Source organism: Bradyrhizobium sp. T-12 (genome assembly GCF_058314695.1).
Window position 1 is genome coordinate 967501 of sequence record NZ_CM177756.1, and the last position, 55356, is coordinate 1022856.

At 64.7% G+C, this 55356-nt stretch carries 58 protein-coding genes and 1 pseudogene (2 of these 59 cut by a window edge); 37 read left to right on the plus strand and 22 right to left on the minus strand.

Annotated features, from left to right (window positions below; genetic code table 11):
• On the plus strand, positions 1-304 hold the 3' portion of the coding sequence (locus AC0WRY_RS04625; RefSeq protein ID WP_194405872.1) for a hypothetical protein. Its footprint begins 293 nt before the window's first position; 304 of the gene's 597 nt are visible here — the last part of the coding sequence; its start codon lies beyond the left edge, outside the window; it ends in the stop codon at positions 302-304.
• 236 nt (positions 305-540) lie between these two features.
• On the opposite strand, the gene AC0WRY_RS04630 is transcribed toward AC0WRY_RS04625, so the two are convergent.
• Together AC0WRY_RS04630 and AC0WRY_RS04635 are read right to left on the minus strand one after the other, a co-directional pair.
• Entirely contained in the window at positions 541-1632 is a 1092-nt protein-coding gene (locus tag AC0WRY_RS04630; RefSeq protein WP_194405873.1) for a TRAP transporter substrate-binding protein, read from the minus strand.
• Positions 1633-1947: 315 nt separating this feature from the next.
• Positions 1948-3039 carry a TRAP transporter substrate-binding protein gene (locus tag AC0WRY_RS04635; protein WP_194405874.1) on the minus strand — a complete coding sequence of 364 codons (1092 nt, stop codon included), beginning with the start codon at positions 3037-3039 and terminating at the stop codon, positions 1948-1950.
• Positions 3040-3322: 283 nt separating this feature from the next.
• On the opposite strand from AC0WRY_RS04635, the gene AC0WRY_RS04640 reads away from it, so the two are divergent.
• On the plus strand, positions 3323-4408 hold the full coding sequence (locus AC0WRY_RS04640) for an SDR family oxidoreductase (protein WP_194405875.1): 1086 nt from the start codon (positions 3323-3325) through the stop codon (positions 4406-4408).
• Positions 4409-4535: 127 nt separating this feature from the next.
• Here the strand turns inward: AC0WRY_RS04640 and AC0WRY_RS04645 are convergent, their stop codons facing one another.
• The 4 genes from AC0WRY_RS04645 to AC0WRY_RS04660 all read right to left on the minus strand — a co-directional run bounded on the left by AC0WRY_RS04645 (position 4536) and on the right by AC0WRY_RS04660 (position 8611).
• Positions 4536-5849 (minus strand): NAD(P)H-dependent oxidoreductase, encoded by a 1314-nt coding sequence (locus AC0WRY_RS04645; RefSeq protein ID WP_194405876.1) that lies wholly within the window; start codon positions 5847-5849, stop codon positions 4536-4538.
• 162 nt (positions 5850-6011) lie between these two features.
• Entirely contained in the window at positions 6012-6812 is an 801-nt protein-coding gene (locus AC0WRY_RS04650; RefSeq protein ID WP_063197681.1) for a phytanoyl-CoA dioxygenase family protein, read from the minus strand.
• Between the two features lie 83 nt (positions 6813-6895).
• Complete coding sequence (locus AC0WRY_RS04655) at positions 6896-7570, minus strand: GntR family transcriptional regulator (RefSeq protein ID WP_194405877.1); 675 nt, start codon at positions 7568-7570, stop codon at positions 6896-6898.
• Between the two features lie 183 nt (positions 7571-7753).
• Positions 7754-8611 carry a sigma-70 family RNA polymerase sigma factor gene (locus AC0WRY_RS04660; RefSeq protein WP_491122725.1) on the minus strand — a complete coding sequence of 286 codons (858 nt, stop codon included), beginning with the start codon at positions 8609-8611 and terminating at the stop codon, positions 7754-7756.
• Between the two features lie 99 nt (positions 8612-8710).
• Between AC0WRY_RS04660 and AC0WRY_RS04665 the strand changes: the two genes are divergently transcribed.
• A complete protein-coding gene (locus AC0WRY_RS04665) occupies positions 8711-9166 on the plus strand; it encodes a carboxymuconolactone decarboxylase family protein (RefSeq protein WP_194405879.1) in 456 nt (151 codons plus the stop codon).
• A 67-nt stretch (positions 9167-9233) separates the two neighbouring features.
• On the opposite strand, the gene AC0WRY_RS04670 is transcribed toward AC0WRY_RS04665, so the two are convergent.
• On the minus strand, positions 9234-10046 hold the full coding sequence (locus AC0WRY_RS04670; protein ID WP_491122726.1) for an alpha/beta fold hydrolase: 813 nt from the start codon (positions 10044-10046) through the stop codon (positions 9234-9236).
• Positions 10047-10048: 2 nt separating this feature from the next.
• Positions 10049-10867: an alpha/beta fold hydrolase gene (locus AC0WRY_RS04675; RefSeq protein WP_194405881.1), complete on the minus strand. Its 819-nt coding sequence runs from the start codon at positions 10865-10867 to the stop codon at positions 10049-10051.
• A gap of 137 nt (positions 10868-11004) precedes the next feature.
• On the opposite strand from AC0WRY_RS04675, the gene AC0WRY_RS04680 reads away from it, so the two are divergent.
• Positions 11005-11547 carry a methylated-DNA--[protein]-cysteine S-methyltransferase gene (locus tag AC0WRY_RS04680; protein WP_194405882.1) on the plus strand — a complete coding sequence of 181 codons (543 nt, stop codon included), beginning with the start codon at positions 11005-11007 and terminating at the stop codon, positions 11545-11547.
• A gap of 143 nt (positions 11548-11690) precedes the next feature.
• On the opposite strand, the gene AC0WRY_RS04685 is transcribed toward AC0WRY_RS04680, so the two are convergent.
• Both AC0WRY_RS04685 and AC0WRY_RS04690 read right to left on the minus strand, forming a co-directional pair.
• Positions 11691-13235 (minus strand): acyl-CoA synthetase, encoded by a 1545-nt coding sequence (locus tag AC0WRY_RS04685; protein WP_194405883.1) that lies wholly within the window; start codon positions 13233-13235, stop codon positions 11691-11693.
• Between the two features lie 116 nt (positions 13236-13351).
• Entirely contained in the window at positions 13352-14524 is a 1173-nt protein-coding gene (locus AC0WRY_RS04690; protein WP_491122727.1) for an acetyl-CoA C-acetyltransferase, read from the minus strand.
• A 210-nt stretch (positions 14525-14734) separates the two neighbouring features.
• Between AC0WRY_RS04690 and AC0WRY_RS04695 the strand changes: the two genes are divergently transcribed.
• From AC0WRY_RS04695 to AC0WRY_RS04730, 8 genes are all read left to right on the plus strand, one after another.
• Positions 14735-15337, plus strand: coding sequence for a TetR family transcriptional regulator (locus AC0WRY_RS04695; RefSeq protein ID WP_491123443.1), 603 nt, complete (start codon positions 14735-14737; stop codon positions 15335-15337).
• A gap of 54 nt (positions 15338-15391) precedes the next feature.
• Positions 15392-16150 (plus strand): SDR family NAD(P)-dependent oxidoreductase, encoded by a 759-nt coding sequence (locus tag AC0WRY_RS04700; protein WP_128954145.1) that lies wholly within the window; start codon positions 15392-15394, stop codon positions 16148-16150.
• A 186-nt stretch (positions 16151-16336) separates the two neighbouring features.
• A complete protein-coding gene (locus AC0WRY_RS04705) occupies positions 16337-17143 on the plus strand; it encodes an enoyl-CoA hydratase/isomerase family protein (RefSeq protein ID WP_491122728.1) in 807 nt (268 codons plus the stop codon).
• 43 nt (positions 17144-17186) lie between these two features.
• On the plus strand, positions 17187-19058 hold the full coding sequence (locus AC0WRY_RS04710; protein ID WP_491122729.1) for an AMP-binding protein: 1872 nt from the start codon (positions 17187-17189) through the stop codon (positions 19056-19058).
• 101 nt (positions 19059-19159) lie between these two features.
• Complete coding sequence (locus tag AC0WRY_RS04715) at positions 19160-20287, plus strand: acyl-CoA dehydrogenase family protein (protein ID WP_194405888.1); 1128 nt, start codon at positions 19160-19162, stop codon at positions 20285-20287.
• Between the two features lie 140 nt (positions 20288-20427).
• Positions 20428-21672 (plus strand): acyl-CoA dehydrogenase, encoded by a 1245-nt coding sequence (locus AC0WRY_RS04720; RefSeq protein ID WP_194405889.1) that lies wholly within the window; start codon positions 20428-20430, stop codon positions 21670-21672.
• A 136-nt stretch (positions 21673-21808) separates the two neighbouring features.
• Entirely contained in the window at positions 21809-23053 is a 1245-nt protein-coding gene (locus tag AC0WRY_RS04725; RefSeq protein ID WP_194405890.1) for an acyl-CoA dehydrogenase, read from the plus strand.
• Between the two features lie 69 nt (positions 23054-23122).
• The gene (locus AC0WRY_RS04730) at positions 23123-23824 is read left to right on the plus strand and encodes a nitroreductase (RefSeq protein WP_211418653.1); all 702 of its coding nucleotides are present in this window, start codon (positions 23123-23125) and stop codon (positions 23822-23824) included.
• 89 nt (positions 23825-23913) lie between these two features.
• Here the strand turns inward: AC0WRY_RS04730 and AC0WRY_RS04735 are convergent, their stop codons facing one another.
• Positions 23914-24462: a sigma-70 family RNA polymerase sigma factor gene (locus AC0WRY_RS04735; RefSeq protein ID WP_011090521.1), complete on the minus strand. Its 549-nt coding sequence runs from the start codon at positions 24460-24462 to the stop codon at positions 23914-23916.
• Positions 24462-24695, minus strand: coding sequence for a NepR family anti-sigma factor (locus AC0WRY_RS04740; protein ID WP_164937475.1), 234 nt, complete (start codon positions 24693-24695; stop codon positions 24462-24464). The genes AC0WRY_RS04735 and AC0WRY_RS04740 overlap by 1 nt, the downstream gene beginning before the upstream one ends.
• Before the next feature lie 207 nt (positions 24696-24902).
• Between AC0WRY_RS04740 and AC0WRY_RS04745 the strand changes: the two genes are divergently transcribed.
• From AC0WRY_RS04745 to AC0WRY_RS04775, 7 genes are all read left to right on the plus strand, one after another.
• Entirely contained in the window at positions 24903-25709 is an 807-nt protein-coding gene (locus tag AC0WRY_RS04745) for a response regulator (RefSeq protein ID WP_026201627.1), read from the plus strand.
• A 136-nt stretch (positions 25710-25845) separates the two neighbouring features.
• Positions 25846-26454 carry a nuclear transport factor 2 family protein gene (locus AC0WRY_RS04750; RefSeq protein ID WP_491122730.1) on the plus strand — a complete coding sequence of 203 codons (609 nt, stop codon included), beginning with the start codon at positions 25846-25848 and terminating at the stop codon, positions 26452-26454.
• 264 nt (positions 26455-26718) lie between these two features.
• On the plus strand, positions 26719-27171 hold the full coding sequence (locus AC0WRY_RS04755) for a hypothetical protein (protein ID WP_194405893.1): 453 nt from the start codon (positions 26719-26721) through the stop codon (positions 27169-27171).
• Between the two features lie 122 nt (positions 27172-27293).
• The gene (gene htpG, locus AC0WRY_RS04760) at positions 27294-29171 is read left to right on the plus strand and encodes a molecular chaperone HtpG (protein WP_491122731.1); all 1878 of its coding nucleotides are present in this window, start codon (positions 27294-27296) and stop codon (positions 29169-29171) included.
• 128 nt (positions 29172-29299) lie between these two features.
• The gene (locus tag AC0WRY_RS04765) at positions 29300-29578 is read left to right on the plus strand and encodes a DUF3551 domain-containing protein (RefSeq protein WP_194405895.1); all 279 of its coding nucleotides are present in this window, start codon (positions 29300-29302) and stop codon (positions 29576-29578) included.
• 32 nt (positions 29579-29610) lie between these two features.
• A complete protein-coding gene (locus tag AC0WRY_RS04770; protein ID WP_194405896.1) occupies positions 29611-29883 on the plus strand; it encodes a DUF3551 domain-containing protein in 273 nt (90 codons plus the stop codon).
• A gap of 144 nt (positions 29884-30027) precedes the next feature.
• Positions 30028-30516 carry a hypothetical protein gene (locus tag AC0WRY_RS04775; protein WP_194405897.1) on the plus strand — a complete coding sequence of 163 codons (489 nt, stop codon included), beginning with the start codon at positions 30028-30030 and terminating at the stop codon, positions 30514-30516.
• Positions 30517-30533: 17 nt separating this feature from the next.
• Here the strand turns inward: AC0WRY_RS04775 and AC0WRY_RS04780 are convergent.
• Positions 30534-31544: pseudogene (locus tag AC0WRY_RS04780) on the minus strand (Bug family tripartite tricarboxylate transporter substrate binding protein).
• Positions 31545-31772: 228 nt separating this feature from the next.
• Between AC0WRY_RS04780 and AC0WRY_RS04785 the strand changes: the two are divergent.
• The 5 genes from AC0WRY_RS04785 to AC0WRY_RS04805 all read left to right on the plus strand — a co-directional run bounded on the left by AC0WRY_RS04785 (position 31773) and on the right by AC0WRY_RS04805 (position 36400).
• A complete protein-coding gene (locus AC0WRY_RS04785; protein WP_194405898.1) occupies positions 31773-33587 on the plus strand; it encodes a long-chain-acyl-CoA synthetase in 1815 nt (604 codons plus the stop codon).
• Positions 33588-33728: 141 nt separating this feature from the next.
• Positions 33729-33974, plus strand: a complete 246-nt coding sequence (locus AC0WRY_RS04790; RefSeq protein ID WP_194405899.1) for an acyl carrier protein — start codon at positions 33729-33731, stop codon at positions 33972-33974.
• Positions 33961-35343, plus strand: a complete 1383-nt coding sequence (locus AC0WRY_RS04795) for a class I adenylate-forming enzyme family protein (protein WP_491122732.1) — start codon at positions 33961-33963, stop codon at positions 35341-35343. Before AC0WRY_RS04790 ends, AC0WRY_RS04795 begins: the two co-directional genes overlap by 14 nt.
• Positions 35336-36058, plus strand: coding sequence for an SDR family NAD(P)-dependent oxidoreductase (locus AC0WRY_RS04800; protein WP_194405901.1), 723 nt, complete (start codon positions 35336-35338; stop codon positions 36056-36058). The genes AC0WRY_RS04795 and AC0WRY_RS04800 overlap by 8 nt, the downstream gene beginning before the upstream one ends.
• Before the next feature lie 126 nt (positions 36059-36184).
• Positions 36185-36400, plus strand: a complete 216-nt coding sequence (locus AC0WRY_RS04805; RefSeq protein WP_194405902.1) for a hypothetical protein — start codon at positions 36185-36187, stop codon at positions 36398-36400.
• 3 nt (positions 36401-36403) lie between these two features.
• Here the strand turns inward: AC0WRY_RS04805 and AC0WRY_RS04810 are convergent, their stop codons facing one another.
• Positions 36404-36802 (minus strand): hypothetical protein, encoded by a 399-nt coding sequence (locus AC0WRY_RS04810; protein WP_194408168.1) that lies wholly within the window; start codon positions 36800-36802, stop codon positions 36404-36406.
• Positions 36803-37012: 210 nt separating this feature from the next.
• Between AC0WRY_RS04810 and AC0WRY_RS04815 the strand changes: the two genes are divergently transcribed.
• Positions 37013-38158, plus strand: a complete 1146-nt coding sequence (locus AC0WRY_RS04815; RefSeq protein ID WP_194405903.1) for a DUF3095 domain-containing protein — start codon at positions 37013-37015, stop codon at positions 38156-38158.
• A 137-nt stretch (positions 38159-38295) separates the two neighbouring features.
• Here AC0WRY_RS04815 and AC0WRY_RS04820 read toward each other — a convergent pair whose 3' ends face one another.
• The 3 genes from AC0WRY_RS04820 to AC0WRY_RS04830 form a co-directional block, all read right to left on the minus strand.
• The gene (locus AC0WRY_RS04820; protein ID WP_194405904.1) at positions 38296-38730 is read right to left on the minus strand and encodes a DUF2147 domain-containing protein; all 435 of its coding nucleotides are present in this window, start codon (positions 38728-38730) and stop codon (positions 38296-38298) included.
• Positions 38731-38838: 108 nt separating this feature from the next.
• Positions 38839-40224: an MATE family efflux transporter gene (locus AC0WRY_RS04825; protein ID WP_194405905.1), complete on the minus strand. Its 1386-nt coding sequence runs from the start codon at positions 40222-40224 to the stop codon at positions 38839-38841.
• 80 nt (positions 40225-40304) lie between these two features.
• Positions 40305-40832, minus strand: coding sequence for a GNAT family N-acetyltransferase (locus AC0WRY_RS04830; RefSeq protein WP_194405906.1), 528 nt, complete (start codon positions 40830-40832; stop codon positions 40305-40307).
• A 244-nt stretch (positions 40833-41076) separates the two neighbouring features.
• Here AC0WRY_RS04830 and AC0WRY_RS04835 point away from each other — a divergent pair, with 244 nt between their 5' ends.
• From AC0WRY_RS04835 to AC0WRY_RS04890, 12 genes are all read left to right on the plus strand, one after another.
• Positions 41077-41673: a superoxide dismutase gene (locus tag AC0WRY_RS04835; protein ID WP_014491764.1), complete on the plus strand. Its 597-nt coding sequence runs from the start codon at positions 41077-41079 to the stop codon at positions 41671-41673.
• A 187-nt stretch (positions 41674-41860) separates the two neighbouring features.
• The gene (locus AC0WRY_RS04840) at positions 41861-42472 is read left to right on the plus strand and encodes a permease (RefSeq protein ID WP_491122733.1); all 612 of its coding nucleotides are present in this window, start codon (positions 41861-41863) and stop codon (positions 42470-42472) included.
• Positions 42469-42969, plus strand: a complete 501-nt coding sequence (locus AC0WRY_RS04845; protein ID WP_194405908.1) for a hypothetical protein — start codon at positions 42469-42471, stop codon at positions 42967-42969. Before AC0WRY_RS04840 ends, AC0WRY_RS04845 begins: the two co-directional genes overlap by 4 nt.
• A gap of 42 nt (positions 42970-43011) precedes the next feature.
• On the plus strand, positions 43012-43260 hold the full coding sequence (locus AC0WRY_RS04850; RefSeq protein WP_491122734.1) for a hypothetical protein: 249 nt from the start codon (positions 43012-43014) through the stop codon (positions 43258-43260).
• Between the two features lie 2 nt (positions 43261-43262).
• Positions 43263-44018 (plus strand): metal ABC transporter ATP-binding protein, encoded by a 756-nt coding sequence (locus tag AC0WRY_RS04855; RefSeq protein ID WP_194405910.1) that lies wholly within the window; start codon positions 43263-43265, stop codon positions 44016-44018.
• Between the two features lie 6 nt (positions 44019-44024).
• Positions 44025-44894 (plus strand): metal ABC transporter permease, encoded by an 870-nt coding sequence (locus AC0WRY_RS04860; protein WP_194405911.1) that lies wholly within the window; start codon positions 44025-44027, stop codon positions 44892-44894.
• Between the two features lie 2 nt (positions 44895-44896).
• Positions 44897-45760 (plus strand): metal ABC transporter solute-binding protein, Zn/Mn family, encoded by an 864-nt coding sequence (locus tag AC0WRY_RS04865; protein ID WP_194408169.1) that lies wholly within the window; start codon positions 44897-44899, stop codon positions 45758-45760.
• A gap of 53 nt (positions 45761-45813) precedes the next feature.
• Positions 45814-46866, plus strand: coding sequence for a CobW family GTP-binding protein (locus tag AC0WRY_RS04870; protein ID WP_194405912.1), 1053 nt, complete (start codon positions 45814-45816; stop codon positions 46864-46866).
• A complete protein-coding gene (locus AC0WRY_RS04875) occupies positions 46866-47885 on the plus strand; it encodes a WD40 repeat domain-containing protein (protein WP_194405913.1) in 1020 nt (339 codons plus the stop codon). Before AC0WRY_RS04870 ends, AC0WRY_RS04875 begins: the two co-directional genes overlap by 1 nt.
• 30 nt (positions 47886-47915) lie before the next feature.
• Positions 47916-48632: an MgtC/SapB family protein gene (locus tag AC0WRY_RS04880; protein ID WP_194405914.1), complete on the plus strand. Its 717-nt coding sequence runs from the start codon at positions 47916-47918 to the stop codon at positions 48630-48632.
• Positions 48633-48733: 101 nt separating this feature from the next.
• Positions 48734-49066 (plus strand): hypothetical protein, encoded by a 333-nt coding sequence (locus AC0WRY_RS04885; protein WP_194408170.1) that lies wholly within the window; start codon positions 48734-48736, stop codon positions 49064-49066.
• Positions 49067-49194: 128 nt separating this feature from the next.
• Positions 49195-50379, plus strand: coding sequence for a cytochrome P450 (locus AC0WRY_RS04890; RefSeq protein WP_491122735.1), 1185 nt, complete (start codon positions 49195-49197; stop codon positions 50377-50379).
• A gap of 234 nt (positions 50380-50613) precedes the next feature.
• Here AC0WRY_RS04890 and AC0WRY_RS04895 read toward each other — a convergent pair whose 3' ends face one another.
• The 5 genes from AC0WRY_RS04895 to AC0WRY_RS04915 form a co-directional block, all read right to left on the minus strand.
• Positions 50614-52056 (minus strand): homospermidine synthase, encoded by a 1443-nt coding sequence (locus AC0WRY_RS04895; RefSeq protein ID WP_194405916.1) that lies wholly within the window; start codon positions 52054-52056, stop codon positions 50614-50616.
• A gap of 86 nt (positions 52057-52142) precedes the next feature.
• Positions 52143-52532 (minus strand): RidA family protein, encoded by a 390-nt coding sequence (locus tag AC0WRY_RS04900; protein WP_194405917.1) that lies wholly within the window; start codon positions 52530-52532, stop codon positions 52143-52145.
• Between the two features lie 144 nt (positions 52533-52676).
• Complete coding sequence (locus tag AC0WRY_RS04905) at positions 52677-53264, minus strand: GNAT family N-acetyltransferase (protein WP_194405918.1); 588 nt, start codon at positions 53262-53264, stop codon at positions 52677-52679.
• Positions 53265-53396: 132 nt separating this feature from the next.
• A complete protein-coding gene (locus AC0WRY_RS04910) occupies positions 53397-54539 on the minus strand; it encodes a type III PLP-dependent enzyme (protein WP_194405919.1) in 1143 nt (380 codons plus the stop codon).
• A 672-nt stretch (positions 54540-55211) separates the two neighbouring features.
• Positions 55212-55356: the 3' portion of a hypothetical protein gene (locus tag AC0WRY_RS04915; protein ID WP_106949259.1), read on the minus strand. The gene runs 110 nt beyond the window's last position; only the last 145 of its 255 coding nucleotides appear in the window; its start codon lies off the right edge, out of view — the gene reads right to left on this strand; the stop codon is at positions 55212-55214.

The following is a 55356-nucleotide window of genomic DNA, read 5'->3' on the forward strand; positions in this document are numbered from 1 at the left end:
CAAGAAGCACGGCTTTGCCGGCTATGACGAGTACAACAACGTCGTGGACAATATCAGCCTGGTGATCGGCGGCTTCGATCCCGCGACCAAGAAATATGTCGGTACCGACGCCGTGATCAAGGCTCAGATCGCGCAAGTCCAGGCCGACAAGAAGATGCCGGCCAAGGACAAGAAGGAAGCGCTCGACGAGCTCAACGAAGCGCTGAAGACGCCGGCGCCTCAGGTCGAGAACAAAGGCAATATCGATCTCGTCGCCAAGTACTACGACAAGCTGGTCGCCGCGCTCGGAGACGAGGAAAACTGAAGATACTTGTGGTGCGTTGTTCGCGCCGCGCATGCCCCCCGTACGAAACTGTTTCTCGTCATCCCCAGTCTCGTAGGGTGAGCAAAGCGAAGCGTGCCCGGGCGTCTGTCTAAGTTGAAAGAACGTGGGCACGGCGCTGTCGCGCCTTTGCCGACCCTGCGTGAGCCGTTCAATGGCAAAAGCCCCGGAGACATCTCCGGGGCTTTCGTCGTTTTGGACTTCGCTGTGCCTTGCAGTTATGTCCGTGTCCGCATCCGCATCATGAAGCTGTCGAAGCTGAGCTCGGCGACTTGCATCCAGGCCAGCGAGTCGGCGCGGTATGCCGTCAGGCTCGCATACATCTTGCCGAAATGCGGATTGCTCTTGGCGAGATCGGCGTAGATTTCGTTGGCCGCGCCGTAGCAGGCCTCGAGCACCTCCTGCGGGAACGGCTTGAGCGTCGCGCCGGCCGCCAGGAGTCGCTTCAGCGCCGGCGGGTTGACCGAGTCGTATTTGCCGGTCACCCAGGTGAAGGTGTCGAGCGAGGCCGCGGAGATCGCCGCCTGATAGTGCTTCGGCAGCGCGTTCCACTTTTCGAGATTCATGAGGTTGTGGCCCTGGCCGGTGCCTTCCCACCAGCCCGGATAATAATAGTACTTTGCGACCTTCACGAAGCCGAGCTTCTCGTCATCATAAGGGCCGACCCACTCCGCCGCGTCGATCGTGCCCTTCTCCAGCGCGGGATAGATGTCGCCGGCCGCGATCTGCTGCGGCACGCCGCCGAGTTTTGCGATGATGGTGCCGGCGAAGCCGCCGACACGGAATTTCAGGCCTTTGAGATCGTCGATGGTCTTGATCTCCTTGCGAAACCAGCCGCCCATCTGGGCACCGGTCGAGCCCGTCGGCACGCTGATCGTATTGTACTCCTTCAGGAGATCGTTGAGCATGTCCTGGCCGCCGTTCCATATAAGCCAGGAAATGTGTTGGCGCGTATTGAGACCGAACGGCAGCGACGTGCCGAAGGTGAACGCCGGGTTCTTGCCCCAATAATAATAGAGCGCCGTATTGCCCATCTCGACGGTGCCGTTCGAGACGGCGTCGAGCACTTGCAGACCCGGCACGAGCTCACCGGCCGCAAAGGGCTGGATCTGGAATCGATTGTCGGTGATCTCGGCAACGCGCTTGCAGAAATATTCGCAGCCGCCATAGAGCGTATCGAGCGATTTCGGCCAGCTTGCAGCCAACCGCCATTTCACTTCGGGCATCGATTGCGCAACGGCCGGCGCGGCTACCGCTGTGCTCGCAGCGAGACCGACGCCCGTTGCTTTCAGGAAATCACGACGTTTCATGCGTATCCCTCCAATGTGCCGATTGCTCGACTTAGGGAACGATCTTGATGTCGTCTTGGCTTCGCCGATAATCGACGTTGTTTTGTGACGATAGGAATGTATGCGGCGGCCCTTGAGGGCTTCTTCGTGGATTCCGTGCGTTGCGGCTCCGGCGGGGAGGATGGCGGGTCGTCTTGCGATAAGCAAGCGTTGCGGCATCGCTCGCAGTTGCGAAGGCGGCGATCAGCGCCGATGCCTACGAGAGCTGCGCTCAACGGAAGAAGCCCCGGAGCTATCCCCGGGGCTTCTCCGACTTTAGTCGTGGAGGCGGTGACCTTACGTCTTGGCCCGCATCCGCGCCATGAAGCCGTCGAAGCTGAGCTCGGCGACCTGGGTCCAGGGCAGCGAGTCGTTCTTGAAAGCATTCATGCTGGCGAGCATCTTGCCGAAATGCGGGTTGGTCTTGGAGAGGTCGGCATAGATCTCGTTAGACGCGTTGTAGCAGGCTTCGAGCACCTCCTGGGGGAAGGCCTTGAGAATGGCGCCACCCACAATGAGCCGCTTCAGGGCCGGAGCGTTCACTGCGTCATACTTTCCGGTGATCCAGGTGAAGGTGTCGCGAGACGCCGCGTCGATCGCCGCCTGATAGTGCTTGGGCAGCGAATTCCACTTTTCGATATTCATGATGTTGTGGCCCTGGCTCGTGCCTTCCCACCAGCCGGGATAATAGTAGTACTTAGCCACTTTCGCGAAACCGAGCTTTTCATCGTCGTAGGGACCGACCCATTCGGCCGCGTCGATCGTGCCCTTCTCGAGCGCCGGGTAGATGTCGCCGCCGGCGAGCTGCTGCGGCACGCACCCGAGCTTGGCGAGAATGGTGCCGGCAAAGCCGCCGATACGCATCTTCAGGCCCTTGAGATCGTCGATCGATTTGATCTCCTTTCTGAACCAGCCGCCCATCTGCGCGCCGGTCGAGCCGGTCGGAATGCCGTAGACGTTGTATTCCTTGAGGAGGTCGTTGACGAGTTCTTGCCCGCCGCCCCAGAGCAGCCAGGAGATCTGCTGGCGCGTGTTCAAGCCGAACGGCAGCGCGGTGGCGAAGGTGAAGGCGGGGTTCTTGCCCCAATAGTAATAAAGCGCGGTGTTGCCGATCTCGACGGTGCCGTTTGATACGGCATCCAGGACCTGCAGGCCGGGGACGATCTCGCCGGCTGCAAACGGCTGAATCTGAAACTTGTTGTCGGTGATGGCGGCTACTTGCTTGCAGAAATATTCACAGCCGCCGTAGAGCGTATCGAGCGACTTCGGCCAGCTCGTGGCATAGCGCCACTTGATCTCGGGGGAGCTTTGCGCGATCGCGGGCGCGGCGACGGCGGTGCTGGCGGCCAGGCTGGCGCCCGTCACCTTGAGAAAATCACGACGTTTCATGCGTATCCCTTCCATTGCGTCGATGCGTCGAGCAGAAGCGATCTTGATGTCGTTTCGTCGAGGATCGACGTTCTTTTGTTGAAATGGTCTAGGCGTTCCCGAATGGCCCTGAGGGGCTCTTGTTGCTGGAATCCGAGCGTTGCGGTTCCGTCAGCAAGGATGACCGTTCGTTGCCCGATAATCAAGCGATCTGCATCTCGCGACTGCGAAGCGTGCCAGACACAAGTCGGAACCGTCAGCAGCCTGCTAGACCATGACGCAATTATCAAAGAGGAAGCGCGCAATGACGGGCAAGAAGGTGGTGGTCGCCGGTGCGACCGGTCTCGTTGGCAACGCCGCCTTGCGGCACTTCGGCGCGTCGGAGCCTTGCGAGATCGTGGCGCTGTCGCGGCGAAGACCGCGCAACCTCTATGGCGCCCGCCACGTCCCGATTGACCTCACCAGTGCCGCGGATTGCCGCCGCGCGGCGGCCGAGTTCGCGGGCGCCACCCATCTGGTCTACGCCGCGCTCTACGAAGCGCCGCAGCTCGTCGATGGCTGGCGCGATGAGCAACAGATCAAGATCAACGACCAGATGCTGCGCAACCTGATGGGCGAGCTTGAGCCGGCGGCGCCCGGGCTCAAACATGTCGCCCTGTTGCAGGGGACCAAGGCATACGGCGTCCATGTCCGCCCCCTGACCGTGCCGGCGCGCGAGGGCCGCTCCGAAATGTATGAGCAGCCCAATTTCTATTGGGCCCAGGAAGACTTCCTGCGCGAGCTCCAGAAGGGAAAGGCCTGGCACTGGAGCATTTTGCGCCCCGTCCTGATCGTCGGTCTCGCCATGGGCGGCGCGATGGATCTGATCCCGCCTCTCGGCGTCTACGCCGCGATGCTGCGCGAGCAGGGCCGGCCGCTGGATTTTCCCGGCGGCGCCCCGCGTGTGGGGCAGGCCGTCGATGTCGATCTCCTCGCCCGCGCGATCGCCTGGTCGGGCGAAGCGGGGACGGCGCGGAACGAGGCCTTCAACGTCACCAATGGCGATGTCTTTACCTGGGAAAACATCTGGCCCGCCGTGGCCGACGCGCTGGAGATGAAGCCCGGCAAGCCGGTGCCGCTCTCACTTGCAAAGGAGTATCCGAACTGGATCGACGTTTGGGACGAGCTGCGGGCCAGGCACAACCTCGTCTCGCCCGGTCTCGCTGACTTCGTCGGCCTCTCATTCCAGTACGCCGACTACAGCATGCGCTACGGCCACACGGAATCCGGCCCGCCCTCGATCGTCTCCACCGTGAAGATCAACCGCGCTGGCTTCACCGAGATGATGGACACGGAAGACATGTTCAGGAAGTGGTTTCGGCAAGCGAAGCAAGAGAGATTGTTGCCGTAACGCTTGTTGTGATGGCGGCGCAACTGTCTCTCCGCAAAAGCCGTCATGCCCGGGCTTGTCCAGGGCCATTCCCGTATTTTGCGCCGCAAGGAGGCGTGGATGGCCGGGCCATGACGCGGCGGAGGTCTCACTGCTCCTTCGCGAACGCGGCCTCCATGGCCTTGCGCGTCTTCACCGTCTCGTTGCCGGGATCGAACTCGACATCGCTCCAGCGCACCACCGCGCCGTGCGCCACGTCATGCTTCAGCTTCACGCGGTGGGCGAGGCCAATCGGCAGGGCGCCCGCCTTCAGGCTCGCGGCTGCCGGTACCAGCTTGCCCCACACCGTGTAGCCGCCTTCGCCGTCCAGCATCTCGCCCGCGCGCAAATTGCGCTTGGCTACCGCAGCGACGTCGCCGCGGAAGCCGCTCGCCTGTCCGGTCGGCTCGCCGCGCAGTGCCGCCGACAACACCGAGATGTTCAGCTCGAGCCCGATCAGATGATAGGGCTTGTACATCGCCGCATAGCGTCCGCTGGCATCGGTCTTCAGGCCATATTGCCGGAAGCAGTCGGCGGCATAATCGTTCGGCGCCTCCAGCACCACATAGACGCCCCAGCGCAGGTCGCGGAATACCGGCCGGCCGTCGCGCTCGAGCGAGGAGACGACCTCGACCACGCCGGGCCGGTCCAGCACGCCGCCGCGCGAACGCGGCCGCATGATATGCGGCAGATCGTCGACGCCGCAGGGCGGAAACAGCAGCCCGTCGGCGGGCACGTCGAGCGTGCAGGCATTGGCGATGGCAGCCATCTCGATGGCCGATTTGGTGCCGTCGAGAAACGAGTTGAACATCTGCGGATTCATGCCGGCCGACTGCGCTTCGCCTGCGGTCAGGCCGTAATGATGCCAGACGCCGTCAGGCGTCACGTCGTGATAGGCCGGCAGATATTTCGTGCCCTTGCCGGCGGCGACCACGCGAAAACCGGTCGCGCGTGCCCAGTCGACCATCTCGGCCGTCAGCGCCGGCTGGTCGCCATAGGCGAGCGAATAGACCACGCCGGCCTTGCGTGCTTCCTCGGCGAGCAGCGGACCTGCCAGCACGTCGGCTTCGACATTCACCATCACGATGTGCTTGCCCGCGGCGATCGCGGCGCGCGCGTGGCGGATCCCAACGGCGGGATTTCCGGTCGCTTCCACCACCACGTCCATCGCGCCGCCGGCAATGGCCCGCGCGCCGTCGTCGGTGAAGACCGTCTTCGCGATGAGCTCGGCACTCCAGCCGACGGTGCGGCACGCCTCGCGCGCGCGGTCGCGGTCGAGATCGACGATGATCGGCACCTCCAGCCCCGGCGTATGCGGCACCTGCGCCAGAAACATCGAGCCGAATTTGCCCGCACCGATCAATGCGACACGGACAGGCTTGCCGGCGGACGCGCGGGCCTGGAGGAGGCGGAAGAGATTCATGGGGGATGTCCTGCGGAGCTATCGTGTCCCGGACGCGGTGCGGCGCGAAGTGCCGCTCCGCTGAGCCGGGACCTGGAGAGAAAATCATCGATACAGTATGGGCCCCGGCCCTGCAGCGCACCGCTGAAGAAGCGCTGCGCTGCGTCGGGGCACGAGACCTGTCTACTCCGCCGCCTGCCGCGGCGCACGGGCAAGCCGCACCAGCGCATCGTCATCCACCGTCTTGATCGGCGCAAAATCGCGATGGGCGATGTAGTCCGGTCGCGTCGGGGTGCGAATGTAGTTCGAGACCGCATTCAGCGTCAGGTACACGATCTTGCGCGGATAGGGCGTGATGTTGCCTGCCGAGCCATGCACGAGATTGCCGTGGAACATCAGCATGCCGCCGGGCTTGCCGGTCGGCGCGACGATGCCGCCCTGCGCGACGAGCCGCGTCACCGTTGCTTCGTCCAGCGTCCATAGCGGATAGGAGGTGGTGGCGAGGTCGTGCGAGGCCTCGAGATCGCCGGCGTTCTGGCTGCGCGGCACCAGCATCAGGGGTCCGTTGATCGGCATCACCTCGTCGAGGAAGATCGCGATGTTCATCGCCCGCGGCTCCGGCATGCCGTCGTCGCGCTTCCAGGTGCCGTAATCCTGGTGCCATTGCCAGACGTCGCCGGTGAAGGCCGATTTCGCGTTGATCTTGAACTGGTGCATGTAGACAGGCTCGCCGAACAATTGCTCGACCGGGTCGATCATCCGCGGATGGGCGCCGAGGATGCCGAACGCCTCGTTATAGAGATGCGCGGCAAACGCGGTGCGCGGCGCGCCGCTCTTCTCGCGCCAGACTTCCGGCCGGTTGGTGTCGTAGATGCCGACCGCCTCGCGCGCGAGCAGATCGACCTCCTCCTGGGCGAACAGCTCGGGCAGGAACAGCCAGCCCTCGCGGTGGAAGAACTCCAATTGCTCTTGCGACAGTTTCATGGGTCGTCCTCCTTGATTTTGTCATTCTGCTTATTGTTGTCATTCCGGGGCGTGCGAAGCACGGGCCCGGAATGACGGCGCGACTACGCCGCCGCCTCCGTCGTCCTCAATCTCTCCTCAGTCATTCGCCCCGCCGTCTGCGCATGCGCCAGCGCCGCGCGCTCGGCCGCGCTCGCATCGCCTGCGAGAATGTGCCCGGCGATCTCCGCGTGCTCCGCCCAGGCGCTGCCGCGATAGTCGAGCTCCGACAGCACCGTCGCCATCGAGCGGCGCATATGCGGCCATTGCGGCGCGATCGTCTCCTCGATCACGGGATTGCCGGCGAGCTGATAGATCGCGCGGTGAAAATCGACGTCGAGCGTGATGAGCTCGGCGAGTGGTGTCGCGCGGTCGATGCGGCCGCCGGCGGCCAGCGCCGCTTCCAACCGCGCGCGGCCTGTTGCGTCGTATCCCGCGCGCGTCGTCGCAAGCCGCGCGGCGAGCGCATCGATTGCCCCGCGCACCTCGTAGAGCTGGCGGATCCGTGAGGGATCGAGCTGGGTGACTTCGAAGCCGCGCTTGCCGCTTTCGGCGACGAGGCCTTGCCGATGCAGCAGATGTAGCGCGTGCGACACCGGCTGGCGCGACACGCCGAGCCTGTCGGCGAGCTCGTTCTGCCGGATGCGCTGGCCGGGCTCCAGCGTGCGGTCGGAGATCGCCTCCAGGATGCGCGCATAGACCTGGTCGATCAGGTTCGGAAGCGGGTCGAGGGGGATCACGCCGGTAGCTCCGACAGCCAATGGGAATACGGAATTCCGTATTCGAAGCTACGCTTCGTGAGGTGGGGCGGTCAAGCGGTATCGGAGGGTGACGGAATGACTTCTCGCCTGTTCGAGTAAGTCATTGATATTCCTAGGTCAGTCTACTGTGCATGGGGTTGTTTTCGCAGAATTGCGCCAGCCTCACCCCTCGAGCACCTCCACGTCCAGTGCGGCGACCTGCTCCGGGTCGGCCAACGCCTCGATCCCAACGATACGGTCGTCCCTGAACATCACGCGCAGCGCGATGCGCAGCCGTCCGCCGAGGATGACGGCCACTCCGATCTTGCCATCGACCAACGCCGTTCGTGCAGCCTGGGCACGGCCCTTGTAGAGCTGCGCCACCGCGTTCGCGCCGCGGATCTCGGCCAGCGTGCCGAGCCGCACCGCGGCCTGGTCGGCGCGGAAGACGACGTCGGGATCGAGCGCGGCCAGCAGCCCCTCGAAATTGCCCTCGCGCGACGCCTTGAGGAAGGCATCGACGATTGCGCGCTGGCGCGACTGGTCCGTTTCGGGCACCGGCGCGCCCTGCACGCGTCGCCGCGCCCGGCTGGCGAGCTGCCGTGATGCGTCGACCGATCGGCCGACAATCGGCGCGATCTCCTCGAAGGGCACGGCGAACATGTCGTGCAGCACGAAGGCGAGCCGCTCCGCAGGCTGCAGTGTCTCCAGCACGACGAGCAGCGCCGCACCGACGGAGTCAGCCATCTCGGCCTCGCGCAGCGGCCCCTCGTCGGCCGGCTCCGGCACATCCGGGCCCATCGGCTCTTCCTTGCGCGATTTCCGCGGGCGCAGCATGTCGAGGCAGATGCGCGCGACCACGGTGGTGAGCCAGCCGCGGAGGTTCGCGATATCAGACATGTCGTAGCGGCTGACCCGCAGCCAGGCCTCCTGCACGGCATCGTCGACCTCGGCGCGGGAGCCGAGCATCCGGTAGGCCACCGCGCGCAGATGGTCCCTGCTGGCCTCGAATTGCTCAGTGAGAAGATTTTCTTCAGTCATCGGTCACATTCCCTCGTCGCGATCCGTCATGCACATGACGAAGCCAATCCGGCCAATGTGACCGGAACCTTCGAAATTCGAGCGATGGAGACGAAAAAGATGCACGCCCGCATGAATCACCCCGTGATGGTCCTTCCCGAAGCCATGAATGTCTTGCAGTCCCTCGGCAATCTCACCAAGCAGGGCCTGCCGGAAAAGCTTTTGGAACTGGTGCACCTGCGCGCCAGCCAGATCAACGGTTGCAGCGTCTGTGTCGACATGCATCCCAGGATCGCCCGCAAGCTGGGTGAGACCGACGAGCGCCTGTTCGCCGTGTCCGCCTGGCGCGATGCGCCCTATTTCACCGATGCCGAGCGCGCCGCGCTGGCACTGGCGGAGGCCGTCACGCGTCTTGCCGATCGCGAGGATCCGGTGCCGGATGCGGTCTGGAGCGAGGCCGACAAGCATTTCGACGAACGCGAGCTCGCAACGCTGATCCTCTCGATCGCCACCATCAATGTCTGGAACCGGCTGAACGCAGCGATCAAGATGCCGGTCGGCGTGTGGAAGGTATAGGTTTTCTTTCTTCGCCTCTCCCCGCTTGCGGGGAGAGGCCGGCCGCTGGCGCCGACCCCGTTACAAGCTACGCCGCCAAGAACCTGTTCACGACCTCGCCGAACCCCAGCGGGTCCTGCTCGAACATCCAGTGGCCGGCGTTGGGAATGACCGCCGTCTCAGCTCCCGCGATATGCTCGGCCAGCACGCGCCACATTACCGACAGGCTGCCGGTGGTGGCCCCGCCGCCGATCAGCAGCGTTGGCGTCCGGATCGCCTGCGCATCGTTCAGCGTGTAGGGCCGGCGCTGCTCGTTGATCTGGCCGAGGAAGGTCAGGGCGTTGTCGCGCAGCTGCTGCTTGGCGGCGGCCGGCACGCGGCGCCATGAACCGTCACCCTCGATGCCCTCATAGAAATTCTGCAGCGCGCCCTCGATATCGCCGGCGCGGATCATTTCGACCGAGCGCGCGGTGCGCGCCGCGAGCGGCGGATGTGCGGGCGTGCCTTCGGGCAGCGGCAGGCTGGCATCGAGATCGCCGCCCGGCTCGGCCAGCACCAGTTTCCGCAAGAGATCAGGCCGTGCCTGCGCCACGCGGAAGGCGATGTGGCCGCCGCGCGAATGGCCCATCAGATCCACGGGTGTAGGCCTCACCTGCTCGATGAACGCGATCACATCGGCAACGTGCTGCGCCATCTTGTAGTCGTCGCCGACGGCGCCCCAATGCTCGGGAAAGAAGTGCCGCAGGCTGACCGAGATCACCCGATGGGCCTTCGACAATGGGCCGAGCACCGAATACCAGGTGCGGAAGTCGCCGAGCGTGCCGTGCACGCAGACCAGCGGCGGCCCGCTTCCAACCTCGAGATAGGCCATGTCGTAGTCGTTGACGCGGAATGACTGCATGATCAGCTCGCCAGAAAATCGAGGACGATTTCAGAGTATTTCTGCGGCGCCTGTTCGAACATCGGATGCGTCGCGTTCGGGATGATCGCGGTCTTGGAATAGGGCACATGCGCTGCGAGCGCATGCAGCACCTTTGGCAAGAGGCCCTTGGTCCGCGCGCCCAGGATGAACAGCGTCGGCATCTTGATCGATTCCGCATCCGCCCTGGAGAAAGGCGGGCGATTGTCGCGGACCTGGCCGATCAGGGTGTAAGCATTGTCGCGCAAATTCTGCTTCACCATGGCCGGCAGCCGCGGCCAGGTGCCGGCGCCTTCCAGCGTGTCGACGAAGACGGCAAGGCCGCCATCGACATCACCGGCGGCGATCTTCTCGGCCGACGCCGTGAAGCGCGCCAGCAGCGGCGAGGGGCCGCCGACGTAATCCGGATCGAGGCTCGCATCGAGCTCGCCGCCGGGCTCCGCCAGGACGAGCCGGCGCAACAGATCAGGGCGGGCTTGCGCGACGCGGAAGCAGATGTGTCCGCCGCGGGAATGGCCCATCAGGTCGACGGGCCCGAGGTCGAGCGTCTCGATGAAGGTGATGACGTCCTGGACATGCTGGGCGATCGAATAGGTGTCGCCCATGCCGTCCCAGCGTTCCGGAAAGAAATGCCGCAGGCTGACGGCGATCACGCGACGCTGCTGCGTCAGCGGCCCGAGCACGCAACCCCAGACGCGGAAGTCGTTGAGCGAGCCGTGCACGCAGACCAGCGGCGGCCGGCCTCGGTCTTCGCCCGCGTCGAGATAGGGCATGTCGTAACCGTTGACGTGGAGGCTTTGCATTCGGGACTCGCGAGGCAGGCGGAACTGCTGTGCAAGATTCCCGGAAACCGGGTGGATCGCAACTATTTCCAAGCCTAGATTGTGGCTCAGCACACAATGGGGGCATGCGACAAGGACGCTAGCTCAGGAACCAAGCCATGACCGACCAGCATTTTGCCCTGTTCGACACCAGGATCGGCCTCTGCGCCGTCGCCTGGGGCCCGCGCGGCATCAACGGCACGCAATTGCCCATGGGTGGCGAGCAGAAGATCCGCACCCGCATCAGCCAGCGCCACGCTGACGCCGTCGAGACCGAGCCGACCGCGGAGGTGCGAGAGGCGATCGACCGCATCGTCAAGCTGCTCGCGGGCGAGCCGGACGACCTCACCGATATCGAGCTCGATCTCGACGGTGTGCCCGAGTTCAATCGCGGCGTCTACGAGATCGCCCGCGCCATTCCGCCAGGCAAGACCATCACCTATGGCGACATCGCCAAGCAGCTCGGCGGCGTGCAGCTGTCGCGTGATGTCGGCCAGGCGCTCGGCCGCAACCCATGCCCGATCGTGGTGCCCTGCCACCGGGTGCTCGCGGCCGGCAACAAGCCCGGCGGCTTCTCGGCGAATGGCGGCGTGGTGACGAAGCTGAAGATGCTCGAGATCGAAGGCGCGCTGGTGAACCACACGCCGAGTCTGTTCGATTGAGGTTCAAGGTGTCGTGCCCCGGCTCAGCAGTACGGCACGAAGTGCTGCACTGCTGAGCCGGGGGCCAGCATCTTGGCGAGATGGGTCCCGGCTCTGCGGTGCACTGCTCCGCGCTGCACCGCGTCCGGGACACGAATCCTCACCTAGATCTTCGCCGTCGTCTTCGGCCAATATTTGTCGCGCAGATGCCGCTTGACCAGCTTGCCGGTCGGCGTGCGCGGCAACTCGGGCTCGAAATCGATCGAACGCGGGCACTTGATGGCGGAGAGGCGGCCCTTGCAATAGGCGATCAGGTCGGCCTCCAGCGCCTTGCCGGCGCGGCTCATGTCGTGCGGCTGCACCACCGCCTTGACCTCTTCGCCCATTTCCTCGTTCGGGACGCCAAACACCGCGACGTCGGCGACGTCGGGGTGGGTGATCAGCACGTCCTCGGTCTCCTGCGGGTAGATGTTCACTCCGCCGGAGATGATCATGTAGGACTTGCGGTCGGTGAGATAGAGGAAGCCATCCTTGTCGAGGTAGCCGACATCGCCGAGCGTCGACCAGCCCTTTGCGTTGTAGGCCTTCTTCGTCTTCTCGGGGTCGTTGTGATAGGTGAACGCCGGTGCGTCGGCGAAGTAGACCGTGCCGATCTCGCCCGTCGGTTGCTCCTCGTCATTCTCATCGAGGATCTTGATCTTGCCGACCACGGCGCGGCCGACGCTGCCGCGATGCGCCAGCCATTCCTTGGAGCTGCAGACCGTGACGCCATTGCCCTCCGAGCCCGCGTAATACTCGATCAGGATCGGCCCCCACCATTCGATCATCTTTGCCTTGACGTCGACCGGACACGGAGCTGCGGCGTGAATGGCGCCCTTGAGCGTGGAGACGTCGTATTTGGTGCGAACGTCGTTCGGCAGCTTCAGCATCCGCACGAACATGGTCGGCACCAGCTGTGATTGCGTGACCTTGTACTTCTCGACCAGCTTCAGGAACTCTTCGGCGTCGAAGTGCTCCATGATGATGGAGGTGCCGCCGAGCACGATTGCCATCATGTTGAAGCGCAGGGGAGCTGCGTGATAGAGCGGCGCCGGTGACAGATAGGTGCTCTCCGCGTTCATGCCGCACATGTCGGCGCAGAGCACGCGCAGCAGCGGATTCGGCTCGTCGATCGTCTTGCCCTCGAAGGCCTTCTTGACGCCCTTGGGCCGGCCGGTGGTACCCGACGAATACAGCATGTCGTAGCCAGCGATCTCATCGGCAATCGGCGTGACCGGCTGGCTTGCTGCTTCCTTGTCATAGGAGCGGAAGCCCGGCAGAGGCTCGTCCATCATGTAGAAGATCGGCTCGCCGGCGGCGCCCTTGATCAGGCCCTTGATCTGGTCGGCGCATTTCGGTGTGGTGATCACGACCTTGGCGCCGCAATCGGCGATGATGTAGTCGATCTCGTCCTGCTTCAGGTAGCGGCTGATCGCGGTATAATAGAGCCCGCTGCGCTGCGCGGCCCAGCACAGCTCCATGAAGGCAAGCCGGTTCTCCATCAACAGCGCGATGTGGTCGCCGGCCTTGAGGCCCAGCGAACGGAACAGGTGCGCGCCCTGGTTCGAGAGCTCGTCGAGCTCGCGATAGGTGATCGCCTTGCCGGTGCCGGCCATCTGATAGGCGATCTTATTCGGCGTGGTGCGGGCGTGGACGGAGGGGTGAGTCATGGCGTTTCCTCACAACGCGAATGGCGAGCAGCGAATGGCGAATAGGGGAGAAGGGCAATCGCTCTTCGCCTACTCACCATTCGCTACTCGCCATTCACTGCTTGCTTTTGTTCTTCTTACAGTCGTTCGACGATCGTGACGTTGGCCATGCCGCCGCCTTCGCACATGGTCTGCAGGCCATAGCGCTTGCCGCGTTGGTGCAGGGCGTGGACCAGCGTCGTCATCAGCTTGGTGCCGGAGCCGCCGAGCGGATGGCCGAGCGCGATGGCGCCGCCGTTGACGTTGAGACGCTCGGGATCGGCGCCCGTGGTCTTCAGCCAGGCGGTCGGCACCGAGGCGAAGGCCTCGTTGACCTCGAACAGGTCGATGTCGCCGATCTTCATGCCGGCCTTCTCCAGTGCGCGCTTGGTCGCATGCAGCGGCGCGTCCAGCATGATCACGGGATCGCCGCCCATCATGGTCATGTGATGGATGCGCGCCAGCGGCTTGACGCCGAGCTGCTTCAGGCCCTTTTCATTCACCACCATGACGCCGGAAGCGCCGTCGCAGATCTGGCTGGCACTGGCGGCGCTGAGCTTGCCGTTCTCTGCGATCAGCTTGACACCCTTGATGCCGTCGAGCGTGACGTCGAAGCGGATGCCTTCGTCGATGTGGTGGGTGTCCTTGGAGCCGTCGGCGCGGGTGATTTCGAGCGGCACGATCTCCTTCTTGAAGTGGCCGGCCTGCGTCGCCGCGATCGCGCGCTGATGGCTGTTAAAGGAATATTGGTCGAGCTCATCCTTGGAGAGGCCGTATCGCTCCGCCATCATCTCGGCGCCGGTGAATTGGCTGAACACGATGTTGGGATACTTCGCTTCGATGCCCGGGCTCTTGTAATTGCCGAAGCCGTTCTTGGCCGGAAGCTGCGAGGACAGGCCCATCGGCACGCGCGTCATCGATTCCACGCCGGCGGCGATCACGACATCCATCGTGCCGGACATCACCGCTTGGGCTGCGAAGTGCAGCGCCTGCTGCGAGGAGCCGCATTGGCGGTCGATCGAGGTGCCGGGCACGCTCTCCGGCAGCTTCGAGGCCATGATCGCGTTGCGCGCAACGTTGTTGGACTGCTCGCCGACCTGCATCACGCAGCCCATGATCACGTCCTCGACCTGGGCGGGATCGACCTTGGTGCGATCGACCAACTCGTCCAGCACCTTCGCGGCGAGGTCAGCCGGATGCCAGCCGGCGAGGCGGCCCCCCTTGCGCCCGCCGGCGGTACGCGCGGCGGCGACGATGTAAGCCTCGGCCATGTCGGTTTCTCCCTGAATTCTTGCTTGGGTTGGTTGTCGGGGACGGATTTAAGGGACGGGAGATCGTTTAGTCAATCGATCAATTAACTCTTGTGATGAGGCGCTGCTTGGGCTTATCTGCGCCCCGCTTCGAGCGGCAAACAGGGATCTTCCGTGGCGACCAGCGTACCGAACAGGCTCCCCAGCGGGAAGAATTCCACGGCGGAGAAATTGCTCGTGGCCGCGAGCGAGCTGATGATCGAGCGCTCCTCGATCGAGATCTCGCTGTCAGACATCGCGCAGAAGTCGGGCGCCAACGCCGCATTGGTCAAATATCATTTCGGCAACAAGGACGGCCTCCTGCTGGCGCTGCTCGCGCGCGATGCGGCGACCGAAATGTCCAATCTCGAATATTTGCTGGCGCAGCCGATCAATTCGACGGCGAAGCTGAAGCTGCACATCGCCGGCATCATCCGCGCTTATCACCGCTTCCCCTATATGAACCGGCTGATCCACTATCTCCTGCACGAGACCAGCGGGAGCTCAGCCGATGAAGTCTCGAAATTCTTCGTCGCCCCGCTCTTGGATTTCCACCGCCGGCTGCTCGCGGAAGGCGTGAGCCGCGGCGAATTCCGCCAGACCGATCCGGTGCTGTTCTACACCAGCCTGATAGGCGCCTGCGATCATTTGTTCTTCGGACGGCACGCGATGTCCCGCGCGACCGGCGTCGGCCCTGTTACCGACGACGTCTGCCGGCAATATATCAAGCACATGGAAACGCTGATCTGCGGCGGCATCCTCACGCAAGCCGGGGAAGCTGCCGCGGCCGGATAATCCGGCCATCACTCTCAAGTCTAGAGAAGAAACGCCCAAGGAAAGGTGCCTGTCATGGAATTGAAAGATGTAGCCGTTCTCATCACCGGCGGTGGTTCGGGCCTCGGTGAAGCCACCGCTCGCGCCATGGCGGCCAAAGGCGCCAAGATCGGCGTGATCGATCAGAACAAGGAGAACGCCGAGAAGGTCGCCGCCGAGGTGAAGGGCGTCGCGCTGCATGCCGACGTCACCAGCGAGGAGCAGATCAAGGCGGCAATCGCGAAAGCAGAAGCCGCGCACGGTGTCGCGCGCGTGCTGATGAACTGCGCCGGCATCGGCGGCTCGCAGCGCATCGTCGGCCGCGACGGCGTCTATCCGCTGGAGAAGTTCGCGCGCATCATCAACGTCAATCTGATCGGCACCTTCAACTGCCTGCGCCTGTTCGCCGAGCGCCTCGTCACGATCGAGCCCGTCGGCGAGGAGCGCGGTGTCATCATCAACACGGCGTCGGTCGCGGCTTACGAAGGCCAGATCGGCCAGATCGCCTATTCGGCTTCGAAGGGCGGCGTCGTCGGCCTCACCCTGCCGGCCGCGCGCGACCTCGCGAGCCAGAAGATTCGCGTCAACACCATCGCGCCCGGCCTGTTCTTCACGCCGCTGCTGATGGGCTTGAACGAGGAGGCCCGCAAGAGCCTGGGCGCCCAGGTGCCGCATCCCTCGCGCCTCGGCGATGCCAAGGAATACGGCGCGCTCGCCGTGCACATCGTCGAGAACGCGATGCTCAACGGCGAAACCATCCGTCTCGACGGTGCGATCCGGATGGCGCCAAGGTAGCTTCTTCCTTCTCCCCTTGTGGGAGAAGGTGGCGCGAAGCGCCGGATGAGGGGTTCTCTCCGAAGTCTCATCTGTGGAGACAGACCCCTCACCCAAGCGAGCATGTTGCAACGAGATACGTGCCCTCTTCCACAAGGGGAGAGGGCGCAGTAACAGCCATCTTCCGCGCGGATATGAGAGGCATGCATGTCCCAACCGCTGCTGATCGAGCATGACGATGGCGTTGACCGGGTAACGCTCAATCGTCCCGAACACCTCAACGCGCTCGATCCGGCGCTGATCGACGCGCTCAACGTTTATTTCCTGGGCCTGCAGCGCAATCGCGACACGCGCGTCGTGGTGCTCAGAGGCGCCGGCAAGAATTTCTGCGCCGGCCTGGATCTCAAGGCCGCGATGGCGCGCCGGGCCGGGCAGCAGGAGCCGCCCGGTGTCACGGAGTCGCTGGATTCGCAGCGGCGCATTGCCGACATCGTGATGCTGATGCGGCGCTGCCCGCAGCCGATCCTGGCGCTGGTGCAGGGCGCGGCGGCCGGCGGCGGCTTTGCGCTGGCGCTAGCCTCCGACATCCGCATTGCCTCGAAATCGGCGCGGATGAACTGCGCCTTCATCAAGCTCGGCCTCGGCGGCTGCGACATCGGCGCCAGCTATTTCCTGCCGCGGCTGGTCGGCGTGTCCGTCGCGTCGGAACTGATCCTCACCGGACGGTTCATCGGCGCCGAGCGCGCGCTCGCGGTCGGCCTCGTTTCCGAAGTCGTGGACGAGGACAAGCTCAATGATGCGGCCGAGCCCTATGTCGAGGCGATGATGACGGCTTCGCCCGTGGGCCTGCGTCTCTCCAAGGAGTGCCTCAACATGAGCGTCGATGCCGGGTCGCTGGAAGCCGTGATCGCGATGGAGGATCGCAACCAGGTGCTGTGCAGCCGTTCCGAGGAATTTTCGGAAGGCATCAGGGCCTTCCTTGAGAAGCGAAAGCCTGTCTATATCAAGCGCTGAACCAGAACGATCCGCAAAGGACGATAATTCCGGGAGACGCAAAATGAGTGGAAGCGCGGCGGCTGTGATGACGAAGCCCGCCTTTCGCAAGATCGAATGGCTTGCGCGCGACATCGACGTCGAGCGCCGCAACGACGGCACGGTGGTGCTGAAGTCGCGCATTCCGCTGCAGCCTTACGAGAAACACATTCCGGCATCGCTGGCGAAGTGGGCGACGCAAGCCCCCGAGCGCATCTGGCTGGCGCAGCGCGGCGGTCCCAATCGCGAATGGCGCAAGGTCTCCTATGCCGAAGCCAAGCGTATCGTGGATGCGCTGACGCAAGGTCTGCTCAATCTCGGGCTGGATGGCCGCCCCGTTGCGATCCTTTCCGGAAATTCGATCGAGCACGCACTGATGACGCAGGCGGCGATGCAGGCGCGCGCCCCGGCAGCGCCGGTGTCGCCGGCCTACTCGCTGATGAGCCACGATCACGTCAAGCTGAAATACCTGTTCGACCTGATCAAGCCGGCCGTATTGATGGTGCAGGACGGCCCGACCTTCGAGAAGGCGCTGAAGGCGCTCGATCTCGCCGGCGTCACCGTGGTGCACGTCGCCCGGCCCTGCGACGGCATCACAAGCGTCAGCTTCGCCGAGCTTGCGGCAACGCCGGTGACGAAGGATGTCGAGGCGTCGATCGCGAAGATCACGCCGGACACCGTCGGCAAGCTGCTGTTTACGTCAGGCTCGACCGGCATGCCCAAGGCTGTCATCAACACGCAAGGCATGATGTGCGCCAATGCGGCGATGATGATGCAGGTTCGCCCAAGGGATCCCAATGGTCCTGTTACGACCATGCTGGACTGGATGCCGTGGAACCACACGATGGGCGGCAATGCGGCGTTCCACCCGATCCTGGTCGATGGCGGCACGCTCTATATCGACGACGGCCGGCCGATGCCTGGCCAGTTCGAGGAGACGCTGCGGAATCTGCGCGAGATCTCACCCACCTATTACGCCAACGTGCCGGCCGGCTATGCCGCGCTCGCGGCGGCCATGGAGAAGGACGACGCGCTCTGTCGCTCCTTCTTCAAAAATCTCTCGATCATGGCCTATGGCGGCGCGCGGCTGCCGGACGATCTCTATGACCGCATGCAGGCCCTCGCCGTGAAGACCACCGGCGAGCGCATCGTGTTCTATACCGGCTGGGGCTCGACAGAGACCGCGCCGACCTCGACCGGCACTTATTGGGACACCGAGCGCGTCGGCCTGATCGGCCTGCCGTTCCCTGGCGTCGAATTGAAGATGGTGCCGTGCGGCTCGAAATACGAGCTGCGGCTGCGCGGAGTCAACGTCACGCCCGGCTATTTCGGCCAGCCGGAGCTGACGAAGAAGATGTTCGACGAGGAAGGGTTCTACTGCATCGGTGATGCCGGCATTTTCGTCGACGATTCCGATCCGGTGAAGGGCATCATCTTCGCCGGCCGTGTCGTGGAAGACTTCAAGCTCACCACCGGCACCTTCGTGCATGTCGGCTCGCTCCGAACCGATGCGATTGCGGCGGCAACGCCCGTCGTGCATGACGCGCTGGTAGCGGGACAGGACCGCGCCTTCATCGGCCTCCTGGCGTGGCCGAACCTGCATGCCTGCCGCCAGTTCGTCGGCAATCCCGATCTCAGCTTCGCGGACGCGGTGAGGCATCCCGAGGTGATCGCCTGTCTCAGGCGCGGGCTGGAGACGCACAACCGTGAGTGCGAAGGCGCCAGCAGCCGGATCATCGCGCGCGCGATGCTGATGGCCGAGCCGCCCTCGATCGACGGCAACGAGCTCACCGACAAGGGCTACATCAACCAGCGCGCCGGTCTGGAACGGCGCGCCGAATTGGTGGAGCGGCTTTATGCGGACAAGCCGGATCAGGATGTGATCGTGCTGAGATGAGTTGCGCAATTCTCTCACCTCGTCATTCCGGGGCGCGCGCTACGCGGCGCCCCGGAATGACGGCATCAATACAAGCGACAAACAATAAAAGGTAGCCCGCCATGAACTTCGACTTCTCCGACGACCAGAAACAGCTCCGCGACCAGGCGCGCAAGTTCCTCGCTGAGAAATGCCCACCCAAGGCGGTGCGTGTCGTGCTCGACGGCAAGGCGCCTTACGACAAGGAGCTCTGGAAAGGCCTCGCCGAGATGGGCTTTCTCGGCGTTGCCATTCCCGAGGAGTTCGGCGGCGCGGGCGCCGGCCATCTCGAGCTCTGCGTGATCGCGGAGGAGATGGGCCGGGCCAATGCGCCGGTGCCGTTCTCCTCGACCGTCTATCTTGCCGCCGAAGCGCTGCTGATCGCCGGCAGCGACGCGCAGAAGAAGAAATGGCTGCCGGCGATTGCCTCGGGCGAAGCCATCGGCACGCTGGCACTCTTCGAGGGCAAGGGCAATCCGTCGCCGAGGAACGTCAAGCTCACCGCTGCGAACGGCGTGCTCAACGGCGTCAAGAAGCCCGTTGCCGACGGCGCCATCGCCGATTTCGCGGTGGTTGCCGCGCGCACGGGATCGAGTGGGCGCGACAATGACATCTCGCTGTTCCTGGTCGACCTCAAGGCCGGGGGTGTCGAGGTCAAGAGCCTCACCAATCTCGATCCGACCCGCGGGCAGGCCGAGATCACGTTCAGGGACGCCAAAGCCGAGCCGCTCGGCGCCGCGGGTGAGGGCTGGGGTATTTTGACCCAAGTGCTCGATCGCGCCGCGGTGCTCTGCGCATTCGAGCAGGTGGGCGGTTCCGACCGCGCGCTGGAGATGGGCCGCGACTACGCGCTCGACCGCATCGCCTTCGGCCGCCAGATCGGTTCGTTCCAGGCCGTCAAACACATGCTCGCCGACATGTATGTCTCGGCGACGCTGGCGCGCTCCAACAGCTATTACGGCGCCTGGGCGCTCTCGACCAACGCGGCCGAGTTGCCGGAAGCAGCGGCTGCCGCCCGCATCAGCGCGACGCAGGCGTTCCAGCATTGCGCCAAGAACAATATCCAGGTTCACGGCGGCATGGGCTTCACCTGGGAGTTCGACTGCCACATGTACTACCGCCGCGCCAACGCGATGGCGCTGGGGCTCGGCAGTCTCAGCTATTGGGAAGACCAGTTGATCGACCGCATGCGCAAGAAGAACGCGGCTTAAGCCGATGTGCGTGTCCCGGACGCGATGCGGCGCGTAGTGCCGCTTCGCAGAGCCGGGACCCAGGGGCGCAATGGACCCCGGATCTGCAGCGCATCACTTCGTGCTGCGCAGCGTCCGGGGAATGAACCGAGAGAAAACAGATGAACTTCGACGACACTCCGCAGGAAGCCGAATTCCGCGCCACCGCGCGGGCCTGGATCGGCGCCAACGCTCCGAAGCAATACGAGGAGGAGCTGCGCAAATCCTCGCTTGGCCGCACCGTGCTCAAGAACGCCAATATCCTGGAAGTCGCAAAGGCGTGGCAGAAGAAGAAGGCCGATGCCGGCTGGGCCTGTCTGCACTGGCCGAAGGAGTATGGCGGCCGCGGATCGTCGCCGATCGAGCGTGTGATCTGGTCGCAGGAAGAGGGGCCGTTCGGCCAGCTCTCCCGCATGTTCATCATCGGTCACGGCATGTGCGGGCCGACCATGATGGCGTTCGCGCGCGAGGAGCACAAGCGCACCTACCTGCCGCCGCTCGCCTCAGGCGAAAAAGTCTGGTGCCAGCTGTTCTCCGAGCCGGCCGGCGGCTCGGACGTCGCGGGGCTGCGAACGCGCGCCGAGAAGGACGGCAATGACTGGGTGATCAACGGCCAGAAGATCTGGACCTCGGGCGCGCATTATTCCGATTACGGCATCCTCTTGACGCGCACGGATCCGACCGTGCCCAAGCACAAGGGCCTCACCATGTTCTTCCTGGACATGAAGAGCCCCGGCGTCGAGGTGCGGCCGATCAAGCAGGCGAGCGGGGCGTCCGACTTCAACGAGGTGTATTTCACCAACGTCCGCATTCCCGACCATCAGCGCCTTGGCGAGGTCGGTGACGGCTGGAACGTCTCGCTGACCACGCTGATGAACGAGCGCAGCGCGATCGGCGCGGCCGTCTCGACCGGTTTCCCTGAATTGTTCGAGTACTGCTCCAGCCTGATGCTCGACGACGGCCCGGCGATCGAGGATCGCGCGGTGCGCTCCAAGCTGGCGAACTGGGCAGTGAAGGCGAGCGGGCTGAAATACACCAGCATGCGCGCGATCTCGGCGCTGTCGAAGGGCGAGCGGCCGGGGCCGGAAAACTCCATCGGCAAGCTGGTGGCGGGATCGATGATCCAGGACGTCGCGACCTACGCGTTGGATCTGCAGGGCGCGGGCGGCGTGGTCAGCGGTGAGGATGGCGAGCTGGCCGGCCGTTTCCAGGCGATGCTGCTGCGCGCGCCGGGCACCCGCGTCGAAGGCGGCACCGACGAGATCATGCGCAACATCATCGCCGAGCGGGTGCTGGGTCTGCCCGGCGATATCCGTGTCGACAAGGACGTGCCGTTCAACAAGATCCCGACGAAGGGAAGAGGCTAGCCGTGTCCCGGACGCGGAGCGGTACGAAGTACCGCTCCGCAGAGCCGGGACCCAGAAAGCCAAAATGGGCCCCGGCTCTGCAGCGCACCGCTTCGCGCTGCGCAGCGTCCGGGGCACGAGAAAGGAGAGTTCGAAGATGAATTTCGACGACACCCCGCAGGAAGCCGCATTCCGCGAGACCGCGCGCAAATGGATCGACGCCAATGCGCCTAGGGAGCTGCATGCCGAGCTGTCAAAATCCTCGCTTGGCCGCATCCGCCTTGCCAGCCACGACATCGTCGATGTCGGCAAGGCCTGGCAGAAGAAGAAGGCTGATGCCGGCTGGGCGTGCCTGCACTGGCCGAAGGAATATGGCGGGCGCGGCGCGTCGCCGATCGAGAAGGTGATCTGGCAGCAGGAGGAGGGCGTCTATGGCAAGCTGACGCAGCCGTTCCAGATCGGCGAGGGCATGTGCGGTCCGACCGTGATGGCCTTCGGCAGCGAGGATGCGAAGCGCAGGTATCTGCCGAAACTCGCCTCGGGCGAGGAGATCTGGTGCCAGCTGTTCTCCGAACCGTCCGCCGGTTCGGACGTTGCCGGCTTGCGCACCCGTGCCGAGAAGAAGGGCGACAATTGGGTCGTCAACGGCCAGAAGATCTGGACCTCTGGCGCGCATTATTCCGACTATGGTCTTTTGATCGCGCGCACCGACCCGAACGTGCCCAAGCACAAAGGCCTCACCATGTTCTTCCTGGACATGAAGAGCCCGGGCGTCGAGGTGCGGCCTATCAAGCAGGCCAACGGCATGCAGGAGTTCAACGAGGTCTATTTTACTGACGTGGTCATTCCCGACAGCCAGCGGCTGGGGGCCGTCGGCGAGGGCTGGAGCGTCTCGCTGACCACCTTGATGAACGAGCGCATGTCGATCGGCGCGCGGCTCGCCACCGGCGTCCCTGAAATGTTCGAGTTCTGCTCAACGCTGATGCTGGAGGACGGGCTCGCCATCGACGATCCCGCCGTGCGCTCGAGGCTGGCGAGCTGGGCGGCGAAGTCGAACGGACTGAAATTCACCAGCTACCGCACCATCTCGGCACTGTCGAAGGGCGAGCGTCCGGGTCCGGAGAACTCGATCGGCAAGCTGGTCTCGGGCATGATGCTGCAGGACATCGCGACCTACGCCATGGACCTGCAGGGCGCGGCCGGCGTGCTCACCGGCAACGACGAGGAGACCGTGCAGGGCCAGTTCCAGCAGATGCTGCTGTCCTCGCCCTCGATGCGCATCGCCGGCGGCACCGACGAGATCCTGCGCAACATCATCGCCGAGCGCGTGCTGGGCCTGCCCGGCGACATCCGCGTCGACAAGGACGTGCCGTACAACAAGATCCCGACCAAGGGGCGGTGATTGCCATTTTGCGGGGTGGTTACGCCTTCGGGCTAACGCACCCCTGCGAGGCCAATAGCGAGTAGATCCATGGACGCAAAAGTGAGCCAGACCCAAAACCGCATCGGCGTGCTCGAAGAGCTGCTCAACGAGCGCTATTCCGTCCGCGCCTTCCTCCCCAAGCCGGTCGATCGCGCGACCATCGAGCATGTGCTGACGACGGCACAGCGCACTGCGTCCTGGTGCAACAGCCAGCCCTGGCAGGTCATCATCGCCAGCGGCGAAGCCAAGGAGCGCTTCCGCAAGGCGATCTACCAGGAAGCCTCAGGCGGCCTCGGCGACGACTATGATTTCACGCCGCCGCGCGAGTATGTCGGCGTCTATCTCGACCGCCGCCGCGAAAGCGGTTTCCAGCTCTACAATACGCTCGGCATCGCCCGTGGCGACAAAAGCGCATACGCCAAGCAGGCGCTGGAGAACTACAATTTCTTCGGCGCGCCGCATGTCGCCATCATCCACACCAACGAGCCGCTCGGCATCTACGGTGCGATCGATTGCGGCGCCTATGTCTCCAATTTCATGCTGGCCGCGCAGGCGCTCGGGCTCGGCACGATTCCGCAGGCAGCGCTGGCGCGGCATTCCGGCCTGATCCGCCGCCACTTCGATCTGCCCGACGACCGCCGCGTCGTCTGCGGCATCTCGTTCGGCTATGCCGACCACGCGCACAAGGTCAACAGCTACCGCACCTCGCGGGCGAGCGTGGCCGAGACCGTGACCTTCGTGGACGAGTGATCGGCAGCGTCATCCGTCCTGCAGACGCGCGAAGGCGGCCGTGGGAACGGCCGCCTTCATCTTCATTTGAGCCCGATTGACGCCGGCCGTCAGCCGCCGCTGCCGCCGATCACGGCCCGTACGGTCTCGTCCGGGCCAAAATCCTCGGCGCCGTCCACATAGAGCAGCGCGGCGAGCTTCGAGCGCGCACGGTTCACGCGGCTCTTGATGGTGCCGACGGCGCAGCCGCAGATCGAAGCCGCGTCCTCGTAGGAGAAGCCGGAGGCGCCGACCAGGATCAACGCCTCACGCTGGTCCTGCGGAAGCTTCTCGAGCGCCGTGCGAAACTCCTCGAACTCGAGATGCGCGTTCTGCGACGGCTGTGTCTTCAGCGTCTTGGCGTAGTTGCCTTCGGCGTCCTCGACCTCGCGCCGCCGCTTGCGATAGTCCGAGCGGAACAGGTTGCGCAGGATCGTGAACAGCCACGCCGGCAGGTTGGAGCCGGGCTGGAACGAGTCGATGTTGGCAAGCGCGCGGAGCAGCGTCTCCTGCACCAGATCATCGGCGCGGTCCGCATTGCCGCTGAGCGAAATGGCGAACGCACGCAGACTGGGTACGGCCGCCAGGATGTCGTTACGCAGGGAGTCCGTGAGAGGCATTAATCCCTCCCATTGTTGTTGTCGTTAGATCCCCCGTCATTTTCCACTTGGGGTGCCGCTCCCTGGGCATCAAGCTTCTTGATCAGTTCCGCGAACCGATCCGGAACCCCCTGCCGCACCACGTCATCATACATGGCGCGCAGCTGATGCCCGATCCGGGATTGAATCTCCGGAGTGAGCCCTCCCTTGCCGGGGGTCGTGCTTCTGGTTGCTTGTGACTTGAGATCTTTCATGACCTGTTCCACGTTTCCCCGAGTTAAGTGACTGTAAAATCGAGAAGTTTTCTCAACCGGGAGCCGTTCCCTGGATAGGCTCAATTCCAGGTTCGAGAAAAAGTTCCGCCTCCAGCGGAACTTTTGTTGGGCTGAGGCGTAAACAGCCCAGCAGGGGAACCGGGCCCCCCGCGTTGCCAGGATGGCCCGAAGATGAATGGAGTGGGGATGTCCCGTTCACAGCTCGTTGCTGAACACTTGCCGTTGTTGCGCCGGTATGCGCGCGCCCTGACGGGCAGCCAGGCCTCCGGTGACGCCTATGTCGCCGCCATGTTGGAAGCCATGCTGGGGGACCCGTCGGTACTCGACGAGAGCCATGGGCCGCGCGCCGGGCTGTTCCGCCTATTCACCCAGATCTGGAATTCGGTCTCCGTCAACGACGATTCGGAGGTGACGACCCTGCCAATGCCGCCGGAGCGGCGGCTGTCGAACATCACGCCCCTGCCGCGGCAGGCCTTCCTGCTGCTCTCGCTGGAGGGATTCTCGGAGGAAGAAGTCGGCTACATCCTCGGCACCGACGTCGCCGAGACCCGGCGGCTTGCAGACGCTGCGGGCCGTGAGATGGCGGCCGAGATCGCGACCGACGTGCTGATCATCGAGGACGAGACCTTCATCGCCATGGACCTCGAGAGCCTGGTGAAGAATCTCGGCCACAACGTCGTCGGCGTCGCGCGCACCCATGCCGATGCGGTCGCACTGGCCAAGAACAAGCGGCCCGGCCTGATCCTCGCCGACATCCAGCTCGCCGACGGCTCCTCGGGCCTGGACGCCGTCAACGAGCTGCTGCGCACGTTCGAGGTGCCGGTGGTGTTCATCACCGCCTACCCGGAGCGCTTCCTCACCGGCGAGCGCCCCGAGCCGGCGTTCCTGATCTCGAAACCGTTCCAGCCCGCGATGGTGTCGGCGGTGGCGAGCCAGGCGCTGTTCTTCCAGCGCAACTCGCGCAACCGCACGCCGAAGGCGCCGGCGGCGTAAGGCAAGCGCCGTTCGTGGAATGATTTAGTCCGGCGTGCCGCAAGGCACGCCGGACTTTTTCGTGCCGTCTGCAGCGCTTGACGCGCATCGGCTGCGCCGCTCATACCACTTGCATGATCCTCGTCGGAGACATGCCATGGACCAGCAACTGCTCGATCGTCTCGCCATCCGCGATCTCGTCGAGAACTGGGCGGTCTGGCGCGATGCCGGGGACTGGGAGCGGTTTGCCACGGTCTGGCACGAGGAGGGCTGGATGTCCGCCACCTGGTTTCAGGGACCGGCGCGGGATTTCATGCGCGTCAGCCAGGAGGGGTTCGCCAAGGGTGTGCGCATCCTGCATTTCCTCGGCGGCACCAGCATCGACCTTGCCGGCGAGCGGGCCATCGCCCAGACCAAGATGACGATTTCGCAGCGCGCTCTTGTGCATGACGTGCTGTGCGACGTCGTCTGCACAGGGCGGTTCTACGATTTCCTGGAGAAGCGGCAGGACCCATCAGGAGTTGGGAAATGGGGGATCGTGCGCCGCCAGCCGATTTATGAAAAGGACCGCATCGACCCGGTCGACCCCGCAGCATCCCTTCGTCTCGACCAGACGGCGCTCGCCGCGCTGCCCGAAGGCTATCGCCACCTCGCCTACATGCAGGAGCTGATCGGCTACAAGGTCAAGCGCGACATGCCGGGCCTGACCGGGCCCGAGGTCGAGAAGCTCTATGGCGAGGGGCGGGACTGGCTGGCGGGCAAATAACGTGACCCAAGTGAACCCCAGACAAAAGTAAGGCGCGACTGGCATCACCACAGTCGCGCCCTACGTCGCCGGCTTATGGGGCAGGGGGGAATAGCCGGCTGCAGAGACGACTCCTGTCCGCGGGAGTCGTTCCAGGCCTTGCGAAATATTTTGCGCACCCTGCTGCATTTTCCGCACACGGTTAAGTGATCGCAATCACTGAGAACCCCCGATCCTTTATTCGCGTTGTTCCCGCGATCGCCATGGGGCGAGGGACAGACAGTCATGTCACAGATTCATAAGGTATTTTTGGGCGCCGTCGCGGTTGCCGCAACCCTTTGCGCGGCGCAACTGGCCTCCGGCCATGATCTGGCCGACCGCTGGCAGGCGGTCGCCGATGTGCCCACCCTGGGCTCGAAATACGCCCCGAGCCAAAACGTCTCAGGTCAAAACGTCCCAAGCCATAACGTCAATCGCGCCGGCAAGGCCGACCGCCTCGCCGAGCTCAAGCCGGCCGCGGTTCCCACCCGGACCGTCTCGATGCGGCTGAACGATCTCGCCGACACCTCGGTGCTGCTGCGGGTCCCCGCGGTGATCGAGACCGGCAACGCCAAGCCGCCGACGCTGCTGCAGAACCAGAAGAAGGTGCGCAGCAGGCCGACGATCGCCTGCGAGCCAATGGTCAGCTCGCTGACCGAGGTCGCAAAGCTGCTTCAGCCCGGTCGCTGTGTAACCTGATCCGCCGCGCCATCGGACAGATCGCCCTTCCGCCGGCAGGGCGATTCTCCGTGTCCACTTGATCCCCTGTCGCCTCGCGTTATATCCCGGGTTTCTTCCCTTTCATTTGACCGGGTAAACGCATGACGACGTCCGATACGGCTGTGCATACGCAGCCCTTCCAGGCCGAGGTTTCCGAGCTTCTGCACCTCATGGTGCACTCCGTCTATTCCGAGACCGATATCTTCCTGCGCGAGCTCGTCTCCAACGCCTCCGACGCCTGCGACAAGCTGCGCTACGAGGCAATTGCCAGCCCGGCGCTGCTGGGCGAGGGCGACGCGCTCAAGATCCGCATCATTCCCAACAAGCAAGGCGCGACGCTCACGATCGCCGACAATGGCATCGGCATGGAGCGGCAGGAGCTGATCGATCATCTCGGCACCATCGCCCGCTCCGGCACCAAGGCGTTCGTGTCGAAGCTGAAGGAGGCCAAGGACGGGCTCGGCCTGATCGGCCAGTTCGGCGTCGGCTTCTATTCCGCCTTCATGGTCGCCGAGAAGATCGTCGTGGTCAGCCGGCGCGCCGGCGAGAGTGACGTCTGGACCTGGACGTCCTCCGGCGGCTCCGGCTTCGAGATCGCCCGTGCCAGTGAGGAAGAGGCGGCACGCGTGACCCGCGGTACCGAGATCGTCCTGCACCTGAAGGATGACGCCAAGAAATATCTCGAGGCCTACGAGATCGAGCGCATCGTCCACGCCTATTCCGACAACATCCTGTTTCCCATCGAACTCGTGCCGGAAGAAGGCGATCCGCGCCAGATCAATTCGGCGAGCGCGCTGTGGCAGCGCTCGAAATCCGAGCTGACGGCGGAGGACTACAAGAAGGCCTATCAGCAGATAGCGTCCGCCTTCGACGATCCCGCGATGACGCTGCATTACCGTGCCGAAGGCCGCTACTCCTACGCTGTGCTGCTGTTTGCGCCCTCGACCAAGCCGTTCGACCTGTTCGAGCCGAACCGCAAGGGCCGGGTGAAGCTTTACGTCCGCCGGGTCTTCATCACCGATGATGCCGATCTGCTGCCGGGCTATCTGCGCTTCATCCGCGGCGTCGTCGACAGCGAGGATCTCCCGCTCAACATCTCCCGGGAGATGCTCCAGAACAATCCGCAGCTCGCGCAGATCCGCAAGGCGGTGGCGACCCGCGTCGTGTCCGAGCTCGAAAGCCTCGCCGAGAAGGATCCGGACAATTTTGCCAAGATCTGGGACGCGTTCGGCGCGGTGCTCAAGGAGGGCATTTACGAGGATTTCGAACGGCGCGAAAAGCTGCTGGCGCTGTCCCGCTTCACCACGACGTCGGGCGAGAAGCGGTCGCTGAAGCAGGTCATCGCCGATTTCAAGCCGAACCAGACCGAGATCTACTATCTCGTCGGCGACAGCATCGAGCGGCTGAAGTCCAATCCTCGGCTCGAGGCGGCAACCGCGCGCGGCATCGAGGTGCTGCTGCTGTCCGATCCCGTCGACGCCTTCTGGACCTCGATGCCGTCGGAGTTCGAAGGCAAGCCGCTGAAGTCGCTAAGCCAGGGCGATCTCAATCTCGACCTGATCCCGCGCGTCGACGAGGCGGACGAGGCGAAGAAGGAAGAGCCGGCCGCGGACGAGGCCGCCACCATCGCCGTGATCAAGGCCTCGCTCGGCGAGCGCGTCGGCGACGTCAAGGCCTCGACGCGCCTCACCAGCTCGGCCTCCTGCCTCGTCGCCGACAGCCAAGGCCCGAGCCGCGAGCTCGAGCGCATCCTGTCGCAGCAAAACCGGGGCATGCGCACCAAGCCGATCCTCGAGATCAATCTGCGCCATCCGCTGGTGACCGCGCTCACCAAGGCGCAAGCCGGCTCGAATGTGGTCGACGATCTCAGCCTGCTCCTGCTCGAACAGGCGCAGATCCTCGACGGAGAATTGCCGGAAGACCCAGCGGCGTTTGCCGCGCGGCTGAACCGGCTGGTGTTGCAAGGGCTCGGCGCATAGCACCGCAGGTGCCAGCGCTCACCTTGCCGTCATCTGTGCCTAGGAACAGTCGCCGCCGGCCTCGTGTTATGCCATAGCAGGCCGTCGGCATCAGACCCGCCGACGCCGTCGATTCGAGGATTAAGTCCATGCGCCTGTCGATCTTGACGCTCACTGCGATTGCCGCGCTGTTCGTCGCGGCCGATGCCAGTGCCCAGACCTATGATCCGCGCTATCCCGTGTGCATGCACGTCTACACGCCCGGCGGCGGCTTCGGCGGTGGCGGCGGCGACTATTTCGACTGCTCCTTCACCTCGCTTCCGCAGTGCCGTGCGACCGCCTCGGGCCGCTCGGCCAGCTGCGACCTCAACCCCTATTATGCCTTTGACCAGCCGCCGCCGCGCAAGCGCCACAAGAAGGTCCAGTAACAATCCCGATGCAGCGTCCAGGAATATCGTTCATGCGTCTCTCGTTCGGCTTGATCATGACCGCCGGCGCGCTGCTCACGGCCGCGCCGTCTCACGCGCAGACCTTTGATCCGCGTTACCCCGTTTGCATGCACGTCTATTCAGGTGCGAACGGAGGAGGTGGGGAATGGTACGATTGCTCCTTCACCTCAATTCCACAGTGCCGCGCCACCGCTTTCGGCCGCTCCGCGATCTGCGATCTCAATCCGTATTATCCGGTCGAGGCGCCGGCATCACATCTTTCCCGCAAGCCGCGCGGCCGCTAGCCTCCCCGCTCTCGTCGCCTGCAACGTTGCGCCAAGTCAACGCGCGCAATGCGTTTCTGGGCATCCTCATCGCGTAGCCCGACGTCAGGAGTCCGGCATCATGCCGGCCCTGTCGGATCGGGCGCATGAAGCGAGGAGATTTCCATGAACTGGTGCACCCTCAAGGCGCTCATCGGCTCGACCCTTGTCATGATCGCCTTCCAGCCGGCCCGCGCGGACGTGCTCGCGCGCTACGAATGCAGCATAGCCGGCTTCTTCACCCAGGAGCCGATTGGCGACCGGGCCGATCACAATCTGGTGGCGCAGGACTATGTCTGCGTCGGCGTCGAGGGAATCTTCAAAGGCGCAGTTTATTCCGCGTCGAATGTCGTCGAGTGGGACGGTCCCAAGGCAACGATGCTGATCGGTAGCGGGGTCCACCGCATTCCCGGCGGACGCCTCATCACGCAGCTCACCGAAGGTTCCGCCCAGGCCGTGATGAAGGACGGCAAGCCCGTCGGGGTCGCATCCTCGGGCAAGGGACTCGTCAAGTTCGCATCCGGTCCATTTGCCGGGCTGAACGGTAAGACGGTCCAGTTCGTCACGAAGCCCATCAATCCGATCCGGTTCGATCTCGAATTCACGGCGGATTGAGGCGGCGCGAAACTCGGCTATCGCAGTTGGTCGGTGCTCGGGGAACGGCTACTCCTCCTGATCCCCGACAACTCCACCACCTTGCGCCAGCGGTCGGTTTCGGCCGTCAGCATGCCGCCGAATTCACTGGCGTTGCCGTGGAGCGGGATGGCGCTGAGTTCGGCGATGCGGGCCTTGATACCGGGATCGGACAACGCAGCGTCGATCTCGCGATTGAGCAGGTCGACGATCTCGCGCGGCGTGTCGCGCGGGGCGCCGACGCCGTAGAACGAGCTCGTCTCAAAGCCGGGCAGCGTGTCGGCGATCGCGGGAATGTCGGGCAGGATCTCCGAGCGCTAGCGCGTGGTGACGCCGAGCGCGCGCAGCTTGCCGGCGCGCACCAGCTCGAAGGACGAGGTGACGTTGTCGAACATGCCCTGGATCTGCCCGCTCATCACGTCGGTCAAGCCCGGTGCCGATCCACGATAGGGGACGTGGGTGAACTCAACGCCGGCCATCGACTTGAACAATTCGCCCGAGAGGTGCAGCGAGGTGCCGATGCCCGAGGAGGCAACCGATATCTTGCCGGGATTGGCCTTGGCGTAGGCGATGAAGTCGGCGACGGTTTTCACCGGCAGGTCGTTGTTAACGACCAGAACCAGCGGAATTCGTGCGACGCCGGCGACCGGCGCGATGCCCTTGGCGAAATCATAGGGCAGCGCCGGATCGAACGAGGCATTGATCGCATTGGCGGTCGAGGTCAGCAGCAGCGTGTAGCCGTCGGGGGCGGAGGTGATGACCGCCTGCGTCCCGATATTGCTGCCGGCGCCCGGCTTGTTCTCGACGACGAAGGTCTGGCCGAACCGATCGGACAGCCGCTGGCAGAGCAGTCGCGACAGCAGGTCGGTTGCGCCACCCGGGGCATAAGGCACCACCCATTTCACGCTGTGCGAGGGATAGGAGGGATTGCCGAGTGCAAAAGCGCGCGGCGCGGCGAGCGCAGCCGCGGCGCAGGCCGCGGTCTGAATGAAATGTCGTCTGGTGATCATGGCGGTCTCCGCTTCACCTCGTCCCGCCTGCGGGGCGGGGGGCACGCGCAGCGCGCCTGACAATTGGAATTGCTATCGCAAGAATTGCGCTGCGGCGCACGCCGATCCCATGGGCTTGGTAAAGGATCACTAGAGTTAATCGCGCACTAACGGAGTTTTACCTTGTCCCTTAACACCTGGGCAAAGCGCGCGGGTTAGATTGCCGGACATCAGCGGACGGCCCGAAGAGTGAACAATATGACCACCGGTGTCATCGAGCAGCCGAAAGTCGCGCGCGCGCCGTCGGCTTCAAAGATCTGGTTGAAGGCCATCGAGCTCACCGCGCGGATCGAGACTCTGCCAGGCCGTTTGTTCGCCGACGTCGTCGACGATTGGGCGCAGCGCCAGCCCGACCGCGTCGCGCTGCTGATGGATGACGCAAGTCTCGACTATGCAGGCCTGTCGAAGCGCATCAACCGCTACGCGCGATGGGCGCGCTCGGCCGGCGTGACCAAGGGTGAGACCGTCGCGCTGATCATGCCGAACGGCATCGACTACGTCGCCGCATGGCTCGGCATCAGTCGGGTCGGCGGTGTGGTCGCGCTCCTCAACACCAGGCTGGTCGGGCTCTCGCTCGCGCATTGCATCGACGTCGCCAAGCCTTCGCATATCATCGTGGCGCATCGGCTGACGGAGATGCTGGAGGGCGCAGCGCCGCATCTGAAAACGCAGGCCAAGGTCTGGACGCATGGCGATGCCCGCAGCGAGCGAGCCATCGATGTCGCGCTGGCGGCGCTGGACGATGCTCCCCTTTCGCCGGAGGAGCATGGCGAGGTCACCATCAACGACCGTGCGCTGCTGATCTACACTTCCGGCACCACGGGCCTGCCGAAGGCCGCCAGCATCAGCCACCGCCGTATCCTCAATTGGGGCTTTTGGTTCGCCGGTCTCACCGGCGCGGGACCGCAGGACCGGCTCTATGATTGCCTGCCCTTGTTCCATTCGGTCGGCGGCATCGTCGCGCCCTGCAGCATGCTCGCGGCCGGCGGCTCGGTGGCGATCGCCGAGAAATTCTCGGCCTCTCATTTCTGGTCCGACATCGTCCGGCACGACTGCACGCTGTTTCAATATATCGGCGAACTCTGCCGCTACCTGCTGAAGGCTGCGCCGTCGGAATACGAGAACCGCCATCGTCTCCGCCTCGTCTGCGGCAACGGCCTGCGCGGCGACATCTGGGAAGACTTCCAGGATCGTTTCGCCATCCCCCGCATCCTCGAATTCTATGCGGCGACGGAAGGCAATTTCTCGCTGTTCAACGTCGAGGGACAGCCGGGCGCGATTGGGCGCATCCCGCCGCTGCTCGCACATCGCTTCCCGGCCAATCTCGTCAAGCTCGATCCTGATAGCGGCTTGCCGCTGCGCAACGACGAGGGATTTTGCCTCGCCTGCGCCCGTGGCGAGGCCGGCGAAGCCATCGGCCGCATCGGCACTGCCGATGAAGGCGGCGGCCGCTTCGAGGGCTATACCGATGCTGGCGAAACCGAGAAGAAGATCCTTCGAAATGTCTTTGCCAAAGGCGATGCCTGGTTTCGCACCGGCGATCTGATGCGGATCGACGACAAGGGGTTCTTCCATTTCGTCGATCGTATCGGCGACACGTTCCGCTGGAAGGGCGAGAACGTCGCGACCTCCGAGGTGAACGACGCGATGCGCGATTTCACCGGAGTGGTCGACGCCACCACCTATGGTGTCGGCATCCCAGGTGCCGACGGCCGTGCCGGCATGAGCGCGATCGTCGTCAACGAGGGTTTTGACATTGCGGCATTGCCCGCGCATCTCGCGCAGCGCCTGCCGGCCTATGCACATCCCGTCTTCATCCGCATTTCGCGCGAGCTCGATGCGACCGAGACGTTCAAGCAGAAGAAGGGCGACCTGTCGCGGGAAGGCTTCGATCCCGCTGCGATCTCCGATCCGCTGTTCATGGTCGACCCGAGATCCGGAGCCTACGTCCCGTTGGACGGCGAGGCTTATGCACGAATCCTGGACGGCTCCATCAGGCTGTAAACCCGGCAAAATCCGCAGATAGGTCCAATTTTATCTGAATTGTCCAAGAAGCCATTTACTTCTCTCGGGTAAACAAGCCGCCATGGGGAGGCGGCCAGCAAGAGCCGCCGCAACACCAACGAATAACAAAGCGAGCCAGCCATGTCGGTAAGGTCTAAGGTCATCGAGGCGATCCAGCAGATCGCCAAGGAGCAGAACGTCACGCTTCCCGCACTTTCGGACGATCTGTCGCTGCACGAGACGGGCTTCGACTCGCTCGCCTTCGCCATTCTGGTCGCCCGTCTCGAGGACGACACCGGCGTCGACCCCTTCACCATCTCCGAGGACGCAGCATTCCCCGCCACCGTGGGCGATTTCGTGCGGGCCTACGAAAATGTCCCCGCGTGAGATCTTTGCACTCCGCGACCATCTCGGCGCGGAGCTGAAAGGCCGCTCGATCTCCGACGCGCATCACGTCGTGTCGCTGACCGACATCCTGTCGCAGACGGTCCTCGGTGGCCGCCTGCATGAATTGTCGGGCCGCTCCGTGCTGCTCAAATTGTCCGACCAGCTCCGGTCGGGCCTCGCCATGATCGAGCTTGACGGCATCGCGCGCCGCATGCTGCTGTGCCCGCCCGATCTCAACCCTGATCATCTCGACGCGCTGATCGCGGATGCCGGGATCGATGCCGTCGTCACCGACGAGCCCGATCGCTGGGCCAATTGGGGCGTTGCGCTCGTCGTGACCGCGCAATTGCCGCTCGAAACCACCGCGCCGGCCAAGACCGAACGCGCCACGGAATGGCTGATGCTGACCTCGGGCACCTCGGGCGTGCCGAAAATCGTCGGTCATACGCTGGAAGCGCTGACCGGTGCCATCGTCGCCGACGGCCCCGCGCGCGGACCTGTGCCGGTCTGGGCGACGTTCTACGACATCCGCCGCTATGGCGGCCTGCAGATATTCCTTCGCGCAATCCTCTCCGGCGGCTCGATGGTGTTGTCGGACCCGCATGAGGTGCTCGGCGATCACGTCGCGCGGCTGAAGGCGCGGGGTGTCTCGCACATCTCCGGCACGCCGTCGCACTGGCGCAAGCTGCTGATGAGCGGTTCGGCCGCGCAATTTACCCCGGCTTACGTCCGCCTCTCCGGTGAAATCGCCGACCAGGCGGTGCTCGACGGATTGAAGGCGGCATTCCCCAATTCCTCCGTCGGTCACGCCTATGCCTCGACCGAAGCCGGCGTCGGTTTCGCCGTCAATGACGGGCTGGAGGGCTTTCCGGCCGACTATCTCGGCAATCGCAACGGCGTCGAGATGAAGGTGGTCGACGGCTCGCTCCGGATCCGTTCGACGCGTACCGCGCATGCCTATGTCGGCCGCAGCGCCGCGGCGCTCACCGATGACGACGGCTTCGTCGACAGCGGCGACATCGTCGAGCTGCGCGGTGACCGCTACTATTTCGTCGGCCGCCGCGGCGGCATCATCAATATCGGCGGATTGAAAGTCCACCCCGAAGAGATCGAGGCGGTGATCAACCGCCATCCCGACGTGCGGATGTCGCGCGCCAAGTCGCGGAAGAGCCCGATCACCGGCGGCATCGTGGTTGCCGACGTGATCCTCACTGAGGGCACTGATCCGGCGCGCGCGAAAGAGATCCGCGACCAGATCCTGGCGCGGTGCCGCACACAGCTCGCGTCGCACAAAGTGCCGGCGGTGATGCGCTTCGTCGAGGCGCTCGACGTCACTCCGGCCGGAAAACTGGCGCGAACCGATGCATAATGTCCTCGTCACCGGCGGCAGCCGCGGCATCGGTCTTGCGATCGGCAAGCGCCTCGTGGGCGCCGGCTATAACGTGATCGCGGCGGCGCGGCGCGAAAGCGACGAGCTGAAGGCGGCGATCGCCGAATCCGGCGGACGGCTGCATTTCCGCGCCTGCGACCTCGCGGTGATCGACGCGATCCCGGCTTTCGCAAAGCTCGTGCGCGACGAGTTCGGCCCGGTCTACGGCCTCGTCAACAATGCCGGCCTAGGCACCGAAGGCCTGCTCGCCACCATGCATAATTCCGCGATCGAGGCGCTGGTGCAGCTCAACGTGCTGTCGCCGATCATCCTCACCAAATATGTGGCGCGGCAGATGATGGCGGACGGCACCGGGCGCATCATCAACATCTCCTCGATCATTGCGACGACCGGCTATAACGGCCTGTCCGTCTATGGTGCGACCAAGGCGGCTGCGACCGGCTTCACCCGCTCGCTGGCCCGCGAGGTCGGCAAGGTCGGCATCACCGTCAATGCGATCGCGCCGGGCTTCATCGATACCGAGCTGACGCATAATCTGTCCGATGAGGCGCGCAAGCGCATTGCCGGCCGCAGCGCGCTGCGCCGCCTGCCGGAGACGGACGACGTCGCGCGGATGGTGGAATATCTGCTCGGGGAGGGCGGCCGCAACGTCACCGGCACCGTGTTTACCATCGACGCGGGGAATACGGCATAGGCGGAACCCGGCCGGCATCATTGTGTTGATCCGGCACAATGACATTCAGCCGGATTTGGTCGTAAGATGCCCCGCAATCGATTGGGTTACGTCAATCGATCTGCCCTAATCGACAGGGAGCAGTCCATGGCCATGCCCAACATGACCGCTTCAAATCAGGGCCGGACGGAGCCATCGCGCGCGAAGCCGGATTTGGATGAAGTCCACTGCCCGCCGATGACGCATCAGAATTCCGGCAGTCACGGCTACGAAATGTACCCGCAGCAATTCGTGCGCCTGGTCGGCTGCCATGACGCGTCGCTCGATACCTTGCGCAAGCGTCAGGACGAGAAGCTGCACTAGCCGTCACGACCGGTGCTTCGGCGAGTCCTTCGATAAGTCAATCCGTTCGTGGGAAAATTCCGGCGGCCCTTCGGTGAGGCGGCGGATGCGGCGTTCGCGCTCGTCCGCCGGCAATGCGGGATCGAGCAGCGTCTCGATCTCGTGGACTGCGATCTCTTCGATCCTGGTGGCCTCCGAGGCGATCGGATGCGCCGAACCGGGCACCGGCGGCGCGATCTTCAGGCCCAGCTCGATCAGCTTACAGATCGCCTCCGCACGGGTCAGGCGATAGGCTTCAGCCCAGGCATCGACAGCCTCCGTCAATCGTTCGGGCATTTTCACCGCGCTGATCGGGTCGACACCCGTGCGCCGGCGGACCGGAGAGGTGGAGTCCTTGTTGCCGAAGTCGGACACCTCGATCATCCCATGTAAGGCCGTGGAGCTGAGGGACGATAGCCGCAACTCCCGGACTGCCGTTTGATGCCGATCAATTGACCCGCTGCGGCAATGCAACGCGGCGGCGTCTTGTTGTCCGAGGCCGTTTCGGCCAATGATTGAAGGGGCCGCCGGCCGGCGAACCCGGATCGATCCTGCCCCGTATTTGTTTTGCATTCCAACCATCCGGCGTCCCCGATGACCTCAGGCGAATCCTTCTACGGCGGCATTCCCGTTTTCCGCGGCTTCACCAGCCTGATGGATCCTGCGCTCTATGCGCCCCTGCCGGACGATTGGAGCATCGGCGTTGCCGATATCGTCGATTCCACCAAGGCGATCGCGGCGCAGCGCTACAAGGCGGTCAACATGGCCGGTGCGGCCGTGATCGCGGCCGTGACGAACGCCTTGGCGGGGCGCGAATTCCCCTTCGTGTTCGGCGGCGACGGCGCGAGCTTTGCGGTCGCGCCCGGCGATCTCGATGCGGCACGCGACGCGCTCGCCGCGACCGCCACCTGGGTGCGAGAGGATCTCGACCTGAGGATGCGCGTCGCGCTGGTGCCGGTGAGCGCCATTCGCGCGCACGGCCTCGACGTGCGCGTCGCGCGCTTCGGTCCGTCGGCGAACCTGTCCTATGCGATGTTCTCCGGCGGCGGGCTCGCCTTTGCCGACGCCGCGATGAAGCGCGGCGAGTTCGCGGTCGCCGAGGCGCCGGCGGGCACGCAGCCCGACCTGTCCGGCCTGTCCTGCCGCTTCGAGATGATGCCGGCCTCGCGCGGGCTGATCCTGTCGGTCCTGGTGATGCCGGCGCGCGGCGCCGAGCCGCATGCCTTCCGCAAGGTGATCGAGGACATCATCCATCTCGTCGAGCGCAGCCCGGACGGCGCCCGTCCGGTACCGCCGCAGGGACCGCCGCTGAAATGGCCGCCGCAGGGCCTGGAATACGAAGCCCGCACCAGGCGGGGCGGCCCGCTGCTTGCGCGCAGGGCGAGCGTGCTGGCCTATACGCTGTTCGTCTATCTGATCATGCGCTTCGACCTCAAGGTCGGCGGCTTCGTGCCCAACCTCTACCGGCGTCAGGTCGTCGAGAACTCGGACTTCAGGAAGTATGACGACGGCCTGCGCATGATTCTCGACTGCACCCCGCAGCTCGAGCGCGCGCTGAGCGATCGCCTCGCGGCCGCCGCGCGCGAAGGCGTCGTGCGCTACGGCCTCCATCAGCAGGACGCCGCCATGATGACCTGCTTCACACCGTCGGCGCTGCGCAGCGACCATGTGCACTTCATCGACGGCGCGCGGGGTGGCTATGCCTCGGCCGCGACGGCGCTGAAGGCGATGCCGGCGTGAGGGATCTCGTGTCCCGGACGCGCTGCGGCACGCAGTGACGCTGCGCAGAGCCGGTACCCAGAGTGAGATAGGCCCCGGCTCCGCAGCGCATCACTACGTGCAGCGCTGCGTCCGGGGCACGAGACCTCGTAGGCCCGCTACCGCCCCGCGCGCGTCCAGGTCTCGCCGCCGCAGAGCGCGCCGACGCAGCCTTCGACCCGCAGCGAATCCGCTCCCGTCACGGTGACGCTGCTGGCATAGGTGCTGCCGTCGTCGGCATTGTAGATCTGGCCCGACCATTTGTTCGGACCGGAGGGCGGCATGCTGCTGAACAGCGGCAGACCGATCATCGAGCGCTTGGCGAGCGCGGGATTGGGATTCTTGCTGTCGGTGGCGGGCTGGCCGGTCGCGGTGTCGTAGGGCTCGCGCAGCCAGGCGACGACGCCGCAGATGCCGCCGCCGCATTTGGTGATCTTGACGCGCGCATCGCCCGCCTGGGTCAGCCATGTCCCGTCGACGTTCTGCGCATGAGCGGCGGACGCGCCAAGCAGCGCAGCGAGGAGGACGATGAGAGCGGCGAATCTGGAAGTCATGGAAGAGGCCCCGAAAATGGAGCGCCTCCATAGCAGGCCGGCGAGATAGTGCAACGCTGGCCGGAATCACATTCCTGCGTTTATCGATGTGCGTTTATATGCCTGCGCTCATTTGTCCCAGCGCACAAATGCGACCGAGCCCGCAGTCGCAAGACCGAACACGACCATGGCGCCGCCGACCAGCGCGAACAAGGTCCAGGCCGGCGCCTGCGCCATCATGAGGCCGATGCCGCCGATCGCGACGATCAGAAGTCGCGCGGTGGACGCCAGCACAGGTCCGCCGACGCGCGCCGCGCCTTGGGATGAGAAATAGAGCGACACGCCGATGCCGAAGAACACGAAGGCCGGGCCGGCCCAATGGAAATAGCTGTGCGCCGCGGCGGTGACGCCGGGATCCCGGGTGAAGAGCGCAACCCACAGCGCGGGATCGAGCGCGATGACGAGCCCGATCAGGCCGACCGTGAGTCCCGAGGCCGCAGCTGCGGTCCAGGCGACACGCCGCGCCCGCTTCACATGTCCGGCGCCCATCGCCATGCCGACCATTGGCACAGAGGCGATGCCGAAGGCGAAGGTGATCGGGATCAGCAGGAATTCCAGCCGCGAGCCGATGCCGTAGCCGGCCAGCATCTCGGTGCCGAAGGTCGCCAGGATCTTGGTGAAGATCAAGATCGTGAGCACGGTCTGGAGCGGTGACAGGCAGGCCACCGCGCCGACCTTGAGGATGTCCAGGAACATCGCGCGTTCGAAATGGAAGGCGCGGACGTCGATCTGCAGCCGGCTGCGGCCGGACAAGAGATACCAGAGGAAGAAGATCGCGGCGCAGCTGAACGCGATCAACTGGCCGCTTGCGACGCCCGGCATACCGAATTGCGGCACGCCGAACAGGCCGAGCCCCAGCGTGCCGCCGAGCGCGATCTGCAGCACGCTCGCTCCGATCAGCGTCATCGAGGGCAGGCGCATGTCGCCGGTGCCGCGGATCACCGAGGCAAGCGTATTGACGAGCCAGATCGCGACCGCGCCGGAGAACAGCATTTGCGAATAGCCGCAGGCTTCCTCCAGCACCCGGTCGCGTCCGCCGAGCAGGGTGAAGAACGAGCGGCCGAAGACCAGCATCATCACCGTGAAGAACAGCCCGCCGCAGAGGCCGATGATGGCGGCATGCAGCGCCAGCGTCGCGGCGCGGTCCCGATCGCCGGCGCCGAGCGCGCGGCTGATCGCGGACGATACGCCGCCGCCCATCGCACCCGCGCTCATCATCTGGGTCAGCATCGCGAACGGAAACACCAGCGCGATCGCGGCGAGCGGGATGGTGCCGAGCCGGCCGATATAGGAGGTCTCGGCGATTGCGACCAGCGTGCTGCCGACCATCGCGATCATGTTGGGAATCGCGAGCCGCAGCAGCGTCGGCAGGATGGGCGCGGTCAGGAGGCTGGCGATGGGGTAGGCGACCGGCGCGAGCGGCGGGACGGCGTCTACGGGGGCGTCGATCGTCATGTTCACCGCGCGGAATATCAAATGATGATCGACATATTATAGGGCGCAAGGCGCCCGGCCAGCCCTCGCTCACGCAGGGCTCACCAGGGCAGGCCGCATAGGTCGATGGTGCCCAGCGTCGGCGCGCGGACGATGTGGAACACGTAGGGCGCCATATGGTCGAAGCGGATCCGCCCCTCCGGCTGTTCGCAATAGACCTCGCCCTTGAAGGGCAGCCAGCTCCGGGTCTCGTAGAACGAGAAATTGTGGGGTTCGCAGAACAGCAGTGCGAAGCGCGCGGCCTCGTTGGCTCTGATGGTGTGAACCGCCGCGTCGATCGCCACGGTCGCATAGCCGCGGCCGCGCTGGTCCTGGCGCGTGCAGACTCCGCCGATGCCGCCGATATGGACCTTCTGCCCATTCCAGGTGACGGTGCGGAAGTAGATGCCGACATGGCAGACGAGGCCGTCCTCGGGCGTCTCGATCAGCACGCGCAGATCGGCATTGGCCCATTTGACGTGGGCCCAGGGCTTCTCAGCGACGAGCTCTGGTCCCCAGACCGCCTGATGCAGCGGCTCCGCAATCGGCCAAGACGCGTCGCCGTTCAAAATATCGATCTCGATGCTCATGGCCTGGTTCTTCGGAGCTCCGCTTCGTGGCGCATTCGTTCTGTCATAAGCGGTTCAAAGGCAATGATATTTTTACGCCGTCCGTCTCGCCTGCGGCAGAACGTCTGCGCTTGCGTCGATTTGGTGCAATCCGGCCGGATGGCCCCATCACGTGTTTTCGCAAATTGGCGGTATTTAACGGCCGCGGAACCTTCTATAAGACTCCCCGTTAAGCCAGTTCCCCATCAGTCGCGGACAAGAACCCATGACCTTTACGCTGCCCCCACTCCCTTACGCCTATGACGCCCTTGGCCAGTTCATGTCGAAGGAGACGCTGGAATTCCACCATGACAAGCATCATCAGGCCTACGTCACCAACGGCAACAACGCGCTCAAGGGGACCGAATGGGAAGGCAAGTCCCTTGAGGAGATCGTCAAGGGCTCGTTCGGCAAGAACCCCGCGGTGTTCAACAATGCCGGCCAGCACTACAATCACATCCACTTCTGGAGCTGGATGAAGCCCAATGGCGGCGGCACCAAGCTGCCCGGCAAGCTCGAGAAGAAGATCAACGAGGACCTCGGCGGCTTCGAGAAGTTCAAGACCGACTTCCAGGCGGCCGGCGTCGGCCAGTTCGGCTCCGGCTGGTGCTGGCTCCAGGTCAAGAACGGCAAGCTCGAAATCTCCAAGACCCCGAACGGCGAGAATCCGCTGGTGCACGGCGCCACGCCCATCCTCGGCTGCGACGTCTGGGAGCACTCCTACTACATCGATTACCGCAACCGCCGCCCGGATTATCTCAAGGCGTTCGTCGAGAACCTCGTGAACTGGGAATACGTCGAGTCCCTGTTCGACAAGGCGTAAGCGTCAGTCCGGGGCGCGCGAAGCGCGAACCCGGAATAACAGAAAGAGGCGGTCGCTCGCGCGGCCGCCTTTTTGCTGTGCGGAATTGCCCTGCGCGGTGCGCGCACGGGTCTGTCATCACACCATTTGCATCGCTTCGGTGGCGCGCTTAATCAGGACGGGCATCACCCTCGAGCCACCGAGCCCGTTGTCAGAACCTTCCCCGAAAACCCCTGCGCCGGCCGAGGACGCGGAGTCCGAGCCGCGGCCGGGCCGTGTGCGCAAGCCGATCGGCTGGTCGACCATCATCATCGCGGCACTGGTCGCGGTGAGCGCGGCGCTGGTCTGGCGGCGTGACGGCACCGACGGCGTTCTCGACATCCTGACCCACGATCTCTCGCTGTTCTCGGGCATCCTGCCGCGCGTGCTCGCCGGCTGCCTGCTCGGCGCCTTCATCTCGGAAATCCTGCCGCACGAAAAAGTCTCGCGCTCGCTTGGGCCGAAATCCGGCTTGATGGGGCTTCTGATCGGTACCGCCTTCGGCGCGATCCTGCCGGGCGGGCCCTTCACCGCCTATCCCGTGGCGAGCGCGCTGCTCGCGGTCGGCGCTGATTTCGGCGCCACCATCGCCATGGTCGTGAGCTGGACCCTGATCGGCTATGGCCGCGCGGTGGCCTGGGAAATTCCGATCATGGGCACCGATTTCACGCTGTGGCGCGTCCTGATCTCGCTGCCGCTGCCGGTGCTCGCCGGTGCGCTCGGGCGCTTCGTCTATGTCAGGCTGTATCCGAAGCGGACCGGCGACGAGGACGCGGCATGAGCGCCGCGCTTCTGATCGACATCCTGCTGTGGGGCTCGGTGCTTGGCGTCGGGCTGATCGCCTTCCGCCGCGGACCGCCGGTATTCAGGGCCTCGTTGCGCGAAGGCACGATGGACTTCATCAACATCGTGCCGCGGATCGCGCTCGGGGTGATCGGCTCCGGCTACATCGCGGCCATCATCCCGCAGGAGGTGATCACAGGCTGGCTCGGGCCGGACAGCGGCTGGCTCGGCGTTGCGACCGCCGTGGTCGCCGGCGCGGCGACACCCGGCGGCCCCGTGGTCGGTTTCTCCATCGGCACCGTGGCGCTGAAGTCGGGCGGCGGGGTGCCGCAGGTGGTGGCCTATGTCGTCGCCTGGGCCCTGTTCGCCTTCCAGCGGGTGATCCTGTGGGAAATCCCGTTCATGCCGGCCCGGTTCGTCTGGTTCCGCTGTGCCGTCTCGGTGCCGTTCCCGTTCGTGGCGGCCGCCATCGCGATGGTGATCGGGAAGCCTTGAGGCGGCGTGGACAGACGTAATGTTATAATATAACGTCTTGCCATGGTTCCCGCCGTGTCCCACGCCCATCATCACGACCATGCTCATGGCCATTCCCATGGTCATTCGCACGCCCACGGGCATTCACATGGGCACGACCACACCCACGCCCATGTCCACGATGCCGCCTCGCCGCATCCCGCCCAGGAGGCGCCCTGGTCGATCCTGCGCATGACCATGGCCGCGCGCCTCGCGGCGGCGCTTGCCGTCTGTGCCGTGCTCTGGGGCGTGGTTTTCCTGGCGATGAGGTGACCATGGCGGCACTGCACTTTCACAACGTGACGCTCGGCTATGACCGGCATCCGGCCGTGCACCACCTCAACGGCGAAGTCGCGCGAGGTGCGCTGGTCGCCGTGATCGGTCCGAATGGCGCGGGCAAGTCGACCTTGCTGCGCGGCATCGTCGGCATCCTCAAGCCGCTCGACGGCAGCATCCATCTCGGCGGGCTCGACAGCAGGGACATCGCTTATCTACCGCAGAGCGCGGAGATCGACCGCAGCTTCCCGATCTCGGTGTTCGACTTCGTGGCGACCGGCCTGTGGCGGGCCACCGGCCTGTTCGGCGGCATCGGCAAGGCCGCGCGCGAAAAGGTTCTGCGCGCGATCGCCTCCGTCGGCCTCAATGGCTTCGAGAACCGTCCGATCGGCACGCTCTCGGGCGGCCAGATGCAGCGCGTGCTGTTCGCGCGGGTGCTGCTCCAGGACGCGAGCCTGATCGTGCTGGACGAGCCATTCAACGCCATCGACAGCAAGACCACCGCCGACCTGCTTGCGCTGGTCAAGCAATGGCACGGCGAGGGCCGCACCGTGCTCGCGGCGCTCCACGACATGGAAATGGTGCGCAATCATTTCAGCGAGACGCTGGTGCTGGCGCGTGGCCCGGTAGCGTGGGGACCGACGGCGGCCGTGCTGACGCCGGAAAACCTGCTGGTCGCGATGCGGATGTGCGAAGCTTTTGACGACAGCGCGGCGGCCTGTGCCGCTGACGATACCCGTTCGCGGGCGGCTTGAGATCCGATGCTCTATGACGCGCTGATCGGTCCGTTCACCGAATTCGAGTTCATGCGGCGCGCGCTCGCCGCCGTGATCGCGCTGGCGCTGGCCGGCGCGCCGATCGGCGTGTTCCTGATGCTGCGGCGGATGAGCCTCGTCGGCGACGCCATGGCGCATGCGATCCTGCCGGGTGCCGCCATTGGCTTCCTGCTCTCAGGCCTCAATCTGTTTGCGATGACGGCCGGCGGCCTGGTCGCAGGCTTTGCCGTCGCGATCCTCGCCGGCGTGGTCGCGCGCTCGACCGGGCTGAAGGAGGACGCGTCGCTCGCGACCTTTTATCTGGCCTCGCTGGCGCTCGGCGTGACCATCGTCTCGATCAGGGGCACCAATATCGACCTCTTGCACGTGCTGTTCGGCAACATCCTCGCGATGGACGACCAGACGCTGCTGGTGGTCGCCTTCAACGCCACCGTGACGCTGCTCGTACTTGCCGTGATCTATCGTCCCCTGGTGATCGAGAGCGTCGATCCCTTGTTCCTGCGCACCGTGAGCCGTGCCGGCGGGCCTGCACATCTCGCCTTCCTTGCGCTGGTCGTGATCAACCTCGTCAACGGTTTCCAGGCGCTTGGCACGCTGCTGGCGGTCGGCCTGATGATCCTGCCGGCAGGTATCGCGCGGTTCTGGTCGCGCGATCTCACCGCGATGATCTGCATCGCCGTGATCGCCGCCGCGGTCTCCGGCTATGCCGGGCTTGTGCTGTCGTTCCAGACCCGCGTGCCGTCGGGGCCTGCGGTCATTCTCGTCGCGACGGTGCTCTACATCGTCTCCGTGCTGTTCGGCCGCGTCGGCGGTATCGTCCGGCAATTGTTTCCCGGCCGGCATCTGGAAGCGTGATGATGCGGCCTTTCCTGCTTTGCATGCTCCTGTTGATCGCCTCGCCGCTTCAGGCGGCGGAGCGGCTGAACGTCGTCGCGAGCTTCTCGATCCTTGCCGATTTCGTCCGCAATGTCGGCGGCAACAGGATCAATCTGACCACGCTGGTCGGCGCCGACAGCGATGTTCACGTCTACACGCCGGCGCCCGCCGATGCGAAGCGGGTCGCGGAGGCGAGGCTCGTCATCGTCAACGGACTTGGGCTGGAGGGCTGGCTGCCGCGTCTCGTGCAGTCTTCCGGCAGTAAGGCGCAGGTCGTCACCGCCAGCTCCGGCATCGTGCCGCTGAAGCTCGGCTCGGCCGCCGATCCTCACGCCTGGCAGTCCGTCCCCAACGCCAGGGTCTACGTGACCGACATCGCCGACGCGCTGGCCGCGGCCGCCCCGGACGACGCTGATGTCTTCCGCGCTCAGGCCAAGGCCTATCTGGAAAAGCTCAAAACGCTCGACCGCGAGGTCCGCGAGGCCGTGGCCAAAATCCCAACCGAGCGCCGCAAGGTGATCTCCACCCATGACGCCTTCGGCTATTTTTCCGCCGAATACGGTATCCAGTTCGTCGCCCCCTTGGGCGTCTCCACGGAAACCGAGCCCAGCGCCCGGGACATCGCGGCCATCATCGGCCAGATCAGGGCCCAGAAAATCCCCGCCGTCTTCCTGGAAAATATCAGCGACGACCGCCTGATCCGGCGGATCGCCGCGGAGACCGGGGCAAAGGTCGGCGGGACCCTGATTTCGGACGGATTGACCGGCGAAAAGGGGTCCGCACCCACTTACATTGATATGGTCAGGCACAATATAAAGGCCCTGACCAGCGCGCTTGACCACTAGGGCAGGGGCCACCCCGCCTCGCGTCGCGCGAAAAGCCCGAAGTCGGAGTTCTTATGTCTGAAGCGACCTCCTCCAAAATTCCCGTGACCGTCCTGACCGGCTATCTCGGCGCCGGCAAGACCACGCTTTTGAACCGCATCCTGTCGGAGAACCACGGCAAGAAATACGCCGTCATCGTCAACGAATTCGGCGAGATCGGCATCGACAACGACCTCATCATCGGTGCCGATGAGGAAGTGTTCGAGATGAACAACGGCTGCATCTGCTGCACCGTGCGCGGCGACCTCGTCCGCATCATGGACGGCCTGATGAAGCGCAAGGGCAAGTTCGACGCCATCATCGTCGAGACCACCGGCCTTGCCGATCCCGCCCCTGTCGCCCAGACCTTCTTCGTCGACGAGGACGTGCAGAAGAACGCCCGTCTCGATGCCGTCGTCACGGTCGCCGACGCCAAATGGCTGTCGGACCGTCTGAAGGATGCGCCCGAGGCCAAGAACCAGATCGCCTTTGCCGACGTCATCGTTCTGAACAAGACAGACCTCGTGAGCAAGGGCGAGCTCGCCGAGGTCGAGGCCCGGATCCGCGCCATCAACCCCTATGCGAAGCTGCATCGCACCGAGCGCTGCTCGGTGGCCTTGGCCGACGTGCTCGACCGCGGCGCGTTCGATCTCGACCGCATCCTCGACATCGAGCCGGACTTTTTGGAGGCCGACGATCACGATCACGATCACGACCATGATCACCATCATCACGGCCACGATCATCACCACCATGATCACGGCCACGGCCTGAAGCACTATCACGACGAGGACATGCAATCGCTGTCGCTCAAGACCGACAAGCCGCTCGATCCCAACGTGTTCATGCCTTGGCTGCAGAACCTGGTGCAGGTCGAGGGCGGCAAGATCCTGCGCTCCAAGGGCATCCTCGCCTTCCACGACGACGACGACCGCTACGTCTTCCAGGGCGTCCACATGATGCTGGAGGGTAACCACCAGCGGAAATGGAAGGACGGCGAGCCCCGCGAGAGCCGCCTCGTCTTCATCGGCCGCGAACTGCCGGAGAAGGCCATTCGCGAAGGCTTCGAGAGCTGCATCGTCTCGTGATGAAAGAGTTTACGCCGGCCCCGGATTCCGCCTCGATCGTCTCCGTCACCGATCGCGTCAAGCCTGTGACCCTCGGCATGGGCGTGACCTCCGTGCATTTCCTCAAGGATCGCGCCGCCTTCGTCGGCGGCGAGGAGAACGTCGCCTTCGTCGATGCCAATGGCGAGATCAGCAAGGTCGCCGTGCATGGCGGCGGCATTCTCTCGACCGCGAGCGACGGCAAGCGCATCATCATGGGCGGCGACGACGGCAAGGTCGTCTCGCTCGGCGCCAAGGGCGAGGTGACGCTGCTCGCGACCGACCCGAAGCGGCGCTGGATCGACGCGGTGGCGCTCCATGCTGACGGCGCCTTCGCCTGGTCGGCCGGCAAGGTCGCGACCGTCAAGAGCGGCAAGAACGAGGAGAAGTCGCTCGAGGTGCCCTCGACCGTTGGCGGCCTTGCCTTCGCGCCGAAGGGCCTGCGGCTCGCGATCGCGCATTACAACGGCGCGACGCTGTGGTTTCCGAACATGGAGGGCTCGGCCGAATTCCTGCCCTGGGCCGGTTCGCATCACGCGGTCACGTTCAGCCCGGACAACAAGTTCCTGGTCACGGCGATGCACGAGCCGGCGCTGCACGGCTGGCGGCTCGCCGATAACAGGCACATGCGCATGACCGGCTATCCCGGCCGCGTCCGCTCGATGTCCTGGAGCGCCGGCGGCAAGGGCCTCGCCACCTCGGGCGCCGACACCGTCATCATCTGGCCGTTCGGTAGCAAGGACGGCCCGATGGGCAAGGAGCCCGCGATGCTCGCGCCGCTGCAGGCGCGCGTTGCGGTGGTGGCCTGCCATCCGAAGAACGACATTCTGGCCTGCGGCTATAGCGACGGCACCGTGCTGATGGTGCGTCTGGAAGACGGTGCGGAGATCCTGGTTCGCCGCAACGGCACGCCGCCGGTGGCTGCAATCGCCTGGAACGCCAAGGGCACGCTGCTCGCGTTCGCGGACGAAAATGGGGATGGCGGCCTGCTGGAGCTTTAATCTGTCATGGTTCCGGCCGTATAGGGGACCATGCGGTTTCTCACGACCTTCCAGCTGGGCGATTTCGCCGACACGCTGATCAGCCTGACCACAGCCTTCGTGCTGGGCACGTTGATCGGCGCCGAGCGGCAATACCGCCAGCGCACCGCGGGCCTGCGCACCAACGTGCTGGTCGCCGTGGGAGCGGCCGCCTTCGTCGATCTCGCCATGCAGCTGGACAATGCCGACGGCGCAGTGCGGGTGATCGCCTATGTCGTCTCGGGCATCGGCTTCCTCGGTGCCGGCGTCATCATGAAGCAAGGCATGGACGTGCGCGGGCTCAACACCGCGGCGACGCTATGGGCCTCGGCCGCAGTCGGCTCCTGCGCCGGTGCCGACATGGTCGCGCAGGCAGCCGCGCTGACCGTATTCGTCATCGCCGGCAACACCATGCTGCGTCCGCTGGTCAATGCCATCAATCGCATCCCGCTGAACGAGAAGGCCTTGGAGGCGACCTACTACTTCAAGCTCGCGGTCGCGGCCGATGCCTTGCCCGACATGCGCGACCGCCTCGTCGAGAAGCTCGAGGCCGCGAAATATCCCGTGGCGGGGATCGAGGTGGTCGAGATCGGCGAGGACATGCTGGAGATCGTCGCGAAGCTGGTCGCGAGCGCGGTCGATCCGAAGGAGCTGAATGCGCTGGCGACCGACCTGCAGCATCTGCCCGGTGTGCGCCATGCCACCTGGGAAGCCAGCACGACGGAATAAGCGCGTCGTTTTGGCGCGCGGACGGGCAGTTCCCGTCTTGCCGGGGATGGAACCCCGGTCGTGCCATTTCGTTGATTCCGCGGACAAACGCGGTGATCGACATGACCGGCAATGACAAGCGCAGACTGAAGCTCGACCTGATGATCGCCTGTTCGCTGTTCGCAGCGGGTGTCGTGGTGTCAGGCGTATCGATCGCGCAAATTCGCGCCGAGGGCCGGACGCAGCTGGCGCAGGCGACGCCACCGCTTCAGGGCACGCCGTCCGAGGATCAGAACAAACCGGCGGAAGCCAAGCCCGGCGGCGATCGCCCGACCACGCCGGCCCCTGAACCGGCACGCCCCGACCCGCAGACGCAGGGCGCGGCGGGCGCGGCCAAGCCAGCTCTGCCGCCGGCACCGGCCGAGAAGATCGCGCCGCCGATCGAGAAGAAGTAGGGCGCAACCGCAAGCTCTTCCGCTGCGATAGCAACCCTGCGCCGGCGTGGTGGTGAGCCGTTGTTCTGCTTCACTTGCGCCGGTATGATCCGGAGCGGAAACTGACCTGCATCCCACAGGATCACTCCATGCCGACCGCAAGCCTGGCGCCCCTCGATGAGACGATTTCGATCGCGGAGCTTACGCGCGATCCTTATCCGATCTACCGGCGGCTGCGACGCGAGGCGCCCGTGCTACGAGTGAAATCCGTGGGCCGCACCTTCCTCACCAAGGCTGCCGACACCAAATATGTGAAGGACAACGCGGCGCTGTTCAGCTCCGACGATCCGAACACGCCGATGAAGCGGGCCTTCCTGGCCCATACCTTGATGCGCAAGGACCACGACGAGCACCGCAGCGAGCGGATGGCGATGATGCCGGCTCTGATGCCGAAGACGATCGAGGCCGTTTGGGCACCCCTCTATGCGAAACTGGCCGCTGTGTATCTCGACCGGTTGCCCCGCGACGAGGTCGTTGACCTCTTCCCCACGCTCGCCGGCCCTATCGCAGCGCGGATTCTGGCCCATGCCATTGGCGTTCCGGACGCGAGCGACGAGGACATGCAACGATGGTCCCAGACCCTGATCGACGGCGCCGGCAATTTTGGCTGGACGCCAGGACCCTTCGAAGCAACCGACCTTGCCAATGCGGAGATGGATCGATGTATCCGTGGCAATTTCGAACGCGTTCGCACCGAACAGGATTCCTCCGCGCTGTCCTTCATGGTGAACGCAGCAAGCCCGATTGCCGAGAGTCAGATGATTGCCAACGTCAAGATCGCGATCGGGGGTGGCATCAACGAGCCGCGTGACGCTCTGCTGACGATCATCTACGGCTTGCTGACTAACCCGGACCAGCTTGAAGCCGTCCGAGAAGGCGGCAAATGGCGATCCGCTTTCGAGGAAGGCGTACGATGGGTGGCGCCGATCCAGGCGAGTTCGCGTCTCGTCATAGAAGACACCGAGATTCGCGGCTGCTTCATCCCGAAGGGCGACACGGTGATGACGATACAGGCCTCAGCCAACCGGGACGAGGAGGTCTTCGAGGATGGCGAGCGCTACGACGCGTTGCGCGAACCCAATCCTCATCAAGCCTTCGGCAACGGCCCGCATCACTGCGCAGGCGCGCACCTTTCGCGGCGGACGGTTGGCGCCATCCTTCTGCCGATGTTGTTCGAGCGCTTCCCCCGTATGACCCTGCCTGATCCCGCGAGCGTCCGCTGGCACGGCTTCGGTTTCCGCGGCCCGCTCAATCTGCCGGTTCTCCTCCAGTAGGCTGGCGGGACGCAGGCCTTCGACGTCGAGCCCGTAAGCGCGGTCCGTGGCGGCGAAAAATCGCACCGTCGATTGAGAGGAAGTAGGCTTGCTGTCATTCCGGGGCGCGCGAAGCGCGAGCTACGGTGAGCAATTGCGTACCTGAGAATCCATTTCTCTACGGACTCTGCCGCCCGATGGATTCCGGGCTCGACGCTGCGCGTCGCCCCGGAATGACGGAGGAGAGAGCCTACCTCACCGCACCAAAACGTTCTTGAACTGCCACGGATCAGACGTGTCGATATCCTCCGGGAACAGGCCCGGGCGATCCGTCAGCGGCGTCCAGTCGGTGTAGAAACCCTTGACCGGGCCGAGATACGGCAGCTGGATTTCCAGCAGGCGATCGAAATCCATCTCGTCGGCTTCGACGATGCCCTCGGTCGGGTTTTCCAGCGCCCACACCATGCCGCCGAGCACGGCCGAGGTCACCTGCAGGCCGGTGGCGTTCTGATAGGGCGCGAGTGCGCGGGTCTCTTCGATGGAAAGCTGCGAGCCGTACCAATAGGCATTCTTGTCATGGCCGAACAGCAGCACGCCGAGCTCGTCGATGCCGTCGACGATCTCGTTCTCGTCGAGGATGTGGTGCTTCTCCTGCATCTTGGCGGCGCGGCCGAACATCTCGTGCAGAGACAGCACGGCATCGTCGGCCGGGTGATAGGCATAGTGGCAGGTCGGCCGGTAGACCGCCGTGCCGGATGCGTCACGCACCGTGAAGTAATCGGCGATCGAGATCGACTCGTTGTGGGTGACGAGGAAGCCATATTGCGCGCCGCGGGTCGGGCACCAGGTTCGCACGCGCGTGTTGGCGCCGGGTTGCATCAGATAGATGGCGGCGCCGCAGCCGGCTTCGTGGGTCCGTGCATTCTCGGGCATCCATTTTTCGTGGGTGCCCCAGCCGAGCTCGGACGGCTGCACGCCCTCCGAAAGGAAGCCTTCCACCGACCAGGTGTTGACGAAGACGTCAGGCTCTTTCGGCTTTTTGGAGCGCTGGGTGTCGCGTTCGGCGATGTGGATGCCCTTGATGCCGGCCTGCCGCATCAGATCCGCCCATTCGGCTTTGGTCTTCGGCTTGGGGGCGTTGAGCTTCAGGTCGGCGGCGACATTGAGCAGTGCCTGCTTGACGAAAAACGAGACCATGCCGGGATTGGCGCCACAGCAGGAGACGGCCGTGGTCGAGCCGGCGGGGCGCGCCCTCTTGGCGGCCAGCGTCGCTTCGCGAAGCGCGTAGTTGGAGCGCGCTTCCGGGCCCTTCGACGAATCGAAATAGAAGCCGAGCCAGGGCTCGTTGACGGTGTCGATGTAGAGCGCGCCGAGCTCGTTGCAGAGCTCCATGATGTCGGTGGAGCCGGTGTCGACCGAGAGATTGACGCAAAAACCCTGGCCGCCGCCTTCGGTAAGCAGCGGAGACAGCAACTCGCGATAATTGTCCCTGGTGACGGCCTTCTGGATGAAGCGGACATTGTGCTTCTCGCAATGCGCCTTGCGGCCCTCGTCCTTGGGGTCGATCACGGTGACGCGCGACTTGTCGTAATCGAGATGCCGCTCGATCAGCGGCAGCGTGCCTTTGCCGATGGAGCCGAAGCCGACCATGACGATGGGACCGGTGATCTTCGCGTAGATCTGCGAGGGAAGGCTCATGGAACGGTTTCTCCGGAACGTGCTGGCTGGCAAAGGGTGGGTGGATTAGGCGCTGCGGCGCCTTTTCAAACGCTGCGGCGCTTTTTTTAGACGCTGCGGCGCTTGGCGGTGACTTCGATCTCGACCTTCATCTCGGGCTTGGCGAGAGCGCTGACGACCAGCAAGGTCGCAGCCGGCCTGATGTCCCCGAGAACTTCGCCGCAGACGGCGAAGTGGGCGTCGATGTAGCTGGCGTCGGTGACGTAATAGGTCGCACGGACGATATCGGCCATCTCGAATCCGCCCTCCTTCAGGGCGCCTTCGATGGTCTTGAAGCAGTTACGTGACTGGCTCGTGACGTCTGATGGCATCGTCATCGTGCTGTAGTCATAGCCGGTGGTTCCCGCGACAAAGGCGAACTCGCCGTCGATCACGGCACGGCTGTAGCCGGCGGTCTTCTCGAACGGGGAGCCGGTGGAGATCAGGCGACGGGGCATGGTTTGGACCTCGACTGAAGGGCGTTTCGCGGGGTTAAAGGGCGTTTCTGGCGCCCGCGCAACCCCTAAGGAACGGGCGTGGCGCAGGCGCGCTTGGGCGTTGCCGCTCAGCGCGGTTCGAGGCGTCGGGATGAAAGCGATGCTTTAGGCCGCGCGCGCCTGGACGGCGCGAACTACCCTCCGTTTGGCGAGGGCCGCGCCGGTCGGGACGATCATCCCTTCGGCGCCGTCGAGCGCGCCTTCCGCGAACTCGATCGCCAGCAGGCGGTCGCGCTCGAACGGGCCGGGCAGCGACAGCGCACCGGTGTTCTCGGCCGAGAAGCCGAAGCGGGCGTAATAGGGGGCATCGCCGAGCAGGATCACGGCGGCATGCCCGCGCGCCCGGGCGGCGGCCAGCGCTTGATGCATCAGCGCGGCGCCGATCCCGAGCTCGCGGCAGGCAGGGTCCACCGCCAGCGGTCCGAGGACCAGAGCGGGCCTGCCTCCGGCGCTGACATGCCACAGCCGCACGGTTCCCACGAGCTTGCCCTCGCGCATCGCCGACAGGGCAAGGCCTGCGGCAGGTGCACGTCCCTCGCGCAGGCGCTGGCAGGTGCGGCCGTGGCGGTTCTCGCCAAAGCAGGCATCGAGCAGCGCTTCACGCATCGCAACGTCGGCAGCACGCTCGCTGCGGATCGCGAACGGAGCGGCTTTCGAGGTGAGGGCGGCTTGTGGCTTCCGAGGAGCAGTCATGGCGCGTCAGTCCCCGCTTGAACGGACGTGCCCGAAGGCGCGCCTGTGCAAGACGTCGTCAGATCGAAATGTCAGGGAGGAGCCGGCAAGCCGGCTCCCGGGTTCGTCAGGCCTCTAGAAGAGAGAGGCGGATCAGATGTGATACGTCTTCAGCGGCGGGATGCCGTTGAACGCCACCGACGAGTAGGTCGACGTATAGGCCCCGGTGCCTTCGATCAGCACCTTGTCGCCGATCTCGAGCGTGACGGGAAGCGGATACGGGCTCTTCTCGTACAACACGTCGGCGCTGTCGCAGGTGGGGCCTGCGAGCACGCACGGCGTCATGTCCGCGCCGTCGTGACGGGTGCGGATGGCGTAGCGGATCGACTCGTCCATGGTCTCGGCGAGACCGCCGAACTTGCCGATGTCCAAGTACACCCAGCGCACCTCGTCCTCGTCGCTCTTCTTCGAGATGAGCACGACCTCGGATTCGATGATGCCGGCGTTGCCCACCATGCCGCGACCCGGCTCGATGATGGTCTCCGGAATCTGGTTGCCGAAGTGCTTGCGCAGCGCGCGGAAGATCGAGCGGCCGTAGGTCACGACCGGCGGAACGTCCTTCAGGTACTTGGTCGGGAAGCCGCCGCCCATGTTGACCATGGACAGGTTGATGCCGCGCTCGGCGCAGTCGCGGAACACCTGCGAGGCCATCGCCAGCGCACGGTCCCACGCCTTCACCTTGCGCTGCTGCGAGCCGACATGGAAGGAGATGCCGCACGGCTCCAGCCGGAGGCGCTTGGCGAGGTCGAGCACCTCGACCGCCATCTCCGGGTCGCAGCCGAACTTGCGCGACAGCGGCCATTCGGCGCCGGCGCAATCATAGAGGATGCGGCAGAACACCTTCGCGCCGGGAGCGGCACGGGCGACCTTCTCGACCTCGGCGCCGCAATCGACCGCGAACAGCCGGATGCCGAGCGCGAAGGCGCGCGCGATGTCGCGCTCCTTCTTGATCGTGTTGCCGAAGGAGATGCGGTCGGGCGTCGCACCCGCAGCCAACGCCATCTCGATCTCGGCGACCGTCGCGGTGTCGAAGCAGGAGCCCATGGACGCCAGCAGCGCCAGCACTTCCGGCGCCGGGTTCGCCTTGACGGCGTAGAACACGCGGCTGTCGGGCAGCGCCTTGGCGAAGGTCTGGTAATTGTCGCGCACGACCTCGAGGTCGACGACGAGGCACGGCTCGGTGTCGAGGCCATCCTTGCGGCGGTTGCGCAGGAATTCCTGGATACGGTCGGTCATAGCACTCTCCCAAACGGCCCAGCGACGGGGATCCGTTCAAAAAATGTCGTCGGATAAGCGCCCCGGCCAGATCGCGCGATGGAGGCGCGACGAGCCAAAGACTCAAATCAGACTGTGCTGCCGTGGATTGGTCGGGAGTGTTCCCGCCCGCACACCTGGCAATGAAGGACAAGCCTTTTCAGTAGCCCGCGCCGGCGTTGGACTGCCGGTAGAGACCAAAAAAGCCCGATCCGTCGTTGCTTTAAGTCGCGTCCCCCGTTGAGAGCGGGGTGCGCCGGTTCGCCTCCGGCTGCCAGTCACGGTTGCAAAAAGTGAAGTCACCTTCGACAAGGCATCTCTTGAGAGAGATGCTGGACGCTCCGGGTTTGCTTTGGTCTTCCGGCTAAGAGCCTTCCGACGTCCACACTTCCGAAGAGCCCCTCGGCTTCCTCACCCCTTGGCGGCTGTCCGGCCTCTTGTCCGGATACCTACCGACTGACACACGACCACAGGCACGTGCGAAATTGGGCAAGTCCGCACATAAGTGTTTTGACTCGGCTTCGCAAGAATTTTTTTAGGCTGCGAACAGAATTGCCTAACATCTGCTTGCGCGGTGTTGCGCGAGCGACGCGGAAGATGAACGGGCGTTAAGTTTTCCGTGGCAGCGCGCGCGTCTGTCGCGCGCGAGGCGCGTCAGCCGCGCTTGGTGAAGGGCTCGACGCGCTGAGCCGCGCGGATGAAGGCGGTCATCACGAGCACGCCGAGCGCGAACAGCACGGCCTGCAGGATGTGCGTGCCCTGATCGCCGAGCCCGAACAGGATCGCGAGCGCCCAGCCG

Coding starts and splice junctions, on each gene's coding strand:
- AC0WRY_RS04905 (WP_194405918.1), bottom strand. CDS start 53,264: ATGACTGCTCCTCGGAAGCCACAAGCCGCCCTCACCTCGAAAGCCGCT.
- AC0WRY_RS04735 (WP_011090521.1), bottom strand. CDS start 24,462: ATGCCTCTCACGGACTCCCTGCGTAACGACATCCTGGCGGCCGTACCC.
- AC0WRY_RS04805 (WP_194405902.1), top strand. CDS start 36,185: ATGGCCATGCCCAACATGACCGCTTCAAATCAGGGCCGGACGGAGCCA.
- AC0WRY_RS04895 (WP_194405916.1), bottom strand. CDS start 52,056: ATGAGCCTTCCCTCGCAGATCTACGCGAAGATCACCGGTCCCATCGTC.
- AC0WRY_RS04640 (WP_194405875.1), top strand. CDS start 3,323: ATGACGGGCAAGAAGGTGGTGGTCGCCGGTGCGACCGGTCTCGTTGGC.
- AC0WRY_RS04770 (WP_194405896.1), top strand. CDS start 29,611: ATGCGTCTCTCGTTCGGCTTGATCATGACCGCCGGCGCGCTGCTCACG.
- AC0WRY_RS04855 (WP_194405910.1), top strand. CDS start 43,263: ATGGCGGCACTGCACTTTCACAACGTGACGCTCGGCTATGACCGGCAT.
- AC0WRY_RS04645 (WP_194405876.1), bottom strand. CDS start 5,849: ATGAATCTCTTCCGCCTCCTCCAGGCCCGCGCGTCCGCCGGCAAGCCT.
- AC0WRY_RS04850 (WP_491122734.1), top strand. CDS start 43,012: ATGGTTCCCGCCGTGTCCCACGCCCATCATCACGACCATGCTCATGGC.
- AC0WRY_RS04660 (WP_491122725.1), bottom strand. CDS start 8,611: ATGACTGAAGAAAATCTTCTCACTGAGCAATTCGAGGCCAGCAGGGAC.
- AC0WRY_RS04745 (WP_026201627.1), top strand. CDS start 24,903: ATGTCCCGTTCACAGCTCGTTGCTGAACACTTGCCGTTGTTGCGCCGG.
- AC0WRY_RS04740 (WP_164937475.1), bottom strand. CDS start 24,695: ATGAAAGATCTCAAGTCACAAGCAACCAGAAGCACGACCCCCGGCAAG.
- AC0WRY_RS04705 (WP_491122728.1), top strand. CDS start 16,337: ATGTCCCAACCGCTGCTGATCGAGCATGACGATGGCGTTGACCGGGTA.
- AC0WRY_RS04730 (WP_211418653.1), top strand. CDS start 23,123: ATGGACGCAAAAGTGAGCCAGACCCAAAACCGCATCGGCGTGCTCGAA.
- AC0WRY_RS04875 (WP_194405913.1), top strand. CDS start 46,866: ATGAAAGAGTTTACGCCGGCCCCGGATTCCGCCTCGATCGTCTCCGTC.
- AC0WRY_RS04865 (WP_194408169.1), top strand. CDS start 44,897: ATGCGGCCTTTCCTGCTTTGCATGCTCCTGTTGATCGCCTCGCCGCTT.
- AC0WRY_RS04910 (WP_194405919.1), bottom strand. CDS start 54,539: ATGACCGACCGTATCCAGGAATTCCTGCGCAACCGCCGCAAGGATGGC.
- AC0WRY_RS04775 (WP_194405897.1), top strand. CDS start 30,028: ATGAACTGGTGCACCCTCAAGGCGCTCATCGGCTCGACCCTTGTCATG.
- AC0WRY_RS04885 (WP_194408170.1), top strand. CDS start 48,734: ATGACCGGCAATGACAAGCGCAGACTGAAGCTCGACCTGATGATCGCC.
- AC0WRY_RS04715 (WP_194405888.1), top strand. CDS start 19,160: ATGAACTTCGACTTCTCCGACGACCAGAAACAGCTCCGCGACCAGGCG.
- AC0WRY_RS04800 (WP_194405901.1), top strand. CDS start 35,336: ATGCATAATGTCCTCGTCACCGGCGGCAGCCGCGGCATCGGTCTTGCG.
- AC0WRY_RS04690 (WP_491122727.1), bottom strand. CDS start 14,524: ATGGCCGAGGCTTACATCGTCGCCGCCGCGCGTACCGCCGGCGGGCGC.
- AC0WRY_RS04720 (WP_194405889.1), top strand. CDS start 20,428: ATGAACTTCGACGACACTCCGCAGGAAGCCGAATTCCGCGCCACCGCG.
- AC0WRY_RS04880 (WP_194405914.1), top strand. CDS start 47,916: ATGCGGTTTCTCACGACCTTCCAGCTGGGCGATTTCGCCGACACGCTG.
- AC0WRY_RS04685 (WP_194405883.1), bottom strand. CDS start 13,235: ATGACTCACCCCTCCGTCCACGCCCGCACCACGCCGAATAAGATCGCC.
- AC0WRY_RS04755 (WP_194405893.1), top strand. CDS start 26,719: ATGTCACAGATTCATAAGGTATTTTTGGGCGCCGTCGCGGTTGCCGCA.
- AC0WRY_RS04825 (WP_194405905.1), bottom strand. CDS start 40,224: ATGACGATCGACGCCCCCGTAGACGCCGTCCCGCCGCTCGCGCCGGTC.
- AC0WRY_RS04860 (WP_194405911.1), top strand. CDS start 44,025: ATGCTCTATGACGCGCTGATCGGTCCGTTCACCGAATTCGAGTTCATG.
- AC0WRY_RS04835 (WP_014491764.1), top strand. CDS start 41,077: ATGACCTTTACGCTGCCCCCACTCCCTTACGCCTATGACGCCCTTGGC.
- htpG (WP_491122731.1), top strand. CDS start 27,294: ATGACGACGTCCGATACGGCTGTGCATACGCAGCCCTTCCAGGCCGAG.
- AC0WRY_RS04650 (WP_063197681.1), bottom strand. CDS start 6,812: ATGAAACTGTCGCAAGAGCAATTGGAGTTCTTCCACCGCGAGGGCTGG.
- AC0WRY_RS04765 (WP_194405895.1), top strand. CDS start 29,300: ATGCGCCTGTCGATCTTGACGCTCACTGCGATTGCCGCGCTGTTCGTC.
- AC0WRY_RS04635 (WP_194405874.1), bottom strand. CDS start 3,039: ATGAAACGTCGTGATTTTCTCAAGGTGACGGGCGCCAGCCTGGCCGCC.
- AC0WRY_RS04820 (WP_194405904.1), bottom strand. CDS start 38,730: ATGACTTCCAGATTCGCCGCTCTCATCGTCCTCCTCGCTGCGCTGCTT.
- AC0WRY_RS04810 (WP_194408168.1), bottom strand. CDS start 36,802: ATGATCGAGGTGTCCGACTTCGGCAACAAGGACTCCACCTCTCCGGTC.
- AC0WRY_RS04680 (WP_194405882.1), top strand. CDS start 11,005: ATGACCGACCAGCATTTTGCCCTGTTCGACACCAGGATCGGCCTCTGC.
- AC0WRY_RS04845 (WP_194405908.1), top strand. CDS start 42,469: ATGAGCGCCGCGCTTCTGATCGACATCCTGCTGTGGGGCTCGGTGCTT.
- AC0WRY_RS04710 (WP_491122729.1), top strand. CDS start 17,187: ATGAGTGGAAGCGCGGCGGCTGTGATGACGAAGCCCGCCTTTCGCAAG.
- AC0WRY_RS04675 (WP_194405881.1), bottom strand. CDS start 10,867: ATGCAAAGCCTCCACGTCAACGGTTACGACATGCCCTATCTCGACGCG.
- AC0WRY_RS04795 (WP_491122732.1), top strand. CDS start 33,961: ATGTCCCCGCGTGAGATCTTTGCACTCCGCGACCATCTCGGCGCGGAG.
- AC0WRY_RS04900 (WP_194405917.1), bottom strand. CDS start 52,532: ATGCCCCGTCGCCTGATCTCCACCGGCTCCCCGTTCGAGAAGACCGCC.
- AC0WRY_RS04670 (WP_491122726.1), bottom strand. CDS start 10,046: ATGCAGTCATTCCGCGTCAACGACTACGACATGGCCTATCTCGAGGTT.
- AC0WRY_RS04725 (WP_194405890.1), top strand. CDS start 21,809: ATGAATTTCGACGACACCCCGCAGGAAGCCGCATTCCGCGAGACCGCG.
- AC0WRY_RS04750 (WP_491122730.1), top strand. CDS start 25,846: ATGGACCAGCAACTGCTCGATCGTCTCGCCATCCGCGATCTCGTCGAG.
- AC0WRY_RS04870 (WP_194405912.1), top strand. CDS start 45,814: ATGTCTGAAGCGACCTCCTCCAAAATTCCCGTGACCGTCCTGACCGGC.
- AC0WRY_RS04890 (WP_491122735.1), top strand. CDS start 49,195: ATGCCGACCGCAAGCCTGGCGCCCCTCGATGAGACGATTTCGATCGCG.
- AC0WRY_RS04665 (WP_194405879.1), top strand. CDS start 8,711: ATGCACGCCCGCATGAATCACCCCGTGATGGTCCTTCCCGAAGCCATG.
- AC0WRY_RS04830 (WP_194405906.1), bottom strand. CDS start 40,832: ATGAGCATCGAGATCGATATTTTGAACGGCGACGCGTCTTGGCCGATT.
- AC0WRY_RS04630 (WP_194405873.1), bottom strand. CDS start 1,632: ATGAAACGTCGTGATTTCCTGAAAGCAACGGGCGTCGGTCTCGCTGCG.
- AC0WRY_RS04815 (WP_194405903.1), top strand. CDS start 37,013: ATGACCTCAGGCGAATCCTTCTACGGCGGCATTCCCGTTTTCCGCGGC.
- AC0WRY_RS04790 (WP_194405899.1), top strand. CDS start 33,729: ATGTCGGTAAGGTCTAAGGTCATCGAGGCGATCCAGCAGATCGCCAAG.
- AC0WRY_RS04700 (WP_128954145.1), top strand. CDS start 15,392: ATGGAATTGAAAGATGTAGCCGTTCTCATCACCGGCGGTGGTTCGGGC.